The 57,671-nt window shown below is 35.8% G+C and carries 44 protein-coding genes and 2 tRNA genes (1 of these 46 only partly in view); 29 read left to right on the forward strand and 17 right to left on the reverse strand.

Features of this window, described 5'->3' with window-relative positions; translation table 11 throughout:
• The 6 genes from ACQUQZ_RS19675 to ACQUQZ_RS19700 form a co-directional block, all read left to right on the forward strand.
• On the forward strand, window positions 1-486 hold the 3' end of the coding sequence (locus tag ACQUQZ_RS19675; protein WP_435357666.1) for an acetyl-CoA carboxylase biotin carboxylase subunit. The gene continues 957 nt to the left of window position 1, outside the view; the window shows 486 of its 1,443 coding nt (coding positions 958-1,443); its start codon lies beyond the left edge, outside the window; the stop codon is at window positions 484-486.
• Window positions 487-613: 127 nt separating this feature from the next.
• The gene (locus tag ACQUQZ_RS19680; RefSeq protein WP_435356796.1) at window positions 614-1,171 is read left to right on the forward strand and encodes a YdeI/OmpD-associated family protein; all 558 of its coding nucleotides are present in this window, start codon (window positions 614-616) and stop codon (window positions 1,169-1,171) included.
• A gap of 115 nt (window positions 1,172-1,286) precedes the next feature.
• Window positions 1,287-2,558 (forward strand): asparagine synthetase B, encoded by a 1,272-nt coding sequence (locus ACQUQZ_RS19685; protein WP_435356797.1) that lies wholly within the window; start codon window positions 1,287-1,289, stop codon window positions 2,556-2,558.
• A gap of 343 nt (window positions 2,559-2,901) precedes the next feature.
• Window positions 2,902-4,050, forward strand: coding sequence for a DegT/DnrJ/EryC1/StrS family aminotransferase (locus ACQUQZ_RS19690; protein WP_435356798.1), 1,149 nt, complete (start codon window positions 2,902-2,904; stop codon window positions 4,048-4,050).
• Between the two features lie 119 nt (window positions 4,051-4,169).
• Window positions 4,170-5,072, forward strand: a complete 903-nt coding sequence (locus ACQUQZ_RS19695; protein WP_435356799.1) for a glycosyltransferase family 2 protein — start codon at window positions 4,170-4,172, stop codon at window positions 5,070-5,072.
• Between the two features lie 17 nt (window positions 5,073-5,089).
• Entirely contained in the window at window positions 5,090-5,881 is a 792-nt protein-coding gene (locus ACQUQZ_RS19700) for a class I SAM-dependent methyltransferase (protein ID WP_435356800.1), read from the forward strand.
• 120 nt (window positions 5,882-6,001) lie between these two features.
• Here the strand turns inward: ACQUQZ_RS19700 and ACQUQZ_RS19705 are convergent, their stop codons facing one another.
• From ACQUQZ_RS19705 to nudK, 4 genes are all read right to left on the reverse strand, one after another.
• The gene (locus ACQUQZ_RS19705) at window positions 6,002-9,301 is read right to left on the reverse strand and encodes a T9SS type A sorting domain-containing protein (RefSeq protein WP_435356801.1); all 3,300 of its coding nucleotides are present in this window, start codon (window positions 9,299-9,301) and stop codon (window positions 6,002-6,004) included.
• A gap of 287 nt (window positions 9,302-9,588) precedes the next feature.
• Window positions 9,589-9,662, reverse strand: a tRNA-Pro gene (locus ACQUQZ_RS19710).
• Between the two features lie 103 nt (window positions 9,663-9,765).
• A tRNA-Ser gene (locus tag ACQUQZ_RS19715) sits at window positions 9,766-9,853 on the reverse strand.
• 174 nt (window positions 9,854-10,027) lie between these two features.
• Window positions 10,028-10,606: a GDP-mannose pyrophosphatase NudK gene (nudK, locus tag ACQUQZ_RS19720; RefSeq protein ID WP_435356802.1), complete on the reverse strand. Its 579-nt coding sequence runs from the start codon at window positions 10,604-10,606 to the stop codon at window positions 10,028-10,030.
• A gap of 55 nt (window positions 10,607-10,661) precedes the next feature.
• Between nudK and ACQUQZ_RS19725 the strand changes: the two genes are divergently transcribed.
• The 4 genes from ACQUQZ_RS19725 to ACQUQZ_RS19740 all read left to right on the forward strand — a co-directional run bounded on the left by ACQUQZ_RS19725 (window position 10,662) and on the right by ACQUQZ_RS19740 (window position 16,031).
• Entirely contained in the window at window positions 10,662-11,408 is a 747-nt protein-coding gene (locus tag ACQUQZ_RS19725) for a DeoR/GlpR family DNA-binding transcription regulator (protein WP_435356803.1), read from the forward strand.
• A 43-nt stretch (window positions 11,409-11,451) separates the two neighbouring features.
• Entirely contained in the window at window positions 11,452-11,781 is a 330-nt protein-coding gene (locus tag ACQUQZ_RS19730) for a hypothetical protein (protein WP_435356804.1), read from the forward strand.
• A 558-nt stretch (window positions 11,782-12,339) separates the two neighbouring features.
• The gene (locus tag ACQUQZ_RS19735) at window positions 12,340-15,162 is read left to right on the forward strand and encodes an outer membrane beta-barrel protein (RefSeq protein WP_435356805.1); all 2,823 of its coding nucleotides are present in this window, start codon (window positions 12,340-12,342) and stop codon (window positions 15,160-15,162) included.
• Window positions 15,163-15,257: 95 nt separating this feature from the next.
• Window positions 15,258-16,031 (forward strand): GLPGLI family protein, encoded by a 774-nt coding sequence (locus ACQUQZ_RS19740; RefSeq protein WP_435356806.1) that lies wholly within the window; start codon window positions 15,258-15,260, stop codon window positions 16,029-16,031.
• A 64-nt stretch (window positions 16,032-16,095) separates the two neighbouring features.
• On the opposite strand, the gene glgB is transcribed toward ACQUQZ_RS19740, so the two are convergent.
• Window positions 16,096-18,096: a 1,4-alpha-glucan branching protein GlgB gene (gene glgB, locus ACQUQZ_RS19745; protein WP_435356807.1), complete on the reverse strand. Its 2,001-nt coding sequence runs from the start codon at window positions 18,094-18,096 to the stop codon at window positions 16,096-16,098.
• Window positions 18,097-18,235: 139 nt separating this feature from the next.
• Between glgB and ACQUQZ_RS19750 the strand changes: the two genes are divergently transcribed.
• Entirely contained in the window at window positions 18,236-19,498 is a 1,263-nt protein-coding gene (locus tag ACQUQZ_RS19750) for a replication-associated recombination protein A (RefSeq protein WP_435356808.1), read from the forward strand.
• A 4-nt stretch (window positions 19,499-19,502) separates the two neighbouring features.
• On the opposite strand, the gene ACQUQZ_RS19755 is transcribed toward ACQUQZ_RS19750, so the two are convergent.
• A complete protein-coding gene (locus ACQUQZ_RS19755) occupies window positions 19,503-19,883 on the reverse strand; it encodes a hypothetical protein (RefSeq protein WP_435356809.1) in 381 nt (126 codons plus the stop codon).
• A 29-nt stretch (window positions 19,884-19,912) separates the two neighbouring features.
• Complete coding sequence (locus ACQUQZ_RS19760; RefSeq protein ID WP_435356810.1) at window positions 19,913-20,941, reverse strand: LacI family DNA-binding transcriptional regulator; 1,029 nt, start codon at window positions 20,939-20,941, stop codon at window positions 19,913-19,915.
• Window positions 20,942-21,205: 264 nt separating this feature from the next.
• On the opposite strand from ACQUQZ_RS19760, the gene ACQUQZ_RS19765 reads away from it, so the two are divergent.
• From ACQUQZ_RS19765 to ACQUQZ_RS19800, 8 genes are all read left to right on the forward strand, one after another.
• Window positions 21,206-21,961 (forward strand): SDR family NAD(P)-dependent oxidoreductase, encoded by a 756-nt coding sequence (locus tag ACQUQZ_RS19765; RefSeq protein WP_435356811.1) that lies wholly within the window; start codon window positions 21,206-21,208, stop codon window positions 21,959-21,961.
• Window positions 21,962-22,075: 114 nt separating this feature from the next.
• Window positions 22,076-22,906: a 5-dehydro-4-deoxy-D-glucuronate isomerase gene (gene kduI / locus ACQUQZ_RS19770; protein WP_435356812.1), complete on the forward strand. Its 831-nt coding sequence runs from the start codon at window positions 22,076-22,078 to the stop codon at window positions 22,904-22,906.
• Window positions 22,907-23,160: 254 nt separating this feature from the next.
• The gene (locus ACQUQZ_RS19775; protein ID WP_435356813.1) at window positions 23,161-24,216 is read left to right on the forward strand and encodes a pectinesterase family protein; all 1,056 of its coding nucleotides are present in this window, start codon (window positions 23,161-23,163) and stop codon (window positions 24,214-24,216) included.
• Between the two features lie 90 nt (window positions 24,217-24,306).
• On the forward strand, window positions 24,307-25,449 hold the full coding sequence (locus ACQUQZ_RS19780; protein WP_435356814.1) for an aldose epimerase family protein: 1,143 nt from the start codon (window positions 24,307-24,309) through the stop codon (window positions 25,447-25,449).
• Window positions 25,450-25,527: 78 nt separating this feature from the next.
• On the forward strand, window positions 25,528-27,867 hold the full coding sequence (locus tag ACQUQZ_RS19785; protein WP_435356815.1) for a glycosyl hydrolase family 28 protein: 2,340 nt from the start codon (window positions 25,528-25,530) through the stop codon (window positions 27,865-27,867).
• 159 nt (window positions 27,868-28,026) lie between these two features.
• The gene (locus ACQUQZ_RS19790) at window positions 28,027-28,761 is read left to right on the forward strand and encodes a hypothetical protein (protein WP_435356816.1); all 735 of its coding nucleotides are present in this window, start codon (window positions 28,027-28,029) and stop codon (window positions 28,759-28,761) included.
• Window positions 28,762-28,851: 90 nt separating this feature from the next.
• Entirely contained in the window at window positions 28,852-30,228 is a 1,377-nt protein-coding gene (locus ACQUQZ_RS19795) for a glycoside hydrolase family 30 protein (RefSeq protein ID WP_435356817.1), read from the forward strand.
• Between the two features lie 15 nt (window positions 30,229-30,243).
• A complete protein-coding gene (locus ACQUQZ_RS19800) occupies window positions 30,244-30,906 on the forward strand; it encodes a carbohydrate-binding family 9-like protein (protein WP_435356818.1) in 663 nt (220 codons plus the stop codon).
• A gap of 1 nt (window position 30,907) precedes the next feature.
• On the opposite strand, the gene ACQUQZ_RS19805 is transcribed toward ACQUQZ_RS19800, so the two are convergent.
• The 5 genes from ACQUQZ_RS19805 to ACQUQZ_RS19825 form a co-directional block, all read right to left on the reverse strand.
• Window positions 30,908-31,381 (reverse strand): YchJ family protein, encoded by a 474-nt coding sequence (locus ACQUQZ_RS19805; RefSeq protein ID WP_435356819.1) that lies wholly within the window; start codon window positions 31,379-31,381, stop codon window positions 30,908-30,910.
• 38 nt (window positions 31,382-31,419) lie between these two features.
• The gene (locus ACQUQZ_RS19810; protein WP_435356820.1) at window positions 31,420-33,570 is read right to left on the reverse strand and encodes an FN3 associated domain-containing protein; all 2,151 of its coding nucleotides are present in this window, start codon (window positions 33,568-33,570) and stop codon (window positions 31,420-31,422) included.
• A gap of 61 nt (window positions 33,571-33,631) precedes the next feature.
• On the reverse strand, window positions 33,632-35,083 hold the full coding sequence (locus ACQUQZ_RS19815; RefSeq protein ID WP_435356821.1) for a DUF1501 domain-containing protein: 1,452 nt from the start codon (window positions 35,081-35,083) through the stop codon (window positions 33,632-33,634).
• A 607-nt stretch (window positions 35,084-35,690) separates the two neighbouring features.
• A complete protein-coding gene (gene tnpA / locus ACQUQZ_RS19820; RefSeq protein ID WP_435356822.1) occupies window positions 35,691-36,137 on the reverse strand; it encodes an IS200/IS605 family transposase in 447 nt (148 codons plus the stop codon).
• Window positions 36,138-36,490: 353 nt separating this feature from the next.
• On the reverse strand, window positions 36,491-38,818 hold the full coding sequence (locus ACQUQZ_RS19825) for a DUF1553 domain-containing protein (protein ID WP_435356823.1): 2,328 nt from the start codon (window positions 38,816-38,818) through the stop codon (window positions 36,491-36,493).
• 305 nt (window positions 38,819-39,123) lie between these two features.
• Between ACQUQZ_RS19825 and ACQUQZ_RS19830 the strand changes: the two genes are divergently transcribed.
• From ACQUQZ_RS19830 to ACQUQZ_RS19840, 3 genes are all read left to right on the forward strand, one after another.
• A complete protein-coding gene (locus ACQUQZ_RS19830; protein ID WP_435356824.1) occupies window positions 39,124-40,359 on the forward strand; it encodes an ROK family protein in 1,236 nt (411 codons plus the stop codon).
• 168 nt (window positions 40,360-40,527) lie between these two features.
• A complete protein-coding gene (locus tag ACQUQZ_RS19835) occupies window positions 40,528-41,571 on the forward strand; it encodes an isoaspartyl peptidase/L-asparaginase family protein (RefSeq protein WP_435356825.1) in 1,044 nt (347 codons plus the stop codon).
• 54 nt (window positions 41,572-41,625) lie between these two features.
• The gene (locus tag ACQUQZ_RS19840; protein WP_435356826.1) at window positions 41,626-42,858 is read left to right on the forward strand and encodes a DUF2264 domain-containing protein; all 1,233 of its coding nucleotides are present in this window, start codon (window positions 41,626-41,628) and stop codon (window positions 42,856-42,858) included.
• Window positions 42,859-42,866: 8 nt separating this feature from the next.
• Here ACQUQZ_RS19840 and ACQUQZ_RS19845 read toward each other — a convergent pair whose 3' ends face one another.
• Window positions 42,867-43,976: a DEAD/DEAH box helicase gene (locus ACQUQZ_RS19845; protein ID WP_435356827.1), complete on the reverse strand. Its 1,110-nt coding sequence runs from the start codon at window positions 43,974-43,976 to the stop codon at window positions 42,867-42,869.
• Window positions 43,977-44,096: 120 nt separating this feature from the next.
• Entirely contained in the window at window positions 44,097-45,083 is a 987-nt protein-coding gene (locus ACQUQZ_RS19850; protein WP_435356828.1) for a DUF7452 domain-containing protein, read from the reverse strand.
• Window positions 45,084-45,383: 300 nt separating this feature from the next.
• On the opposite strand from ACQUQZ_RS19850, the gene ACQUQZ_RS19855 reads away from it, so the two are divergent.
• The 3 genes from ACQUQZ_RS19855 (at window position 45,384) to ACQUQZ_RS19865 (ending at window position 51,558) form a co-directional block, all read left to right on the forward strand.
• On the forward strand, window positions 45,384-47,570 hold the full coding sequence (locus ACQUQZ_RS19855; RefSeq protein ID WP_435356829.1) for an alpha-galactosidase: 2,187 nt from the start codon (window positions 45,384-45,386) through the stop codon (window positions 47,568-47,570).
• A 131-nt stretch (window positions 47,571-47,701) separates the two neighbouring features.
• On the forward strand, window positions 47,702-50,245 hold the full coding sequence (locus tag ACQUQZ_RS19860; RefSeq protein ID WP_435356830.1) for a DUF3857 domain-containing protein: 2,544 nt from the start codon (window positions 47,702-47,704) through the stop codon (window positions 50,243-50,245).
• 38 nt (window positions 50,246-50,283) lie between these two features.
• Window positions 50,284-51,558: an ADP-ribosylglycohydrolase family protein gene (locus ACQUQZ_RS19865; RefSeq protein ID WP_435356831.1), complete on the forward strand. Its 1,275-nt coding sequence runs from the start codon at window positions 50,284-50,286 to the stop codon at window positions 51,556-51,558.
• Between the two features lie 35 nt (window positions 51,559-51,593).
• Here ACQUQZ_RS19865 and ACQUQZ_RS19870 read toward each other — a convergent pair whose 3' ends face one another.
• On the reverse strand, window positions 51,594-52,856 hold the full coding sequence (locus tag ACQUQZ_RS19870; protein WP_435357667.1) for a hypothetical protein: 1,263 nt from the start codon (window positions 52,854-52,856) through the stop codon (window positions 51,594-51,596).
• A gap of 203 nt (window positions 52,857-53,059) precedes the next feature.
• On the opposite strand from ACQUQZ_RS19870, the gene ACQUQZ_RS19875 reads away from it, so the two are divergent.
• The 4 genes from ACQUQZ_RS19875 to ACQUQZ_RS19890 all read left to right on the forward strand — a co-directional run bounded on the left by ACQUQZ_RS19875 (window position 53,060) and on the right by ACQUQZ_RS19890 (window position 56,597).
• Window positions 53,060-53,638, forward strand: a complete 579-nt coding sequence (locus tag ACQUQZ_RS19875) for a DUF2911 domain-containing protein (protein WP_435356832.1) — start codon at window positions 53,060-53,062, stop codon at window positions 53,636-53,638.
• A gap of 12 nt (window positions 53,639-53,650) precedes the next feature.
• A complete protein-coding gene (locus ACQUQZ_RS19880; protein ID WP_435356833.1) occupies window positions 53,651-54,211 on the forward strand; it encodes a DinB family protein in 561 nt (186 codons plus the stop codon).
• Window positions 54,212-54,373: 162 nt separating this feature from the next.
• Complete coding sequence (locus ACQUQZ_RS19885) at window positions 54,374-55,261, forward strand: sterol desaturase family protein (protein ID WP_435356834.1); 888 nt, start codon at window positions 54,374-54,376, stop codon at window positions 55,259-55,261.
• Window positions 55,262-55,322: 61 nt separating this feature from the next.
• Entirely contained in the window at window positions 55,323-56,597 is a 1,275-nt protein-coding gene (locus ACQUQZ_RS19890) for a PQQ-dependent sugar dehydrogenase (protein WP_435356835.1), read from the forward strand.
• 82 nt (window positions 56,598-56,679) lie between these two features.
• Here the strand turns inward: ACQUQZ_RS19890 and ACQUQZ_RS19895 are convergent, their stop codons facing one another.
• A complete protein-coding gene (locus tag ACQUQZ_RS19895) occupies window positions 56,680-57,090 on the reverse strand; it encodes an FKBP-type peptidyl-prolyl cis-trans isomerase (RefSeq protein ID WP_435356836.1) in 411 nt (136 codons plus the stop codon).
• A gap of 59 nt (window positions 57,091-57,149) precedes the next feature.
• Window positions 57,150-57,593, reverse strand: coding sequence for an FKBP-type peptidyl-prolyl cis-trans isomerase (locus ACQUQZ_RS19900; RefSeq protein WP_435356837.1), 444 nt, complete (start codon window positions 57,591-57,593; stop codon window positions 57,150-57,152).
• Between the last annotated feature and the right edge of the window lie 78 nt (window positions 57,594-57,671).

Genomic DNA, 57,671 nt, shown 5'->3' on the forward strand with positions numbered 1-57,671 from the left:
GTACGAGTTTGTGCCGAAGACCCTATGAACAATTTCCTACCCGATGTTGGTAAACTCCAAACATACGTGCGTCCGCAAGGCAATGGTGTACGAGTAGATGATGGCATAGAAGAAGGAATGGAGATTCCTATTTACTATGACCCTATGATTGCCAAATTGATTGCTTATGGAAAAGATAGAAATGAAGCCATCGAGAAAATGCTTCGAGCTATCGACGAATTTAAGATCACGGGAGTGGCAACGACACTTCCTTTCTGTACATTTGCTTTAAAACACGAAGCATTTGTAAGTGGAAAATTCGACACTCGCTTTGTCGGTTTATATTTTACTCCCGAAGTGATACAAAAAGAAACTGACCAAACTGAACTTGAAATTGCAGCAGTTTTGGCAAGTCAATTATTGAAAAATAGACAAGCTCCACAAACAATTGCCAGTGTTCAACCAAATAGCCAATGGCGGAAGAATAGAGCTTCTTTAAGAGGGTAAAACCTATAAGGTCTGATTTGCTTCATCAGGAAGAAGCTCTTTTTTTGGGTAAAACCTGCAAGGTCTGAAAAGACCTTACAGGTTTTGTTTGCAGTATAAATTTTATAACTCATTGATAATCAAACACATGCAGCACCATTTTTTCGCTAAACAAGAAGATTTTCGAAAATGGCTTGAAGAAAACCATGATAAAGAAGCTGAATTATTGGTTGGATACTATAAAATTGAAACTAAAAAACCAAGCATGACATGGTCGCAATCGGTTGACCAAGCTCTGTGCTTTGGTTGGATAGACGGTGTAAGAAAAACAATTGATAGTGAAAGTTATTGTATACGCTTTACTCCTAGAAGGGCAACAAGCATTTGGAGTGCTATCAATATACAAAAAGTGGAAGAACTTACACAAAAAGGACTTATGCAAGCCGCAGGTTTAGCTGCTTTTGCAAAACGACAAGAACATAAATCAAAAATTTATGCTTACGAAAAAGAACCTCTACCACTTGATGAAGCATTTGAAATACAATTCAAAGAAAATAATCAAGCATGGAGATTTTTTCAATCACAAGCACCTTCCTACAAAAAACTCGCTATTCATTGGATTATGAGTGCCAAGCAAGAAGCCACAAAAACAAGTCGATTACAAAAAATAATTACTGAAAGTGCGGCTGGACGAAGGGCTTGGTGATAAAGTCAGATCAATTAGATAAAACATTGACTATCAATAGATAAAAATATAAATGGCTTTTAGAATTTAATCAAATCTATTGTATATATTTGATTAAATTCTAAACCTCTGAGCCATGTTTAACAGATTTCTACTTTTGTTTTCTCTCTTGGTTTCATGGCAAGCTTTTGCCAACTCCATTTTAATTCCGATGGATGATGCTCAAACCAACCATCTCAAAGCCTATGGAATTGCCTATACTACTTTAAAATCAAATACCGAGATTGATTGGTTACTCAATTATAGAGGTGGCAGTTTTTTGATGGATTATTCATCAAATATTCAAAAAGAATGCCTTGTTAGAGGTGTTTCATTTGAAATTATTTCGGAAGCCGAAGTACAGTCTTTAAAACGAGAAATAACTAATCCAGATGTCAATATGGAAGTAATGCGGCTCTATAAAGCAGCCCGAATTGCGGTTTATACACCTTCCAAAATAAGCCTTTCTTCTTTTGAAGATACTGACGCAGTTCTTTTAGTGCTACGCTACGCCGAAATACCTTTTGATATGATTTATGATGAAGAAATTTTAAGAGGTGATTTGAATAAATATGATTGGTTGCACCTACACCATGAAGATTTTACAGGTCAATTTGGAAAAAACATGCGTCGAATGAGTGCCAAAGATATGAAAGCCCAAGAAGAAATTGCTGCTCGATTCAAATATGCCAAAATTTCACAATTAAAATTAGATGTTGCTAAATCCATTAAAGCTTTTTGTATGGGAGGTGGCTTTTTGTTTGCTATGTGTTCGGGAGCCGAAACACTTGATATTGCTTTATCTGCCGAAGGCACTGATATTGTTAGTAGTCGTTTTGATGGTGATGATATTGACCGCAATGCCCAATCAAAATTAGATTTTAATAAAACTTTTGCCTTTGAAGATTTTACTTTATATCTCAATGAAGCAAGTGAAGGCTATGGTATGGGCGGAGGAGGAATGTCTTTCTCTGACATCAATGTTTCGTCAGGAAGATGGGATGAAGAAACAAATGCTTACTTCGATTTATTTGATTTCTCGGCAAAATGGGATTTTATTCCTGCTATGCTGACCCAAAATCATGAACATTTAATCAGAGAATTTATGGGACAAACTTCTGCTTTCAATAAAAGTACTGTAAAACCAAGTGTTTTGGTGATGGGTGAAAGTAAAGAATCAAACCGCTATATTTATGGAGAATTAGGTCTTGGGCAATGGGTTTTTTATGGAGGGCATGACCCCGAAGGTCGTAGAGGTTTTCATCGTACACCCACCGACCTCAATTTATTTCCTCACTCGCCAGGTTATAGACTTATCTTAAATAATGTACTTTTTCCATCAGCAAAAAAGAAAAAAAGAAAAACCTAATTTTAGCAAACAACTAACATTCTTCAATCTTCAAAAAAGTTTTTTGCGAAACTAAAAGCATCATTTTCGATGCTTTTTTTTCGTTATTGCCACATTTATTCTATAAAATGTGTAGGCGAATAAAATAAAAATTACGATAAAAAGGGAGATTTTGTAGATATTTAAAATTTATCTACTAATTTTGAGTATCTATAAAATTAACCACTATCAAGTCAGCACCCAACGGCCTCCTGCCGCTACTTCTTGGTGTGGAAATTCATAGAGAATCTTTAAACGTGTAAAAAAAGCAAATCCCATAAATTTATTGGGAAATTAAACATCTAACCTTAACTAACTATTATTTATGATAGCTGAAAAGCCCATGAATGAGTTTCCTGTCATGGATACAGGAGACGGCATTGTCTTATTTCACCCAAATATTCCAGCTAAAGCCTCTTTATACGTAAGCGAAGTTCTTAACACTCGATGGATCGGACAAGGCCCCAGAGTTGATGAATTTGAAAAACGCTTTGAAGAAAAATTTACTACTCCTTGTAAAAGTCTTGCAGTCGGTTCTGGAACTGATGCTCTCCACTTAGCTTATTTATTAGCCAATTTAAAAGCAGGCGACGAGGTAATTGCACCAGTATTTACTTGTACTGCTACCAACATCCCATTTTTATACATGGGTGTAAAAATTGTCTTTGCAGATGTTGACCAAAATTTAAATATTAATGTAAAGCATGTAGCCCAACTCATTACACCCAAAACAAAAGCCATTGTTTGTGTACATTATGGTGGTCTTCCTTGTGACATGGATGAACTTTGGGAACTCGGTGCCAAACACAATATTGCGATTATTGAAGATGCGGCACACGCTGTTGGAGCAAAATATAAGGGCGAATATATTGGTAGCCAAAGTGATTTTTCGATGTTCTCGTTCCAAGCAATCAAACATATCACCACTGGTGATGGAGGAATGTTGGTGATAAAAGACAAATCATTGGTTGAAAAAGCTAAACGTTTACGTTGGTTTGGGATTGATAGAAGTAGCAAACAAAAAGGCATCTGGGAAAATGATATTACAGAAATTGGCTACAAATATCAAATGACTGATATTGCTGCCAGTATCGGACTTGCTGCTATCGAGGAATTTGACGAGCATTTAGCCCATCGCCAAAAGCTTTATCGCCTTTATTGCGATTTATTAAAAAATGTAAAAGGTATAAGAGTTATTGGTAGCGAATACGAAGATAGAGAACACGCTGCATGGCTACTCACGGCCGAAGTTGATTACCGAGAAGCATTGGTAAAACACCTCCGTAATCACGGAATCGAATCTGGACAAGTCCATTACAGAAATGACAAATATAGTGTTTTTGGTGGTCGTCAAATAGGACAATTTCCTAAAATGGATGCCATTGAAGATCGTTATTTGGTGCTGCCTCTCCATGCTAAAGTAACTGAAGAAGATGTAGCATACATTGCCTATATTTTGAAAAAGGGCTGGTGAGCTATTGAATGGATAATGCAAAACAATGGATAATTGATAGTTATAAAATATTGATTATCAGTTGTTTTGTATTATCCATTTTTAATTATCAATTATTAATTATCCATTAACTAAGCTCCATGGATTTTATTTTTAAGCGAGTTTCGCTGTCTTTTTCTCCAACATTTTCTATTCTTATTCCTTCATGGAACAACCTTGATTATTTGAAATGTGTGGTTGATAGTATCAGAAAAAATAGTAGGTACAAACACCAAATTATTGTGCATATCAATGAAGGCAATGATGGATCAGAAGCATGGGTTTTGAGTCAAAATGATATAGGATACACCAAAAGCAAGCAAAACTCAGGTGTATGCTATGGTTTCAATGCGGCTTCCCACTTGGCTATTGCTGACTATCTGGTTTTTATTGATGATGATATGTATTTATGCCCTGATTGGGATTTTTATTTGTTTGAAGAAATTGAAAAACAACATGATGATAAATGGTGCATCAGTGGGACAATGATTGAAGCGATTGATAAAGGGAATGCATGTGTGATTGCCAATAAAAACTTTGGGACCCATCCATCGGAGTTTGATGAAGCGAAATTTCTTGCTGAATATGCCAGTTATCCAAAAGATGATTGGAATGGCAGTCAATGGTATCCAATGGTTTTGCCAACTTTCGTTTATCGTGCAGTGGGTGGTTTGAGCATTGAGTTTTTCCCAGGTATGTACAGTGACCCAGATTTTATGATAAAATTGTGGCATTATGGTGTCCGTTATTATAAAGGGTTGGAAAAAAGTAGGGTTTATCATTTTGGTAGTAGAAGTACTGGCAGAGTCAAACGCAATGATGGTCGTACCGAATTTATTCTAAAATGGGGTATTAGTAGCAATACTTTCTTTAAAAATTACCTAAAAATTGGTACCACTTTTTTAGGGAAATTGCCTACCCCCGAAGAAAATTTTACCTTGAGATTCAAGAAGAAAATAGATAGATGGAAGGTGAAATTTAAAACACGACCTATTGATATTTAAAGAAATAGCCAAAATTTATGTCGAAAATCAAAGAACAGATTAAGGGTGTTCCACATTCAAAGGGAAATGCTTTAACATTTATTCATCATTATCTTGCTGAAAATGATGTTAAAGAAAAAAATGTTATTGATGTTTCAGCGGGTTCAGGGTATGTAGCTAATTTATGGCATAAAGCAGGAGCAAAAGTACAAGCTTTTGATATGTATCCTGATATTTTTAAAAGTGAAAACTTGACTTGTTTACCCATTGATTTAAATAAAAATCTTTCTATCGAATCTAATTCAGCAGATTATGTTCTTTTGATGGAAACTATCGAACATATTCCAAATCAACAAGCTCTTTTTCAAGAACTTTCTCGTATTCTAAAACCCAATGGCTTATTAATTATCACAAAACCAAATAATAGCAGCTTGAGTGGAAGAATAGCTAATTTGTGGGTTGAGGCCGAACGAAGTGACATGTTTTTATCGAATGAGGCAAGTGTAATTGGCTATGATGATACGCACATTTATAATGGTCGAGTATTTTTATGCAATGCCCAGCGACTTCGAACTTTAGCAGGTTTGGTAAATTTACAAATACACCAAATTTATACCAATCAATTGAGCATTAGTTCGTTGGTCTGGTACTTGATTCTTGGCATATTTCTTCATTTTCGTTCTTTTCTTACTTATAAAAGGTTAAAAAGAAAAACTTCAAATTTACAAGAAAAGGCCATTCTTCTGCAACAACATCAACTCAATACAAATCCGACTGTACTCTTGCATAAACATTTATGTGTTTTATTCAAAAAAGGTGAAAAAAGTTAAAATATTGTACTTTATTACTTCTCCTAAATAGAAAAATGGTCAAGAAAATCTTAAATCTCTTGACCATTTTTTATATACAATTTTAAAGCTAATATGCCTCAAAATCACCGTCCATCAAAACTAATTAGCTTTAACGATTTTCTTAGTAACTCTTTTATTCCCTTGAATAATTTCAACAACATAACTTCCTGCAGGTAAAGGTACAACATCAAGTTTTGTTGAGAAATTGTCCTCTGTTTTTTCAAATATATCATGAAATAAAGTTTTACCCATTGAAGCATCCAATATTTGCACTTCAATTTGTTCTAAACTTTTATTATCAAGCGTCAATAGTAAATAATCAATTGTTGGATTTGGATAGGCCTTTAAGGTATTTTGTAATGGTTGCTCTTTTGCTAAACTTTTCTCGGCAATTGCAACATTAAAATCGTTTCCTGCTACAAAACCAGCCCTCGTTTTACTGGCAACAGCTTTTGTTGTACTCATCGTTTCTGTTGGAAATAAAAAGAGCGGTGTTTCTGTAACTGTCAAAGAGAATTGTCCCCCAACACTTGTGGCAGATGTTACATTCATTGAGTCAGTACCAATTCTTGGTGAATAGATATTTGCTTTAGCAATATTATTGAGATTTAATGTATAGTTGACCGTTCGCCCCTTTTCATCAGGAACGGCTAATATATAAGCAGATTTACCATTCAACTCATAACGGTCAACTATTGGGTCTTGTGATATTGTTTCCATATACACATAATTGCCCATCAATTTATTGGTTTGATAGATATAATCAGCAGCAGGTCTACGGCTAAGGTCTTGGTTAATTAAGCCTGATGAACCAAATTGAATAGGATTGGCAAAATTATCATCATAAACCTCATAGAAAAAGCTTCTTTCAATTCCCAAACGATTATACATCAAAGAAGACCTTAAAGCCCAATCTGCTTGTGTGATATACTCTGATTTCTCACCAATAGGAATAGCTTTTAATGGACTCCCTTGATTCAAATCATAGCCTAACTCTGTAATCCAAACAGGCATATCATTCAAATATTCGTGTGACATTTGTATAAAGTCTTTTGCTATTTTTCCTGCGTCTGAAACTTCTGGGGCTGCCCCACGAGTTGAATTGCCACCTTGTGTTGAATTGCCATTATCGGCATATAAATGATAATTAACAACATCCCAACATAAATTTACAGAACCATCTGGATTGTATCCTCTAAATTCTTTACACCAATCAATCATACCTCTCACATAATCGGGTTTTGCAAAAGACAAACCAGCCATCACTACTTTCATAGTAGGGTCTGCATTTTTAACACCTACACCAGGCCCCATCGTATTTTTATGTCCATCATAAAAAGCTGATAAGTTGGCAGCATGTTCACGAGCCGTTTGATAAGCATTACGACCTCTCCACCATTTGTCACGTTCATTCCCACATTCCATGTATTTGACTACACCCAAGCCCACTTTTATCGAGTTAACATTATCATTCGTCCAACGTGGTTTATTGTAAACACTCAATAATGATTGATCAACATTAGTATTACTACCAAATCGAGCTGCATATTGAAAAGCTACTCTTGCTTGTTCGATATAGGAGGTTGGGTCTAAAACTGATTTTCCATATTTCACTGGCGAAATATTATTATCTCTATCGGCTACGGGATAAGTATTCACAAGCCAATCTGGGGCAGTTTGAATACAAGCTAAAACCTCAATATCTTCTAATTTGCAACGTTGGTAAATAGCATCATAATTCCATCCTCCATTAAAAGTTGGGTTAAATGTATAGCTTCCTTCTTTTGCTTCAAGCTTATCCCAATCAATGTAATGACGAAAACCACCAAAGGATTTCATTGCTTTAAATTTATTTTCATCAATTAATGACGAATTGTGTATATCATAAAAATCCCATTCAAATCCATTTACGCCCAAACCTTGTTTCATTTTAATAGTCTTTTTCGGAACAGCAGCAAGTGTTTTAGTACTTGCAGTATAAGTTCCATACAATTCTATTTCAGTTGGATAATTACCATAAGTATTGATGAGTAAATACCTAATATTTGCGGTCGGAGGATTTTTTAGTACAAAGGTATTAGGAGTAGTGGGGTCTGGACCAACCCATTCATTGTATAATTCTCCTGTAAATTTAGCAACTGTAATTTTCTCCCATGTATCAGTAATAATTGAAAGCGTCATTGGTTGATTTACAAAAATTCCTTGACCGTCACGGAAACGAATACTTTGTAAAGTCATTTGTTCATCTGAAGCAAGAGGATAATATGCATCCCAATTACTCATTACTTTTCCCCAACCAGCTTCAACACTTACCCCCAAAATGCCATCCGTTAAACCTTCTAATCCATAATGTGTATTATTTAATTGATACCAGCGTTTCCCATCAAGAGGAATTTTAGTCCCAATAATGGTTGGTGTTATAGGAGTTGGAGGAACAACAGTAATCGTAGGTGGTGTGTTTGTGCCAAGAGGTACAACATCTCCCAATGGGCTGGTAGCCGTTGTAATAGTCGGAAGGCCATAAACTCGCACTTTTTGAGGAATATTATTACTATATTTATGTATAATTATAGCATCCGCATCAACTGGTGTAGCAACGGCTAAATCAACAAATTGCTTATAAGTAAGACCTTCAAATAAGCCCAAGAAAATTCTTGTACTCCCATCCAAAGCATAAATTGACACAGGATTATCGGTAAAAGTGCCTTCATAGTCATATAATGAAAGTTTTGTAATTTTAGTACGATGCTCTAATTTCAATCGAATATCGACCCATTTAGCATTACTTCCCCAAGCACTGCTCACCAAACTATTCAAATCATCATTCAACCACGGCGTATAGTCTTGTCCTGTATTTTCGCCTGCTTTTATTTCAATAATATTCACACGTGACGCTGTTACTACTGGGGCTATTGGCGTCACTTCTGGAGTTGGCGTAATCACAACTGTTGAAGCAGTTGTTGCTTCAGTACCGTAAATTTGAATTTTTTGTGGAATATTATTTCCATATTTATGAATAATGATCGCGTCAATATCAAAAGGGTTTTTAACGACAATATCAACAAATTGTTTATAGGTGAGTCCTTCAAAAGTACCTATTAATGTTTTAGCCGTTCCATCTAATCCATAAATACTAACAGGATTATCACTGAAAGTTCCTTCATAATCATATAAAGAAAGTTTGGTAACTTTGGTACGTTTCTCTAAAGTCAATTTTACATCAACCCATTTGGAATTATTTCCCCAAGCACTTTGCACTAAACTCGTAAGATCATCGTTCAGCCACGGAGTGTAATTTTGTCCTGTATTTTCACTTGGAGTGATAGCAGAAATCTTGATACGTGTTGGAGTTTGACCAAAACCCACAACAGAGGTAATAAAAAGGAGGATAAAAAACATTAACTTTTCCACGGCTTTTAGCGATTAAAATAGGGTTTTATAAAAAGAATAAAATCTTAAAAAGTTTATAAGTCTATTTTGGGCTACTAAAAAGTTTATAAGTCTATTTTGGGCGACGTAGAAAATAATGTACTAATGTAAGAAATTATGCTGACTAATTTTAGGTATTTTAAAAAATTAAATGTCTTTTTTTTAAATTTTATTTAAAAAAAAATTTAGAACAAAGAGATAAAGTTAAAAGCCTCAAAATTATATAATTTTGAGGCTTTTAACTTTATTTCATTAAGTCGGGGTGGCCAGATTCGAACTGACGACCTTCTGCTCCCAAAGCAGACGCGATACCGGGCTACGCTACACCCCGAGCTTGGAAATTTCTTACGAGGTTATTTCCGTTTGGGAGTGCAAAGGTAAAAATTATTTTTTGTAATTCAAACTTTACACTAAAAACTTTAAAAAGTTTTTTGCGGAGAGAGAGGGATTCGAACCCTCGGTACCCTTATGAGGTACGGCAGTTTAGCAAACGGCTACTTTCGGCCTCTCAGTCATCTCTCCTTTTTCCTTAGGGAGTGCAAATATAAAACACTGTTTTTAATTTTTAACAAATCTGATGCCAAAATTTCTAAAAAAAAATTAAACTTTTTATTGATTTCTTGATAATCTATTGGCTTTCAGGTAGTTATCTTTCAATTTTATTATTCCAATCTCTGAGAAACTAATACCAAAATACTAAAGCAAAGCATTGATTTGAGCATATTGTAGCAACATGATGGTTTTTCCATCTTTTATTTCACCCGTTTCTATCATTTCTAAGGCTTTTTTGAATGGAATCTCCAGTACTTCAATATTTTCTTGCTCATGCTCGGCACCACCTCCTTCGTTGACTTTCATATCTTTGTTAAATTCTGCAACAAAAAAATATAATATTTCAGTAACTGAACCTGGCGACATATATGCTTCAAAAACTTTTTTTACCTCTCCTATTCTATAGCCTGTTTCTTCCTCTGCTTCTCGGCGAATACAATCTTCAGGGTTATCTTTATCAAGCAAACCTGCACAGGCTTCTATCAACATTCCTGTTGCATTCCCATTGATATAAGTTGGCATACGAAATTGTTCGGTTAATACAACTGTTTGATTTTCAGCATTATAGAGCAAAATAACGGCTCCATTTCCTCGATCATAAGCCTCCCGTGCTTGTATTTGCCATTCTCCTGATTTATTTTTATAATTAAATGTTATTTTTTTCAATACATACCAATTGTTAGAAAGTACTTTTTCTTCAATTACTTGAACATTTGAATTCATGATGATTATTTTTGATTAATTATGATTATATTTGAACAAATTTAAACTAAAAACAATGAGTTATCAAAATAGAAAGCAAAAAATCTTAAAATTTGTAGAAACTCGGGGAGAAGTTGATGTAAAAACATTGGCTCAATTAGTTGAAACTTCTGAAATTACCATCAGACGTGATTTGGCTTTGATGGCTACTGATGGCTTGATATTCCGCACACATGGTGGAGCTATGAAGCTGAGTTTAGTCAATACCCCAGTAAGTTTTGAACAAAAAACTGCAATGAATATCGAACAGAAAGATTATATCTGTCGATTGGCAGCCCAAGAAATATTTGATGGCGATATTATCTTTATGGATTGCGGAAGTACTGTTTTTAGGCTATGCCAATTTATCAAAAACAAAACAATAAAAGTCATAACAAACTCATTACCAGTTGTTTATGAGTTATCAAATACCAATGTTTCAATCAACCTGATTGGAGGAGAATTAGAAAACAAACGCCAAGCCATTCATGGAAAGATAGCCGTTGAACACATCAATAGATATAAAGCAGATAAAGCATTTGTAGGAATTGATGGTATTTCAATCGAAAATGGTCTGAGTGCGGCCAGCGAGAAAGAGGCAGAAATCACAACAGCGATGTCGGCCAATGCTCGAATGACCTATCTACTCTGCGATTCAAGTAAACTGGGAAAAGAAAAATATTTAAAATTCGCACCTTTAAATATCATTGATGTTTTAGTCACTAATGAAAAAAGTGCCATTATAAAGCCTTATCAGGATTTTGGGCTTAGGGTTTTGAATTGATATTTATTTTTTAACTTTGAATTCACCTAAACACTATAAATCAATGAAAACCTTAGTCATTATACTAAATATTTTGCTACTTATTGGCCTAATTCCTGCTATTTTGGGAGCCATGACCTCACCCATGATATTTGACGCAGGCGAAAATCCAAATCTCTGGCGTGTATTTTATACCATGATTGCTCTTCCTGTTGTAATCATTATTTGCCAAATCATCTCATGGGTAGCTTTCTACCGTCAGAATTACGGCTTTTCCCTCAAAATAAGTATGATACCAATTATCCATGTCATTATATTGGTAATCTTTATGTTTTCGATGGGTTCTTCTCCTAAAGAAAAAGAAAAAAATAAAATAGACAACCCGAATAAATAAGGAAGTAAACAATGGTGAATATTCTAATTTATTGATTATAAGCAAATTAGAATATTCATCATTATTATATGTGCCTTCATTTCTTAAATTTTCTTAAAAAAATACATTTGTAAATAAAATATCTTTATCTTCGTCCTCGTTATCAACTAAACAGTTAGTTACTTTCCGTCAAACACAATACAAACTCTTATATGAAAAAGCTTTTACAATCTTTCAAGGGCAATTTACGCTCTGTAAATCTGTTACCTTCTATCCTTGCCAATATCGTATAATATCGTTTCGCCCCTTTTTTCCACCCTTTCAAAACATTTTTATTTTCCTGATTTTGTTTGAAATTAATTTTGTATCAAAACTGTAACCTTTTATAGATTTTGAAGTATGATTTATTTAGATGGGAAAACTTTATTCAAGCACTATTAACTAAAAAATTAGTTAATAAACTATTCAACTTTTGCAACATTTATAAAATAATTACGACTTATCAATAAATATTTTACCCACAAAAACTAAAATCGTGGAATATCGCTCAATGGCATTCCACTCACTCAATTATCAATTATGAAAAAAACTATTACACTCATTTTAAGTCTACTTGTCTATGGGGCGGTTTTTGCTCAAAATCCTGCTCGTATTTCAGTCAAAGGTATTGTGATTGATTCTTCAAATACAACTTTACCATCTGCTACGATTATGTTGCTCACGCCAAAAGATTCGACCTTAGTTAGCTACGGTCGCACCGAAAATGATGGACAATTTGAAATCAAGGGCGTAAAACGAGGTACTTACCTTTTGAAAATCTCATACATGGGCTATTTGCCTTATCAGCAAGAATTTACACCTGTGGATGGAGCTGTTACTGATTTAGGCAAAATCCATTTGAAGCCAATTATGAAAGAATTGTACGAAGTGGTCGTTCGTACCGCCAAAGCTCCGCTAAGTATTAAGGGAGATACCGTTGAGTATAATGCAGCATCATTTAAAGTTCCACCAGGCTCCACAGTAGAAGATTTATTGCGAAAACTACCTGGTATGTCAATTGACCAAGATGGCAATATCAAAGCCCAGGGGCAAGATGTAAAAAAAGTAACGGTTGATGGAAAACAGTTTTTTGGTGGAGATACCAAGATGGCAACCAAAAATTTAGCAGCAGAAGCCATCAAAAAAGTACAGGTTTTTAATGATAGAACCGAACAGGCAAAAGCCACTGGTGTGGATGATGGAAAGAAAGAAAAAACGATGAATTTAGAGCTAAAAGACGAATTCAAAAAAGGTGGATTTGGAAAAGTTACGGCTGGAATTGGAAACAAGGAAAGGGCTGAAGTTAAGGGAAATTACAATAAATTTGACCAAAAAAATCAATTTTCGCTAATTGGACTTGGAAATAATACCAATCAAGTGGGTATGGGTTTTGATGATTTCCAAGACTTCAAAGGAAGTCAATCTTTCAACTGGAATGATAATGCTGATTTTGGTTTTGGTGGAAGTGGACGCTACTTCTCATTCGGTGGAGATGATAGTGATGAAGATTTGTCGATTCCTATTGGTGGCGGTCGTGGACAGGGTTTAACAGATTCTTATGCGGCAGGATTGAACTATAACTATGATACCAAAAAGAACAAATTAAGTTCGAGCTATTATTTCAATGGAAAAAATCAAATATTAGATGCTCTTTCAAGTCGCCAAAATTTCTTGCAAAACAATGCTTCTTTCAAAACAACCAATGATGATTATACTCGTAACCAAAGTTATAACCATCGTGTTTCGTTTCGTTTAGAGAAAACCCTTGACACACTCAATACTATTACGATAGTTGGCAATGGTAAACTTTCAAAAGGAAATACAAGATATGATGGTTTTCAACAGTTTTTTGTGGGCGAAAATGACAAAACAAGTCAAACAACTATTAATAACCAAACTGGTTTTAATTCATCTGCAGCGGCATTGACAGGCATTTTCCGTCATAAATTCAAGAAAAAAGGGCGAATTTTTGCGATGAGTGGTGGATATAATTTTACAAATTCTGACGGCAATGCTACTCAACTTTCCTTGAATGAGTTTTTCAAAATTACCAGTACAAACGATTTATTGAGAAATATCAATCAACTCAATGAAACTGGTAGCGATAGAAATCAATGGAAAGCAAGTTTATTATACGTTGAGCCTATTGGCAAGAAATTTTCTTCTGAAACATTCTATAATTTTAGTACTCGCAATAGCATTGTTGATAGAAATGTTCAAAACCGAGAGTCGAGCCTTCAGATTGATTCCCTTACTCGCTATTTTACCAATACAATTTCGTTTAATCGAATCGGGACGAGCGTTCGATATAATTTTAAAGGTATCAATATCTCAGCAGGTATAGCTGGGCAACAGTTTTCTCTCAGAGGAAATTTTACTCAACCTAAAAAGCCCGAAACAGTTGTTGACCAGAAATATTTTGCTTGGCTTGCCAACCTTCAAGGTAGTCTCGATTTGAAAAACAACCGTTATATGTGGTTTGGATATGAACCAAACGTTTCAGAACCTTCGATAAAAGACCTTCAACCAGTAGTTGATAATAGTAACCCATTGTATATCAGAGAAGGAAACCCAGACCTTTTACCTCAAGTTGACCATAACTTTAATGTTGGGGGAAATTACTATAATCCTGGTAGTTTTATGAATGTTTATTTTGGAGTCAATTATAATTATCATGTGAATCAGATTATTTACAACCAAAATATTGATAGCAAAACTTTCAAAACTACTACCAAACCAAGTAATATTTCGGGAGGAAAGAATGTAGGGACTTATTTCGGATTTGGATTCCCTTTGAAAAAAACGAAAGCAACGATGAATTTGAATGGAAATATCAATGGTAGTACAAATCTGACCTATATCAACAATATTTTAAATGAAACTAATAATTTAAGTTATTATGCAGGTTTGCGTTTAGATTTGACCCCTTCGGATAAATTTACATTCTACGGAAATGCCAATTTGGGTATTACAAACACTAAATATTCAATTAATACTGCTCAAAATCAAACGATTTATAACCACCGATTCGGAGCGGAAATGAATGTCAAATTCCCGAAAGATTTTTATTTCAATACCCGATTCAATTATAACATTTTCTTGAACGAACGCTTTGGTTTCAATCAAAAACAACCGATTTGGAATGCTTCGGTTTATAAACAATTAGGAAAATCGAAAAAAGCAGAGATTCGTTTGACAGCTAACGATATTTTCAATAAAAACTTGGGTATCAGTCAGTTTGCCAGTCAAAACTCTTATTCTGAGTCAAGAACCGAAACCCTTGCACGTTATTTTATGCTAAGTTTCACATACAATATGCGAGGCGTGAAAAACCAAATGCGTAGAAGTGGTGGTGGATTCTAAGACGAATTTTCGAATTACGAGGTACGAGTTATGAAGTACAAATAATAAAGATTTGCAATTATTTATAAATCATTCATTATCAATTATTTACAGCAATGAAAAAAATATTTTTTTATATCATTATCACATCTCTTCTTTGGGGAGCTCAGTCATTTCTTTCGGGAGGCTTTGCACACGCTCAAAAAACTGAGGGGCTTATTCGTTTTGAACGCCAAGTCAATTGGATAAAAATGATGAAAAAATTACCATTTTTGACCCAAGAAGAAAAAGACCGAATGGAACAAACTTGGAAAAATGACCCTGACCCCAAACAAAAAATGAACTTGTATTTTAATGAAAAAGAAAGTCTTTATACATGGGGACAAGACCAGCAAGAATACGAAGACGAAAACTGGAAAAGTAGAAATAGAGAATTGATTTTCCATAAAAACTTTGAAACCGAAAAACGCACCGATTTGATTGAAATCTTAGGAAAAACCTATTTGGTACAAGATTCTTTGCAGAAAATCGACTGGAAAGTCATGAATCAAATCAAAGAAGTAGCAGGGTTTATTTGTATGAAAGCGATTACAGAAGATAAAATCAAAGGACAAAAAATAACGGCTTGGTTTACAGGTGATATTCCTGTGGCAAGTGGCCCTGAACAAACTTTTGGCCTACCCGGAATGGTGCTTGAATTAGATGCCGACGATGGAACTGTGATGGTAACAGCTACAACTGTTGAATTTAAGAAGTTAGATAAAGAGCTGACTTTACCAAAGCTAAAAGGTAAAAAAGTAAACAATAAAGATTTCGATGATGTAATTTCAAAATACATCAATGATAGTATCAAAATGCAAAGAAATCCTTATTGGGCGATTAGGTACTAAAATCAATGATAGAATGAGTAATTAGTTGTAAGCTATTTACTCATTCTATCATTCAAAATTGTATTTACTTCAATCTCAAAACTATTCCACTCAAAGGTGGCAAGGTCAATGAAATTGAGTTTTCTTTTCCATGCGAAGGTACGGCTTCGGTTTTTAAATCTCCATTACCAGTGCCACTTCCCCAATATTGTTGGCTATCACTATTGAAAACTTCGCTATAAGTTCCTGTGGCAAATACGCCAATTCGGTAATTTGAGCGAGGTACTGGTGTAAAGTTAAGTACCACAATTAAGTTATCTTTTTCGTTGAAGCCTTTACGGGCATAAACAATTACCGCATTTTCACGGTCGCTTGTATCGAGCCATTCAAATCCTTCAGGACTAAATTGCTTATCAAAAAGTGCTGCTTGCGAGCGATAAAGTTTGTTTAAACCTTTCATACACTCATTTACGCCTTTGTTTGGTTGATTTTCTAATAAATGCCAGTCAAGGCTTTTTTCAAAATTCCACTCAGCAAACTGGGCAAATTCACCACCCATAAAGAGCAATTTTGTACCTGGGTGCGTAAACATATAGGTGTACATCAGACGCAAATTGGCAAACTTACGCCATTCGTCACCTGGCATTTTATCAATTAATGAGCCTTTTCCATAAACCACTTCATCATGCGAGAATGGCAACATAAAGTTTTCTGAAAAAGCATAAACTAAACTAAAAGTAATATCATTTTGATGCCATTTGCGATACATTGGGTCTTTAGAGAAATAACGTAATGTGTCGTTCATCCAACCCATCATCCACTTCATGCCAAAACCAAGACCACCTGTATAAACTGGGCGAGAAACTCCTGGGAAAGCCGTTGATTCTTCAGCAATAGTTTGAGTATCAGGGAAACTACGATAAATTTCTTCGTTCAATTCTTTGAATAATGAAATCACTTCAAGATTTTCTCTTCCACCAAAAACATTCGGAATCCATTCACCTGCATTACGTGAATAATCACGGTAAAGCATTGAAGCTACCGCATCAACACGCAAGCCATCAGCGTGGAATCTATCTAACCAAAATATAGCATTACTAATCAAAAATGAACGAACTTCATAGCGACCATAATTAAAGATATAACTTTTCCAGTCGGGGTGGTAGCCTTCACGAGGGTCTTCATGCTCATAAAGAGCCGTACCATCAAATCTATGCAAGCCATGAGCATCTCCTGGATAGTGCGAAGGAACCCAATCAAGTATTACTCCAATACCATTAATGTGCAATTGTTCAATCAAATACATGAATTCTTGTGGCGTACCAAAACGGCTACTTGCAGCAAAATATCCTGTAATTTGATAACCCCATGATGGTTCATAAGGATGCTCCATGATAGGCATAAACTCTACGTGTGTAAAGCCCATTTCTTTCACATAAGGTACCAGTGTATCAGCAACTTCACCATAGCTCAGACATCTATCTGGATTTGATGGGTCACGTTTCCATGAACCAAAATGCAATTCATAAACCGACTGCGGAGCATTCAAATTATTGGCAGCACGACGAGTTTTCATCCAATCTTGGTCTTTCCACTCATACCAAGTATCCCAAACGATAGATGCTGTTTTTGGAGGATGTTCCCAACGAAGTGCATAAGGGTCTCCTTTTTCGATATCTGCACCAGTATTTGATGCCATAAAGTACTTATATACTTCGCCATTGCCAATATTTGGAATCCAACCTTCCCAAATACCTGAGCCATCCCAACGAGGATTTAGAGGGTGTTCACCACGATTCCAACCATTAAAAGTACCAATCACCGAGACATACTTGGCATTTGGAGCCCAAACGGCAAAAAGTGTACCCGTAACTCCCTGATTTTGAACTACATGTGAGCCTAATTTCTCATACAACCTAAAATGTTTTCCTGAGCGAAAAAGCCCAATATCAAAATCGGTTAATAAGCTAAAAGGTTCAACCTTGTTGAAAGTTGGCATTGTTGCCACATCTTGAGCTTCGCTTTTTACGATTTCTGCTTCGGGAGTTGTTTTTTCTTTTTTTGTAGAAACTGCTTTCTTTGCCATAGGTTAAAGTATTGGTTGAATAAATTCGGTGTAGAACTTTCTAATCGCTACACAAATAAACATTTATTTTTGCAAATGTTTTATCAAAAACAAATGTATCAAAATTATACCTTTGCTCAAATATTCTAACAAATAAAAAATGTCAGCCCCATTAGCCGAACGCCTACGCCCTAAAAAATTAGAAGATTATATTGGGCAAGAACATATTTTGGGTAAAAACAAGCCGCTTCGTAAAGCGATTGAGTCTAATCTTGTGCCTTCGATGATTTTGTGGGGACCTCCAGGTACAGGAAAAACAACACTTGCTTTACTCATTGCGGAAGCTACAAAACGGCAATTCCACCAACTAAATGCGGTGAGTTCTGGCGTAAAAGAATTACGAGAAGTTATTAGTAAGGCTACAGGTCTCTTCCCTCCTATTGTATTTATTGATGAAATTCATCGCTATAATAAATCTCAGCAGGATTCCCTGTTGGCAGCTGTCGAGAAAGGGCAAATTACGCTTATCGGGGCAACAACAGAAAATCCTTCTTTTGAACTAAATAGTGCGGTACTTTCTCGCTGTCAGGTCTATATCTTAGAAGGATTTGGAGAAAAAGAACTCAAAGAATTGACCGACAGAGCCCTGCGAGAAGATATAATTTTGAAAGAAAAAAATATCAAAATCGAATCGTATGATGCCCTGATGCGAGTTTCGGGAGGTGACGGGCGAAAGTTATTGAATTTATTAGAATTAATTACATTTTCGTATCCTCCTGATGCTGAGATAGTTATCAATGATGATTTAGTAGAAGAAGTTGCCCAACGCAGCATTGCTCGCTATGACAAATCAGGTGAGCAGCATTATGATATTATTTCGGCCTTTATCAAATCTATACGTGGTTCTGACCCAAATGCAGCTCTTTATTGGATGGCACGCATGATTATTGCAGGCGAAGACCCCGAATTTATTGCCCGTAGAATGTTGATTTTGGCTTCAGAAGATATTGGCAATGCCAATCCAACAGCAGTAATTATGGCCAATAATTGTATGCAGGCAGTAAAAGTAATTGGCTATCCTGAATGTAGAATTATTTTATCACAGACTGTTATTTATTTAGCAACTTCTCCCAAATCAAATGCGGCGATTGTGGCAATTGAAAATGCAATGGCTTTGGCAGAAAAAACTTCACATTTACCAGTTCCATTAGCTCTGAGAAATGCTCCTACAAAATTGATGAAACAAATTGGTTATGGAAAAAATTACCAATATTCTCATAATTATGAAGGAAATTTTGCCAAACAAAACTTTTTGCCCGATGAACTGAAAGGTACAAAAATCTATGATCCAAGCAATAATACTCGGGAAAATGAGATTAGAAAACAATTACAAACTTGGTGGGCCGAATGGTATGGGTATTAATTCACTACTTTATCACTGCTAAAATGAATGAAAATATCATCAATAGAACAGCAATAGGGGTGAAGATCATTTTTTCTAAGGTATTTTTAGATTGTATATTTCCAAAAATATTGAATAAAAAAAGAACAAACATTCCCCAAAGTATATAATTTAATATTCTTTCAGGAAATTCAAATTCTAAAAATTCTGCCTCCAACAAGGCAACCAATAAAAAAAACGCATTCAAAACCAATGAAACTGTTTCAAATTTATACATATCAGTATCATTCGTTAATCTGCTTCCCCACACAATTTTGTAAGGAATGGTTTTTACTAAAACCAATACATGGAATATGATACATATTGATAAGATAACTAATAGACCTATTTGTGCAAACTCTTTCATTTGATACAAAAATAATATGTTTATAAAGGTTAGTTCTTATCAAGTAAAACTTTTGAAGAATTCCTAATAACCAGTTCCGTAGGAATTTTTATGGCATGGAGTTCTTCGGTTATTTGTGGTTTCTTTTCTATTGAGTCTAAGAGCAATTGAGCTGCTGCTTGTCCAATTTCAAAAGCGGGTTGTACTACGGTACTGAGTGATGGATTAAGCAAATAAGCCACTTTTAAATTAGTAAAACCTATAAAAGCTACTTCATCAGGCATCAAAATATTTTTCTCTTTGATTGCCGAAAAACAATCCAAAGCCAATCGATCGCTCGTAGTAATCACCGCATCTGGCTTTTGGTTTTCAATCAATTCATCCACTAATTTTTGGGCTTCTTCTACAGCAAATCCACAATATTTTACCAATGATTCATCATACCTAATTTGGTATTTATCCAAAGCTGCTTTATATCCTGCGAGGCGTTCTTTTGTAATAGAAAGCAACGAAGGACTTGTAATATGAGCAATACGCTTTCTTCCTGAAAGAATCAAATGTTCAGTTGCTTTAAAAGCTCCATCAAAGTTATCAGCCGTTACTTTATGTGCTTCTATTTTATCTGAAACTCTATCAAAAAGCACCAAAGGCAAGCCTTTCCGCTGAATTTCTTGTAAATGTGAAACATCAACCGTTTGTCCTGAAAGTGAAATCAATAATCCATCAACTTTCCGAGCAATGATATGTTGGACATTAATTACCTCTCGCTCATAAGATTCGTGACTCTGAAAAATCACTACATGATAGCCTCGTTTATAAGCAATGGCTTCAATCCCATTGATGGCCTGCGAAAAAAAATGATTAGCTATTTCAGGGACAATGACACCAATGGCTTTACTTTTATTTTCCTTTAAGCTTAATGCAATTGGATTGGGTGAATAATGTACTTTTTCGGCATATTCAATCACCAATCTTTTTGTTTCGGCATTGATTTCATAGCTTCCTCGCAATGCCCTCGAAACAGTTGAGGTTGAAAGGTTTAATGCCTTTGCAATATCCTTTATGGTAATCGTTTCCAAAATACAATCTTGTTAAAATACAATTTTCAAGCTATTTGCGAGCTTCCAATTTTAGGTTAAAAGTACATTTTAAATTGGAAAAAGCAAATTTTACGTTTCTTATATTATCAAAAATATTTTTTTGGCAACGTTCCCGATAACGATTGCATAAAGATTATAAAGAGAAAATTTGCTCCTAAAAAAAACTTGTTGCATCTTAGAAAAGTCAAAAATAAACAAGATAATATACAATCAAAATTATTTCAAGGAATTTTACATTTTTATATGTTTAGTCTAAAAGGAAAAACAGCACTCGTCACAGGTTGTAATAAAGGAATCGGAAAAGCTATGGCTATAGGATTAGCAGAGGCAGGTGCTGATATTATCGGTGTTTCGGCTACAATCGAATTGGAGGGAAGTGAAATTGAGCAAGAAGTAAACAATCTTCAGCGAAAATTCAAAGCCTATCAAGCTGACTTTAGCGACCGAGAAAGTTTGAAAAAATTTATTTCCCAAGTAAAAAATGATTTTCCTGTAATTGATATATTAATTAATAATGCAGGAACAATCATGCGTATGCCAGCCGCCGAACACCCAGATGAGTATTGGGACAGGGTAATGGCAATTAATCTTGATTCTCAATTTATATTAGCACGAGAAATCGGAAGAGATATGATTGCACGAGGTTCGGGGAAAATTATTTTTACCGCCTCACTGCTTACTTTCCAAGGAGGAATAAATGTACCAAGCTACGCTGCCAGCAAAGGGGCAATCGGTAGCTTAGTAAAAGCTCTTGCCAATGAATGGGCAGGGAAAGGTGTCAATGTAAACGCCATTGCACCAGGTTACATTGCAACGGATAATACCGAAGCTCTCAGAAATGATCCCGAACGTAGTACGTCTATTTTGGGCAGAATTCCAGCAGGCCGTTGGGGAGAAACACAAGATTTTAAAGGACCAGCTATATTTTTAGCATCTTCAGCATCAGACTATGTACACGGTACAATTCTAACAGTTGATGGTGGCTGGATGGGAAGGTAAAGACAGTTATGAGTGCTGAGTTATAAATTGTGAGTTTTGTTTACAACAAAGCTCTAAAGACCAAATATTTTTTACATATAAAATTAAAAAACTCCCCTTTAGGGGTTGGGGGTTATGCAAACAAGATACGAAAGTAGTCCAAAAGAAACGGCGGGTATGAACACCGCCGAATTACGTAATAATTTCTTAGTAGAAACATTGTTCTCTGCCAATGCGATTCATTTAGTTTATTCCCACTACGACCGAATGATTTTGGGAGGTATCATGCCAACCAATGAAACGGTTACTTTAAACACTTATGAAGAGTTAAAATCAGAATATTTCCTTGAAAGGCGAGAAATAGGCATTATCAATGTAGCGGGTGATGGAAAAATAAACGTTGACGGTGAATCCTTCAATGTCAATAAATTGGATTGTCTTTATATTGGAAAAGGTACAAAAGAAGCCAGTTTTGAAAGCATTGATGCAGAAAACCCTGCTAAGTTTTTTGTACTTTCTGCTCCTGCTCATCAGACTTATCCAACCAAATTGATGACCAAAGAAAATGCTTCTCCTGCCAATATGGGAGCAGTGGAAACCGCTAATCAACGAACGATTTACAAATACATTCACTTGGATGGTATTCGCAGTTGTCAATTAGTTATGGGGCTTACGGTACTTCAAAATGGTAGTGTTTGGAACACTATGCCAGCTCATACACACGACCGCCGCATGGAAGTCTATTGCTATTTTGATGTTCAAGAAAATCAAGGTGTGATGCACTTAATGGGACAACCGCAGGAAACCCGTCATTTGTGGGTAAGCAATCATCAAGCGATTATTTCTCCACCGTGGTCTGTTCATGCAGGTTGTGGCACTACTAATTATTCATTTATTTGGGGTATGGCTGGTGAAAATCAATCTTTTGCTGATATGGATTTTGTAGCAATCAATCATCTAAAATAAAGTCATTTTGAGACCATTTTATGAAAGCAGATTTTTTTTAATACTTTTCTCGGATTTGTAACTAACCTATCTTTTATATTTTACTTTTCCTAAAAGCTCCTTCAATTGAAGGGGCTTTTTAACAAAAATCGCAGTTATATATCTTAATATATATAGTAGAAAACAAAGAAAATAACTGTACGACGGAGTTCCTACTCCGTCAGAGAAGGCAAGCCGTAAGGATAGGAACTACATCTCACAATAAAAATAAAAAAATGAAAAAAATATTTTGTTTTTTCTTTCTCTTACTAAGTCACGCTCTCCTTGCACAAAAAATTATCGTTGCACAAAATGGCACAGGGAAATTTAAAACTATTCAAGAAGCCATCAATAGTTTGGATACCAATTCGACTAAACAGAGAGTAATTTTCATCAAAAATGGCGTTTATCGTGAAAAATTGATGATTACTAAATCTTATTTAAAACTACAAGGCGAATCACAAGATGGCGTAATTATAAGTACCACACTTGCAAGAGATGTATGGCGTTGTGCAAATCCAGATGATTTTGGTGCTGCAACCATTAATGTAAAAGGGCACGATTTATTTTTTGAAAATATAACGGTTGTAAATGATTACGGTTTTAATGCAAAAAAAGACACAACGATTGCTTGTACCAATGAATCAGGTGGGCTGGCTGGAGCTACTCCCAAAGACCGTTATGCTCTTCCACGAGAAAAAGGCGAAGAAGCAGGGACAAAAATTGTGAGAAAAGACGGACATCAATTTGCTTTTCGCTCCATGCCTGGGGGTACTCGCTTGAGTTTTATTAATTGTACTTTCCGTGCAGGTGGTGGAGATACCGTCAGCCCTTGGGATGTAGAAGGTGGATTGTACTATTTCAAGAATTGTACAATGGAAGGTCATGTAGATTTCTATTGTCCGAGGGGCTCGGCTTGGGCAGAAAACTGCCACTTTATTTGCCATAACATGAATGCGGCAATTTGGCACGATGGTTCAAATGATGAAACATCGAAAACAGTATTAAAAAATTGTACTTTTGAGGGTGATAAAGGGTATAAATTAGGTCGTTTTCACCGAGAAGCTCAGTTCTTTTTGATTGGCTGTAAGTTTGATGAAAACATGGCAGATGCCGACATTTACCAAGCATCAACTACACAATTGAAATGGGGAAAAAGGGTCAATTATTATAACTGTCATCGCAAAGGTGGCGATTATGCTTGGCACGCAGATAATTTAAAAATCGACCCTAAAACTATTACAATTGAGTGGGTATTTGAAGAAAAATGGAAACCTTTGGTGAAGAAATAAAATGAATGATATTGAAATTCGATGTTTTAGAAAAGATAAGTTAAATTGCAAAGTGTATTCTCCAAACCAAAAAATTCAACCATATTTACAATGAAAACACTTAAATTAACTATTGCTGCATTAATAATTCTAAGCACAATGTCTTTGATTTCTTGCAGTACAAAAACATCTGAACAAAAAATGAGTATTGAAAAAGCACCTTTCGGAAAATTAGCCAATGGTCAAGAAGTTGACCTTTACACCCTCAAAAATGCCGCTGGAATGGAGGTAAAAATATCAAATTATGGCGGAATTATCGTTTCTTGGACTGCTCCTGACAAAAATGGTAAATATGAAGATGTCACTCATGGTTGCGATTCATTGGAAGGCTATATCAAGGGAACACCTTTTTTTGGTGCTTTAGTCGGACGCTATGGCAACCGCATTGCTAAAGGAAAATTTACACTTGATGGTAATGAATATACATTACCCATAAATAATGGACCAAATGCTCTTCACGGAGGTTTGAAAGGTTTCGATAAAAGAGTTTGGGCAGCAACGCCTGTTGATGGCGAAGAGCCTTCTTTGAAATTGACCTATACTTCAAAAGACGGAGAAGAAGGATACCCAGGCAATCTATCAGTCGAGGTAGTTTATACTTTACAAAAAGACAATGCTTTGAAAATTGATTATAAAGCAACAACCGATAAAGCAACGGTGGTGAATTTAACCAATCACACTTATTTTAATTTGAGTGGATCAAGCGACATCCTAAACCATGAAGTAACAATCAAAGCAGATAAATTTTTACCTGTTGACGAAACTTTGATTCCAACTGGTGAGCTAAAACCTGTCGCTGGAACACCTTTTGATTTTACAACAACTCACAAAGTTGGTGAAAGAATCAATGATTCAACTGACACACAAATCAAATTTGGTGGAGGCTATGACCATTGCTGGGTTTTTACTGATTCAACTAAAGCATTGAAATTAGTAGCAAGCGTTTATGAACCAACAACTGGCCGTTTTATGGAAGTTTCAACAACCGAACCAGCAGTGCAGTTTTATACTGGAAATTTCTTGAATGGTTCTGTTATTGGCAAAAAAGGAGTGGTTTATGGTCGCCGTTCAGGATTATGTCTTGAAACGCAACATTTCCCAGATTCACCAAACAAACCATCATTCCCAAGTACAGTTTTAAAGCCTGGTGAAACTTATCAAACAACAACTGTTTATAAGTTTTCCACGAAGTAAAATATTGATAATCAATAATTTATCTATCAAATAAACCTGCAAGGTCTGAAAAGACCTTACAGGTTTTATGTTAAAAAAATGAAAAAAGCACTTTCTCTACTCATTGTTTGCTTCTCTTTTGCCTTTAATATAGCTGAAGAAAAACCTCGAATCTTTTTGATTGGCGACTCAACTTGTGCCAATAAAAACCCTTACGATGCTCCAGAAACTGGTTGGGGGCAAGTTTTTCCAGAACTATTAACAAATGCAGTAGAAATTCAAAATCATGCTGTAAATGGGCGAAGTACCAAGAGTTTTAGGGCTCAAGGGCTTTGGAAGAAAGTGCATGACCAACTTCACAAAGGAGATTATGTCTTTATTCAGTTTGGACATAACGATCAAAAAGAGTCGGACACAACTCGCTACGCAGCTCCACAAACTGCCTATCGTAAAAATCTTATTCGCTATATCGAAGAAACACAAGCCAAAGGTGCAACACCAGTATTACTCACACCAATCATGCGTAGAAAATTTGAAGAGAGTGGGAAATTTGTTGATCAACACGGCGAGTATCCGAGTGTTGTTCGTGAAATAGCCAAACAATACAATATTACTTTAGTTGACATTCATGCCTCAAGTCAAAAAGTAATAGAGCAGCATGGTGTAGAGGGGTCTAAGAAAATATTTATGAATATCGCTGCGGGTATTTATCCAAAATTCCCGAAGGGAATCGAAGATAATACTCATTTTACAGCTTATGGAGCAAAAATAATGGCAAATTTAGTGGCTGACGGACTTGTAAGTGCAGGAAGTCCATTAAGAAGTTTTCTAAAAAAGACCGAGTTTAATGATAAATATGCTTACGAATTACCACTTACATATCGTCCTGTTTTCAGAAAAGACACTTTTAATATCGCTCGTTATGGAGCAAAAGCCGATGGTTTGACTGTCAACACAAAAGCGATTAATCAAGCCATCGAACTTTGTAGTGCAGCAGGTGGTGGTACAGTTTTGGTTCCTAAAGGACTTTGGATTACTGGGCCAATTGTAATGAAAAGTAATGTAAATCTGCACATCGAAAAAAGTGCTTTACTACAATTCAGTAAAAATTATGATGATTATCCAATTGTACTGACAACTTGGGAAGGTCAAGATTCTTACCGCTGTCAAGCACCTATTTGGGGAGTGGATTTAGAAAATATTGCCATCACTGGCGAAGGAGTACTGGATGGTGGCGGTGACGTATGGCGAGCCATCAAGAGAGAAAAATTGACAGCAGGACAATGGAGCACTTTGATAAAGTCGGGCGTTACAGATGAGAAAAAAAATAATTGGTATCCATCAGAAAAATCATTGAAAGGAAATATGATTCCAAATGCAGGGCGAATTTTGAATGGCGTAAAACCAACTTCTGAAGAATTGGCTTCTTATAAAGATTTTTTACGTCCTAATATGCTGAGTCTTACTCGCTGTAAAAATATTATTATCGAAGGTATTACTTTTCAAAATTCCCCAGCATGGACCATGCACCCACTTTTATGCGACCATATTACGGTGAAAAATGTGACGGTAAAAAATCATTGGTATGCTCAAAACAGTGATGCCATTGATTTAGAATCTTGCCGAAATGGGGTGTTGGAAGGTTGTACTTTTGATACTGGTGATGATGGAATTACGATAAAATCAGGAAGAGATGAGCAAGGCAGAAAACGTGGTGTACCAACTGAAAATTTCATCATAAAAGATTGTATTGTCTATCATGCTCATGGTGGATTTGTGATTGGCTCAGAAATGTCAGGTGGTGTAAAAAATATGTATATTTCAGACTGTACTTTTATGGGTTCTGATGTTGGACTTCGCTTCAAAACCGCTCGTGGGCGTGGAGGTGTAGTAGAAAATATCTACGTGAATAATATCAATATGACTGAAATTCCAGGTGAAGCAATACTTTTTGATATGTATTATGCAGCAAAAGACCCTGTTCGTGCAGATGGTCAAGAGAACGAATTACCAGTCATCAAGGCGGAACCTTTGAACGAAGGCACACCACAATTCAAGGATTTTTATATCAAAAATATTGTTTGTAAAGGAGCTGAAACAGCTATTCTGATAAGAGGCTTACCCGAAATGTCAATCAAAAATATCAATATCGAAAATGCTATCATTGAGTCAAATAAAGGTTTAGTCTGTGTTGAAGCAGAAAATATTTCTTTGAAAAACATCACTTTTTTGACCAAAGATAAAACGATAATGCAAGTACAAAATAGCAAAAATGTTGTCTTGGATAACATTCAATACGAAGCAGATAAAGATATTTTACTAAAAGTAATGGGTGATAAATCGGCAGGAGTACGTTTACTAAATACTGATACACAGAAAGTTAAAAAAGATATTGAACTCGGAATCGGTGTAAAAAGTAAAGTTGTAATTAAGAAGTAATCATTGAAAACGATTTTTATTTAAAACGGCAAAAAACAATAAACCTGTTCTTTTGCCGTTTTTATTTAAACATTCATATAGTTTTCCTTAATTAAAACCTTATAAAGATACGATGATTAGATCTTGACTTGTCATTACCATCCCATATTATTACAGACAATGAAAAGATTACAAAAGACCATGAATCGTATTCTTCTTGTAGGAATATTACTACCATTTGCCAGTTTTGCTCAAACCCACCGTGCTTATGCTGATGAGCTATTCAAAAAGGCCGATTATTACAAAGCATTCTTTTTATATCGTAATCTTTACGGCACCGATTTAAATGAAAACCAATTTGCTCAACGTTGTAACCAAGCCATTAAACTCACCAAAGAGTTTTTAGATCTCCGAGCCACCAAACAATATTATGATGCTAAAACCAAACTTCGTGAGTTGCTTGTCATCAATCCCGATGATTTTCATGCTCCGATTTTGCCACAGTTATCAATTGAAGAGGCTACTTATTGGCATCGCTTGGCATTGAAGCAAAATTCTGCTATGGAAGTAAACCTCATGCTTGATAAGGCGATTGCTCTTTACCAACAAGGTCAAACGGATGGTTGGAATTATAAGGAAATTGATGATGCGATTAAACAATGTGAAGTCTCAAAAATACCAACTGGAATCACCGAAAGTGTGGCAAAGGCATCCAGTATTGCGATTCCAATACCCGTAGAAACGATACCTGCTCCGCCTATTGAATCAGCAATACAACCAGTAAAAGAAGAAGTAGCGATATCTCCCCAAAAAGCCGAAGTTACAGAAAAACCCATACCAACTGAGGTGAAAGTGATAAAAACACGTACTAAAAATATGCTTCCTCGGAGAGAGGTTGCCGCCATTCGTAAATAGCAAGTAATTTTTTAAAGAAAACAGGGACATTATTTTAAAAAATAGTGTCCCTGTTTTGTATCTTGCAGCACCTTATTCAACCAAAAGACAATGAAAAAAACTTTTACGCTCCTTTTTTGCTTATCAGCAATCCAAATCTATGCACAAAATGTAGAAAAATGGCTTACCAAAACAGATAAATCTGTTTTGTTTCAGAAGCAAAACGAAACACAAACTTTCTCGAAAATATCAAATACTTCTCCAAGCATCTATGTTGACGATACCAAAACTTTCCAAAGTATGGATGGTTTTGGCTATACGCTCACGGGCGGAAGTACCATGCTAATTAGTCAAATGAAAGCTGATGAAAGAGCGAAACTTTTGCGTGAATTATTTGCGACCGATGAGAATAATATTGGGGTAAGCTATCTACGTATCAGTGTAGGAGCATCTGACCTCGATGGCAATGTTTTTTCTTATGATGATTTAAAAACAGGAGAAATCGACACAAAACTGGCAAAATTTAGCTTGGCAGAAGACCAAAAACATTTGATTCCTGTTCTAAAACAAATATTGGCAATCAATCCAAAAATTAAAATTTTAGGATCCCCATGGTCGCCCCCAGCATGGATGAAAACCAATGAAAACTCAAAAGGTGGAAGACTAAAACCTGAATTTTATGACGCTTATGCTCGATACTTAGTAAAATATATACAAAGTATGAAAAAAGAAGGTATCGTAATTGATGCCATTACCGTACAAAACGAGCCTTTACATCCTGGTAATAATCCAAGTTTGTTGATGCCCCAAGATGAACAAGCAACTTTCATCAAAAAAAATCTTGGCCCAGCTTTCAAACAAACAAAAATTTCAACAAAAATCATTATTTATGACCATAATGCCGACCGCCCCGATTACCCCATTAGTGTTTTGAACGACCCAGAAGCTCGTCAATACATTGATGGTTCGGCTTTCCATTTATACGGTGGAAATGTAGAGAATATCCGAAGTGTTCATGAAGCACATCCTGATAAAAATTTATACTTTACTGAACAGTGGATTGGAGCTCCTGGTAATTTTGCTGGTGATTTTTCTTGGCATACTAAAAATCTCATTATTGATGCATCCCGCAATTGGTGTAAAACTGTTTTAGAATGGAATCTGGCCGCTGACCCAAAACAGAATCCACATACAATTGGTGGCTGTACTGAGTGTTTGGGAGCCATTACGATTGGTGAAAACGTTGTACGAAATCCTGCCTACTATGTTGTTGCTCATGCCTCTAAATTTGTACGCCCAAATTCAGTTAGAATTGCCTCAAATATTACAATGTCTTTACCAAATGTTGCCTTCAAAACCCCAAATGGCAAGATAGTTTTGATTGTACAAAATGAAGGTGGTAAAGTCCAAGAATTCAATATTCGTTATCATAATAAACAAATAACTACTACACTTGAGGCAGGTTCGGTAGCTACTTATGTTTGGTAAAAAAACAAAAAAACTATGTTTAACTTTCTTTATATTATACTATTTGTAATGAATGCTATTCCAACTATAAATTTATCCAAAAACATTTGGGTTAAACTTCCAGAAACACATTTCAAAAATGCAACTGATGGCAAGGAATCTAAGCAAATTACAGAAGTAAAGCTAAAAGCCGATGAACAATATTTGTCAGTTGAATTTGATTGTCAACAAAACCCTTATGTAGCACAAAATACTTATAATCAACATAATAGCGAGATGTACAACCAAGAAGTTTTTGAACTTTTTATTGCCCAAGGAGATAAAACACCCACTCGTTATTTAGAATTAGAGATCAATCCAAATAATGTAATTTTTGCAGGATGGATTGAAAATCCGACTAAAGAAGCTCCTAAAAGTTGTGAGTTTGTGAAACATGAAGATGCTAAAATCATTCATTCTGTAACAAAAACAAAAGATAGTTGGTCAGGAAAAATGCAAATTCCGTGGACTTTGCTGGGAGGAAAAAAGAGTGAGTATCGCATCAATTTTTACAGAATAATTTCATTGAAATCTCATACAAATCCAGAGTGGAAAGGTTCGCCAGCCAGTTGTGCGTATTTGTGTTGGAGTCCAACTATGAGTGGTGAAACGCCACGTTTTCATCGACCTGATACGTTTGGTTTATTGAAAATTGAATAGCCTATTTTCCGCAGCATTTTTTATATTTTTTGCCACTACCACAAGCACAAAAATCATTGCGATTTTGAGCTTGTGAAACACTTTTCGGGTTGATATTTCCACTCAAATAAAACCATTTTCCTGATTCTTTTACAAAAGTAGATTTCTCATGATGTACTTGTGATTTACCTTCATAATCAATGAAATAGGCTTTGAACTCGACTTCTCCCCTACTATCGTCTGATTGCCCTTTTTGAGAAGAAAGCACTTCTAATTTTTGCCACTTATTTTCCTCAGCCCAAGCTCGAATATCAGCTTCATTTTGATTCTTCAATAAAGAAATATGAGTCGTTTGAATCAAATATTTTGGTTCGACTGTGGCATAAGCCGAATACCTCGAACGCATCAATTGTTCGGCGGTTATAGCCTGTTTTTCGCCTTTAATAATTGGTTCACAGCACTCCGAAAATGCTTTACTTTCTCCACAAAAACACATATAAACTCCAAATAATTTATTACAAAATATTCAATAAATCAATAAAAAAACACTTCATCAACAAAAAACCAAGCTTTTTGTCCTTTTCCAGGATGCCATGCTGGGAGTTTTTGAATTTGCTTGACAACTAATTTTATCACCTTATAAGTATTTTTATTGATAGGAATTTCAATGCCTAAATTGGCTCGTCCTTCCATTTTAGTAGGAGGTTTTGAAACAATTTTCTGTATAACTTTCAAATCATTTTTGTTAGTTCCTGCCCAAACTTCCACCAATGCAGGTTCCATAATAAACGAATCCATTTTTTGTAGATAGCTAATGTTCAGACCTTTAAGAGGTTTGGCATTTTTAAATTCAAATAAAGCAACAAATTCTTTATCTCTGAATCCCAACCAAGCTTTATCTGAAAAATTATCATTTGGCCCTTTTTTCAAATCATATAATGAAGTAACGCCCTTCCCCGAATATTTTGGGTCGGGCAAATTGGTCAAATAAGCAGTATCTGGACTAAAATTTGACTTAAAAAAACTAAACTCAACTTTACCACTGGCATACCAATTTTCTTTTGTTGCAATAGCTTTGATTTTCGTATAGGCATCAATTACAATTGGTTTATCATAAATAGTTGCGGTCGTAGAATCTGGATCAGTGCCATCAAGCGTATAGCGGATATTGACATTTTTAAGTGTATGTTTAAAGGTAATTGGTGTATTAGCTTTGATTACAAAATCCTCATTGACTAATATCGGAGGGTTTAATTTCAAAATTTCATTTGGATTATCCACTCCTCCCCTATCAAATTTTATCTTGCTATACTTCTTTGAAAATTCATTCGTCGTTGCTTCATCTATAGCTGTATTCCAGACAAAAACTTCTTTTAAAGTAGGTAAATCAAGCAGTTTTTGAAGGTTTCCTTTAGAGATTTTAGTTCCAGCTAAAGCAATTGACTCCAGTTTTTTGCATTTTTTGAGTTGTTCTAAAGTATTTCCTGTAATATCAGTTTGATTCAAATTCAATCGTTCGAGATTCGGAAAATTGGCAATCAAAGTAATGTCTTCATCTTTAACTGGCATTTTTGCGAGATTCAAAATCACCAATTGTTCACTTACTTTTGAGAGGTTTTCTAAAGTTTTTCGCTCATATTTTTTACTTACAAAGAAATCCGCTTGCAAAGCGGGCGAACCAGTGGCAAATTGAAAAACTGTACAAAAAGGCGTATTCACCTCTTTCAAACTCGATTCTGAAGGCATTGAAAAAGTATAAACTTTCGTTTCTTTTTGTGGTGTTTTAATGCTAATAAATTTCAACGCCATTTTCTTAGCTTCTGAACTTGCCAAGTATGCTTTTATGACTTTTTTCACATCCGCACCTTCATTTATCCAAGCTGTTAACAGAGCAATTTCATCAGTTGTCAATTGTGGTTTTCCTTTAGGTGGCATGTGTTCTTTTTCATCTAAAGGTAAATTTGCTCTTTGTATTAAATGACTATTCAAAGCATCTCCGATTTTCCAAATCCCTCCGTGCTTCCCACCTTTCAAAATCCTTTCAATACTACTCATATTTAGCTCACCTTTTACTTTTTGGTCGTTGTGGCAAGCAATACATTTTGCCTCAAAAATTGGGAAAATAGCGGCTTCATAAAGGGTATTATTTTCGGTAAATTGGGGTGCTGTTTTTTTTGTCTGAAATGCTTCAAAAAGGTAGTTTTCACCATGCGTAATATCTGCTCCAAAATGCCCAGCAATTGCAATCAATACCAGTAATCCCCAAGTGCCATAGCTTTTTGTTGTGAATTTTATTTCATCTGAAAAAAGTAATGCACCATAACTCACAAAACTGACGCCAGCACCAGTCCATTTATGGATTTGTAGCAAGTCAGCATCATAACCACCTTCTTTTGACAATAAAAAGCCCATTAACGCCACTATCGAAGCTGTAATAGCAGTCAATGTCAATAATAGTTTGACAAGGATTTCATAGGTTTTTGTCTCAAATTCGTTTTTTAACAATAAAAAAACAAGCAAAATTACCGAAAAACCAATTGGTAAATGCAGCAACAAAGGGTGCATTCGCCCAACAGGACTCATCCATAGTGGGAGGCTTACGTCTGTTTCAAACAGCAAGAAGAAAAGTAATAATAGATTAAAACTTAATAATAGGTAGGATGAAATTTTATAAAAACGAACCATTAATTTAATGATGAATGATGAAGTTCTTTTGATATTTTGTTGAACAATTTGGAAAATTGTGTTACGCCATTAGCCCTGAAATAACTTTTCCTGCTACATCGGTTAGGCGGTATCTTCTTCCCAAATGTTTATAGGTAAGTTGTTCATGATTGAGTCCCATCAAGTGCATAACAGTTGCATGAAAATCATGAATATGAACAGGGTCACGCACAATATTATAGCCAAATTCATCAGTTTCACCATAAACGGTACCAGCTTTTACTCCACCACCTGCCATCCAAATACTATAAGCACGTGGGTGATGGTCACGCCCATAATTATCTTTTGTAAATGTACCCTGACAATAATTTGTCCGACCAAATTCTCCGCCCCAAATCACCAAGGTTTCGTCTAATAAACCTCTTTGTTTCAAATCTGTAATCAATGCTGCTGAAGCACGATCCACATCTTGTGCTTGAAGTGGCATTTCTCCTGGAAGATTGCCATGTTGATCCCAACCTTGATGATATAATTGTACAAATCTTACACCAGATTCAGATAATTTTCGAGCCAAAAGGGCATTAGCCGCATAAGTGCCTGGCACTAAGCATTCTGGACCATACATTTTTATAATATGGTCAGGTTCTTTTGATAAATCAGTTAGTTCTGGCACGGCCGTTTGCATTCTGTAAGCCATTTCATACTGCTGCACTTTTGCTTGAACTTCTGAGTCGCCATTTTCTTCAAAACCTAAATGGTTGAGTTCGGCCAATTTATCCAACATTCTTCGACGAGCTTCTTTATCTGTGCCTTCAGGGTCATTTAAATACAAAATTGGGTCTTCACCACTACTAAAAACCACGCCTTGATGCGTAGAATCTAAAAAGCCATTTGTCCATAATTTTGAATAAACGCCTTGTCCATTGCCACGACCACGAGAAAGTAAGACACAAAATGCAGGAAGATTTTTGTTTTCACTACCCAAACCATAACTTGCCCATGCTCCCATACTTGGGCGATTGCCCACTTGAGCCCCCGTTTGCAAGAAAGTTAAGGCTGGGTCATGGTTAATGGCATCAGTATTCATCGTTTTGACGATACAAAGGTCATCAACTATTTTTGCCATATTGGGAAATAAATCACTTACCCAAGCCCCTGATTGCCCATATTGATGAAAATCAAAAATAGAACCCATTAAAGGAAATTTGGTCTGACCTGAAGTCATTCCTGTCAATCTTTGTCCATTTCTGATAGAAGCAGGCAAATCTTGACCCATCATTTTGGTAAGCGTCGGTTTATAATCGAAAGTTTCGAGTTGAGATGGAGCTCCATTCTGAAACAAATAAATCACTCGCTTGGCTTTAGGAGCAAAATGCGGCAAACCCAAAGGCAATTGGTCAAGACTTTCTTCGCCTTTAAATAAACTCGGCATCAGCAATGAGCCTAAACCGAGAGTACCGATTCCAGCAGCAGCTTTACCCAAAAAGTGACGGCGGGTAATATTTAGTTTATGGTTGAAAAATTCGTTTTGCATGATGAATGCGATTATATGTAAATATTATTGTTTGACCCTTTCAGGGTCAGTTTTATTTGCTTTTCTTTTTCCACGATTTTCAATCATGGCTATTCATGTTTAACCACTTCGTGGTTGTTCTATACAATAATTCTTTCAATATTGTTAAAAAGCCCAAAGGGCTTTAAATCGAATAGTGACTTTTCATATTTAACCACTTCGTGTTTGTTCTATACAATAATTCTTTCAATATCGCTAAAAAGCCCAAAGGGCTTTAAATCGAATAGTCACTTTTCATATTTAACCACTTTGTGGTTGTTCGATATAATAATTCTTTTAATATTGTTAAAAAAACCAAAGGACTTTAAATCGAATAGTCACTTTTCATATTTAACCAATTCGTGTTTGTTCGATATAATAATTCTTTTAATATTGTTAAAAAAAACAAAGGGCTTTAAATCAAATAGTCACTTTTCATATTTAACCACTTCGTGTTTGTTCTATACAATAATTCTTTCAATATCGCTAAAAAGCCCAAAGGGCTTTAACTCGAATAACCGTAGGTAAAACCTACGGAATAAAAAATAACATGTACTCCTAACCCCGAATGGGGTTAAACACAAAAACTTCAATCCAAATACTTCTCATCAAATTCAATTCCATGTTCATTCAATAATATTATCAATTCTTCTTTAAAAGTCTTGTTTTTATGATGCTCTTCTTGATTTTTTACATATTCAATCAAATTATCTTTTGCTTCAATTGAATAGGTAAAAGCTGAATATCCATCTTGCCACCCTTCGAAATCTGGAAAAATCTTTTTCTCTTTGATAAAACTCGTACTCCCTAATTTTATGTCCTTCACCAAATTTGCCAATGCTACCGACGGATGAAGACTTGTAATGATATGAATGTGGTCTTCAACTCCATTAATTCTATACAAATGACACTTATTATTTTTTAAAATTCCCCAAATAGATTTGAATAATTCGGGGCGTTCACCTTTTGAAAGTGTCTTTTTTCGGTATTTTGTGCTGAAAACTATTTGGTAAAGTATTTGTGTGAATGTACTCATTGCTCTGATGTTTGACCCTTTTAGGGTCAGTTTTTGTTCTTTTATTTTTCCACGATTTTCAATCGTGGCTATTCATGTTAAAGCCCTTCGGGCTTATTTTACTCTCTAAAAAAAAACCTCAAAAGCCTGAAATACTTTAACCGCAACGGCGGGCCGTATGAATCGTGGCTATTCATGTTTAAGCCCTTCGGGCTTATTTTACTCACTAATAATTCTCGCAAAAAGCCCAAAGGGCTTTAACCGCTGCGGCGGACCGCTCGAATAGCCGTAGGTGAAACCTATGGTATATAAAGATTTTGCACGAACTCCTAACCTCGAATGGGGTTAAAATTAAAAACATAGACATTAAAACTTCACCCCCTAACAATCGCCTCTTCCATATTAAAAATCATTTGGATGGTTTGCATGAGAGCGGCGGTTGCATTTTTATCTTTTGTTTCTTTTTGCTTGAATTCACCAATTTTGAGCATCATATCAGCTTTTTTGGTATTTTTCTTGAAAAATTCGCTTTCAGATTCAAAATATTGTATCAAAATTTCCAATTCTTTAGCTTTTGGTTTTCGGCAAATAATTCTTCTGAAAGCCTTTTCTAGTTTAGTTTCTAAAGGAATATTCTCTGTCATTAAATTCTCCGCCAAAACCCTTGAACCTTCCATTGTTTGAGGGTCGTTCATCATCACCAATGCTTGCAAAGGAGTGTTGGTTCGACTACGTTGCACTTCGCATTGGTCACGGTTACTGGCATCAAAAATCAGCATCGAAGGTGGTGGAACAGTTCGCTTGATGAAAACATACATTCCTCGGCGATACAATTCTGATTCGTGGTCTTGCACATATTTCGATAGCGTCCCTCTTCCCGAAGTTGCTACTTCCCAAAGTCCTTTGGGTTGATAAGGTTTCACACTTGGACCTCCGATTTCCTCATTTAAAACACCACTACTAGCCAAAACATGGTCACGTACATTTTCAGCAGGAAAACGAAGACGGGTGGCACGAGCCAAAAAGATATTTTCAGGATCGGTTTTTAAATGTTTTTCGGTAATTGTAGAAGATTGTCGATAGGTAGCTGACATAACAATTTGTTTTACCAAACGCTTGACGTTCCAACCATTTTCACGAAAATCTACCGCCAACCAATCAAGCAATTGAGGGTGAGAAGGCAACTCGCCTTGCATACCAAAATCTCCTAAGGTTTTAACAATTCCTCTACCAAAAAATGAAGCCCAAATACGATTGACATAAACCCTCGAAGTCAATGGATTTTTTGCGTCCAACATCCATTTTGCTAAACCTAAGCGATTTTTCTCTAATTTATTCGTGTCAAATGGCATGATACTTTTCGGTATTCCGACACCAACCATTTCGCCGTGAGAATCATAATTTCCTCGATTCAGAATATACGTCGGGCGTACTTTCGAGGTATCTTTCATTACCATGACCATGACTTTTGCTGTATCTTTTTTATTGATAAATTTCAAGATAGAGTTGACGTCTTCGGTCGTAATTTTCATGTTTGGTGGGTCAGCAAAAGAAGCATCAATCGTTCCAAAAAGTCCCTTTTCTGGCACTTGATTGAAGAAAGCGAAGGTTCGATAATAATCTTTCTGTGAAATCGGGTCGTATTTATGGTCGTGGCAGTGAGCACACTCGAACGTGAGAGCCAAGAAAGATTTTCCGAAAGTATTGGTGCGGTCGGTTACATATTCGATACGATATTCTTCATCAATCACGCCACCTTCTTGGGTTATTTTATGGTTTCTATTAAAACCCGTTGCCAACAACATTTCTTTCGTTGGATTGGGCAATAAATCACCTGCCAATTGCCAAGTCAAGAATTTACTATAAGGATAATTTGAATTAAACGCATGAATCACCCAATCTCGCCACGGCCACATGGTGCGAAGTCCATCATCTTGATAGCCATGTGAATCGGCATAACGAGCTACATCGAGCCAAGAAATGGCCATTTTTTCGCCATAATGCTTGTTTCTAAGTAATTCATCTACAATTTTCTCATAGGCATTTGGCGAATTATCTTTCAAGAAACGCTCTTGCATTTCGATACTTGGTGGCAAACCAATTAAATCAAAACTTACTCTTTTCAGTATATGCTCTTTGTCAGCTTCTTCATTGGGTTTTAGACCTTTTTCATCCATTTTGGCGTAAACGAAATTATCAATTTCATTTTTCACCCAATCTTCGTCGGCTTCAGGAAGTTTGGGCTTTATTGGAGTAATAAATGCCCAGTGAGGTTTATATTTTGCTCCTTGTTTTATCCATTTTCCAATGAGTTCGATTTCGTGCTGTGTCAATTTCAGATTTGACTCAGGCGGAGGCATTTGTATTGTGGTATCTTTTGAAATAATGCGTTTATATACTTCCGAATCTTCCAAACTCCCAGCTACAATCGCATGAGCCTTAGGATTTTCTTTCAAAGCGGCATACGCACCTTCAGGTGTGTCTAAACGTAAGTTTGCCTCTCGTTTATTGACATCAGGACCATGACATTTGAAACATCTATCTGAAAGAATAGGTCTGATATGAAAGTTATAATCTACTTCATCAGGAATTGCCCCTGTTTCGGCTGATGAACTGGTACAATTCCAGGACATTGATGCTACACTCGCAGCAGCAAGCATCAGAAAAATATACGATTTAGCTTTGATAGCTATATTTTTCATTAGTTTTATAGAGGTTTTGGTAAAATAGACCTTAACTTTATAAATAAATTTTATTAATTAGGGCTTAATTAGTAAAATTTATTAAAGTTAATTATATTTCCATGAAATATAACGATATTTATACAAAATTATAAAAATATGCAAAAATTTGGTTACAAATGTCTTTCAAAGTATCTTTCTTGAACAGTTTATTTGTTTTCTGTATTATCATATAAAGAATAATGTATCCAATTTTCTCGTTTTTATTCTTGTAATTTTCAACGAATTCTATAAAAGCACTTACTAACCTAATTTAATATAAAAAAATGATTGAAACCCTTATTGATTCTGAGATTGAACCCAATATTAAAGAATCTGTTATTGAGATTAAAAAAAATAAACAAAAAAAAGGTATTCTCAGCGAGTTATATTTTAATAATATGAATACCATTGCCGAACTGGCACATTCATTACATATAAGTATTCCTTCGATTACTGCTTTGATTGAAGAGCTTGTTGAAGAACGGTGGATTGTAGAGACTGGCTTTGCTATCTCAAAACAAGGACGAAGACCTGCTGTTTATGAAGTCAACCCTGCTGAAAAGTTCATATTAGTGCTTGACATCAACACACATGATACGAAAGTAGCTGTACTCAATCTAAAAAATGAAGTAATTTTTACACAAACTTTCGACCTCCAACTCAAAAACAATCCTTCGTTTTTAGATACTTTATTTAGCTTGGTTGATAAAATAATGGAGCAGAAAATGGCTAAAGGAAAAGCGATTATTGCTTTAGGCATTTCGATTCCTGGTCTAGTCAATAAAAATACAGGTATCAATTTTACCTATAATAGTCTAAATAGTAAGGAAAAGTCGTTAGGAAAACTCATCGAAGAACACTTTAATTTACCCGTAAGTGTGGTGAATGACTCGAAAGCTACTGCTTTTGGTGAGTATCGTTTCGGCTTAGCAAAAGGGAAATCGCATATATTGTCTATCAATGTCGATTGGGGCGTAGGGTTGGGAGTTGTGATTAATGGAGAGATCTTCGATGGTGCTTCAGGTTTTGCAGGCGAACTGGGGCATATTCAAGTAAATCCAGACGGTGCTTTATGTTATTGCGGAAAAGTGGGTTGTTTGGATACCATTACTTCGGCATCTTCTTTGTTAAAAAATATCAAAGAAGGCTTGAGAAATGGTCAAATATCGAAATTAGGCGAATATAAAGAACATTTGGAAGACATCAACCTCGAAATGGTCATTGATGCTGCTCAGCAAGGTGATGCCTTCTCGATTGACATCATTCATAATATTGGACTCGAATTAGGCAAAGGTTTATCTATCGCTGTACATTTATTTAATCCTCAAATCATCATCATTGATGGCGTGCTTTCAAAAGCACAAAAACTTATTGTCAACCCAATCGAACATGCCATTAATAAATACTGTTTGACCGATTTCAAAGAAGATTTAAGCATTGAAATTTCTCAACTCGGCGATAACGCCAAAATTTATGGTGTACACGCTTATGTCGTAGAAAATCTATTAAAAGTAGCATAATTGGTGGATTAGTTATTGGGGAATCGGTTATTGGAAAATTCGTGAATAATTATACCTAATTATAGGTAAATTAGTATTTCTCAGTAACAATTAACCAATTTCCCGATAACCAGTAACCAATTTGCCAGTAACCAGTAACCAATTCCCCAATCACAAATCAACAAACTCATGCAATCAAGAAGAAACTTTTTACATTGGTCGGTACTCAGTTTGCCATTTTTATCTATCAGTAAAGCATTTGCAAAAAACAATGTTGCACAAAAACCTATCGTTGTTTCAACATGGGATAGTGGGCTGCCTGTTAATGCAGTTGCTTGGAAAATTTTGCGAGAAAAAAATGGTCGTGCCTTAGATGCCGTAGAAGCAGGTGCAAGGTCAATTGAAGATACCATTAATTGTTGCGTAGGTTTGGGCGGAAACCCAGACCGTGATGGAAAAGTAACCCTAGATGCTTGCATTATGGACGAACATGCCAATTGTGGGGCAGTGGCTTATTTACAACATATCAAACACCCTATTTCGGTTGCTCGAAAAGTCATGGAAAGTACACCTCACGTATTCTTGGTTGGCGACGGAGCTTTACAATTTGCCTTAGCCAATGGCTTCAAAAAAGAGCCTGATAAACTTTCAGCTGATGCTGAAAAGTCTTATAAAAATTGGCTTAAAAAGTCAGAATATAAGCCAGTTATGAATATCGAGCAACAGCAAATAAAAGGTCAGAAGAAAGAAGGGCATGGCCCATTTGCCCCAAATTTCTTGGAGGATGGCTCTTTTAATCACGATACTATGGGAACAATTGCATTGGATAATGCAGGAAATCTTTCGGGAGCTTGTACCACAAGCGGCATGGGTTTCAAGATGAAAGGTCGCTTGGGCGATTCGCCTATTATTGGAGCGGGGCTTTTTGTTGATAATGAAATCGGTGCGGCTGTTTCGTCAGGGCAAGGTGAAGAGGTCATTCGTATTGCAGGAACACATTTGGTAGTAGAAATGATGCGAATGGGTAAAAGTCCAGAAGAAGCGTGCAAAGGAGCGATTGAGCGTTTGGTAAAAATCAATCCTGCAAAAGCCAAAGATTTTCAAGTTGGTTTCATTGCCATCAACAAGCAAGGCGAATATGGTGCTTATTCTATCAATCCAGGATTTAGTTATTCGGTTACAGCAGGCGAAGATGGTGGCAAAGTTTTTATGGCTACAAGTCATTATAAATAGTCCACAGTTTATAAGCGATTGTTAACAGTTATATAAAAATTATAATATTTCATAATGAAAAAAACAGTAATTACTCTTATTTTCTCATTGATAAGTTCACAGTTTTTATTGGCTCAAAATTCACCTTTGACTAATGAAGCTGGCAAACAAAACCGTGCATATTGGAGTAAATTATTGTATAAAATTTCATATCCTGTTGTTCATAATTTGGCCCAAGAAACTTTGGTTAAAAATATGCCAATTGAAGGTGGGCCAAATACCTATAAAAGAGAATTTCCCGTCTCACATTTGGAAGCTGTCGGACGAACAATGGCGGGAATTGCTCCTTGGTTGGCATTAGATGATGATAATACTGAAGAGGGAAAACTCCGCAAAACACTGAGAGAAGATTTGCTCAAAGGATTGAAAAACATGGTCAATCCACAAAGTCCTGATTATCTAAACTTTAGGAAAGAAATGCAACCTTTGGTTGATGCGGCTTTCTTGGCACAGGGTTTTCTACGAGCAAAAACCAAACTTTGGGATCCCCTTGATGAGGTAACTAAAAAACGTTTCATCGAAGAATTCAAATCTTTGCGTAATCGCAAGGCATATTACAGCAATTGGCTACTTTTTTCGGCAATGACCGAAACTTTTCTCCTAGAAATAGGCGAAGACTACGACCCAGCTCGCATTGATTATGCTCTAAAGAAAATCCCAGAATGGTACTATGGCGATGGCATTTATGGTGATGGGCCAAGTTTTGCAATGGATTACTATAATTCTTTTGTCATACAGCCTATGTTGGTAGAAGTTCTACAAATAATGGTTGAGAAGAATTTAGCAAAGAAAGAAGAATATGATCTTGCCCTCAAACGGATGGTTCGCTATGCCGAACACCAAGAAAGATTTATTTCACCCGAAGGCACTTATCCTCCCATCGGTCGGTCGATTGCATATCGGGTTGGTGCATTTCATGTGTTGGCATTAGTGGCATTGAACAATCATTTATCAGCATACATTCAGCCAGCTCAAGTGAGATGTGCCTTAACAAAAGTCATGCAAAACCAATTTGAAGCCGAAGGTACTTTTGATGGAAAAGGTTGGCTACAATTAGGTTTTGCAGGACACCAACCCGACGCAGCCGACCCTTATATAACTACTGGAAGTTTATATCTATGCACTTTTGGATTTTTGCCATTGGGCTTACCTGCTTCAAACCCATTTTGGACTGACCCAGCAGCCGAATGGACAGCAAAAAAAGCTTGGAGTGGCAAATCATTTAAAAAAGATGGGCATGTGGATTGATGGATATTTTAAACCTTCAAAAACTTAATCTTCAAAGTTTTCTCAATTTGTGAAATCATTTTCAAATCATCTTTGGTTACAAAGCTGATTGAAATGCCTCGCTTGCCTGCACGAGCTGTACGTCCACTTCGGTGCGTATAATATTCCATTTGGTCGGGCAATTGATAATGGGCAACATACGCCAAACCTTCTACATCAATTCCTCTTGCCGAAATATCAGTAGCCACCAAAACTTGCACTTTTTTATTTTTGAAAGCACGCATTACTTTCTCTCTATCACGTTGTTCCAAATCTCCATGAAGGGCATCGGCGGCAACATTTTTTGCTGCCAATTTTCTTGCAACTACCTGAGTATCAGCCTTTGTTCGACAAAAAACAATGCCTCTGCCAGCACCTTGTGATTGAATAAATTGCAATAAATAATCAAATTTTTGAGTAAGTTCACAGATAAAAAACTGGTGTTCAATCAAACCATTGACAACCTCGGCTTTGCTTACTTGAATGGTATGCAAATCAGGTGACATATATTTCAAAATCAACGAACGCAGCCCATCAGGCAGTGTTGCAGAAAAAAGCCAAGTATTACTATTTTTATGAATTTTTCCTAAAATAGTATCAATATCATCTTTAAAACCCATGCTCAACATTTCATCGGCTTCATCAAGTATGATTGTTTTTACATGACTCAAATTAATTGCATCTTTCTGAATCAAATCAATCAAACGCCCAGGAGTAGCCACAACAATCTGAGTTGGGCGTTGCAGATTTCTTATTTGAATATCAATCCATTCTCCACCAAATACAGCTTCAACAAAAACCTTGTCAGTATATTTTGTCATTTTGAAAAGTTGTTTGGCAATTTGTTGACAAAGCTCACGTGTAGGCGACAAAATCAAAGCTTGAACATTCGTATCATTTGCCTTGATTTTTTGCAATAAAGGAATACCAAACGCAATGGTTTTTCCTGTACCTGTTTGTGCTTGTCCTATAAAATCAGAAGTATTTTTAAGCAAAAAAGGAATTGCTTTTTCCTGAATTTCGGTCGGTTGCGTAATTTTCATTTCGGTCAATGCCTTAATTAAATTATCCGAAACGCCGAGTTGTTTGAATGTTTCCAAAACTAAGATTGTATTATTTGAAATACAAAGGTACGGAATAATACTCAACTTTAATGAAAGTCATTATTTGTGCAATACGTTAGTTTATTTGATTGTTAGCGTAAAATAACCTTCTTTTTATTATTGTTTAATAACCAGCACATTAAATTGGGCATTAGTTGGTATGGTGGTATTATTTTGATTAAAAATTTCCCACTTAGCTCTAATAGTATTATAATAGACTCCCACGGGCGAATTATTATATACAATACCGGAAGGGTTTAGTTTTTGAGTTATAAAAAGGAGGCAATTGGCATCTCCATTACATAAAGGATTATCAATATCTGTACCGTTAGCACTCAATTTATTCGCAACTGTAGCTGTATGAACAAATGCTGCTTTGTTTACCCCCGCCACTCTTATTGCTCCATTATCCACCTCAAGAGCAATACCTACCCCTGAACCAGAATATTTTGCTTCGACACCTATACCATTTGTACTGAAAGTTTCTCCTCTAACACCTGTACTAGCAGCTGTTCCATTAGTAGTTAAACCATACACACCAAATCCGCTTGGTGTTTCGCCATAAACACCCCATCCGCTACCTCCCTGATAGCCTATTACACCAATGCCCGTCCCTGAAGTACCATTATTTATACCTCTAACCCCGGCCGAATATCCACCAGGAGTGGTAGTAGATACTTGTCCTAATAGACCACTAACGCCCCCAGTAGCACCAATACCATGTGAAGTTGATATACTCGTAGCTTTTAATCCAGCTACAGAACCAGTAGCTGTTGTATTCTCAAAAAATCCAGTATTCCCTGTACCACTATTTGATATTGTAAAGAGATCTGAGTTTGAATTTCCACTCCCAGAATAGGGTAAAGCGAAAGCAGCTGAAGAAAAATCAACCCAAGTAGACCCATTACAAAAATACATCTTATTATCTGTTGTATTAAAATACATTTTGCCTTTATCAGCTACCAAACAGGTAGGGGCTGATGCAGTAGCTGGTATTAAAACATAACCAGGAGCAATGGTAGCACTTTGTGCAAATAAATTTCTTGATGAACTAAGCCACCCTAAAGCAGAAATAAAAATGAGTGTAAAAAAGTACTTTTTCATGATATAAAGTATTTAAGTAGGTTATAAATCAAGAGAATTAACTATTCAAAATTATAATGTCATTATCAAAAAAAATATTTAGAGAATCTATTTTTATCGAATATTTTACTGAGTGGTTTGATTTTCGTTGATACATATCTTTTTTGAAACTTAATATTAAAAAATACCATGATTTGAAACAATAAATCACAAAACAATGCCCTTCAAAGATGTGATTAAAAATGTCTATTGTTGTACAAAAATGTTTAAATTTACCTCGTCTTTCTTATCACTATTCAACTTCAATAAATAGGTATTTTCATGAAATCTCTTTTCTTATTTTTAATTACAGGACATCTACTTTATGCCCAAAATTTTAGAATCAGCCAACTACCTGTTTATCAAGAAGTTACACAAACTAACGATTGGTTAATTTCCAAGAAAAACTTTACAGCAAATATCTATCAAGCCAATAATGAAAAAGACATTGTTCTGTCGAATGGTTTATTGAAAAGACAAATACATTTATCTCCCAATGCAGCAACCGTTGATTTCAAAAATCTCAAAACCAACGAACAGTTTGTACGGTCGATTAGACCAGAAGCTCGTATTTCTTTGGATGGAAGAACCTATAATATCGGTGGCTTATATGGACAGAAAGAACACGCTTATTTGCTCACCGAATGGATTGATAAATTGCAAGCAAAAGACAATGATTTTCAATATAAATCCTTCAAAATCAATACTTTAGCACCACATGTAAATTTTAAAAGTAATAATTGGGCATCGAATAATCAACACCCTAAAGGCAAAGAACTAGAACTAATTTTTGAATCAAATTTAGCCGAGTTAAAAGGAGTTTTAGTTTCAATTCATTATGAAATTTTTGATAATATTCCGACAATTTGTAAATGGGTGAGTGTTACAAATAATAGCGATAAAACATTGAAAATCAATCAATTAGTCAATGAAATATTGGCAACTCCTGAAGAGGAATCTGCCGTTGTGGGGAGTCCCGAACAGATGAAAAAACCACAGCGAATTTATATCGAAAACAACTACGCATTCAATAATGCGATGCGTTATGAGCTGTCCGACCAAGCTACTCATTGGAAAGTTGATTCGAGCTATACTTCACAGGTAAATTATAATTACCAAACACCTTGTGTGCTGGAAGTTTATCCGAGTTTCGGCATTGGTTTTGAGTTATTGCCGAAACAATCTTACAAGTCGATTCGTAGCTATGAGCTATTGTTAGATTCTTATGACCGTGAGCGAAATGGGTTGGCTCGCCGCCGAATGTACAGTATGCTTTTTCCTTATACTACACAAAACCCCATTTTTATGCATCTTGTCAGCACCGACCCTTTAAAGGTAAAAGCAACCATTGACCAATGTGCTGAAACTGGCTATGAAATGGTAATTCTAAGTTTTGGAAGTGGACTAAATATGGAAGATGCCAGTGCTGAAAATATCAAAAAATTTAAAGAATTGACAGATTATGCCCATAGTAAAGGCATAAAGTTAGGCGGTTATTCGCTTTTTAGTAGTCGCCGAATTGATGATGAAAATGATGTGATTGACCCAAAAACAGGTTTACCAGATAAAGGAGCTTTTTTTGAACACGCTCCTTGTTTAGCAAGTCGGTGGGGTATTGAATATTTGCAAAATTTACGGAAATTTATTTCAGAAACTGGATTTGATTTACTCGAACATGATGGCCCTTACCCTGGCGATGTTTGTGCTTCGACCAAGCACCCTGGGCATAAAGGTTTAGAAGATTCGCAATGGGTACAGATGGAAATGCAGAAAGGTTTTTATCGTTGGCTCAATGAACGTGGTGTATATATTAACGCTCCCGATTGGTATTTTTTAGATGGCTCTCACAAAATTGGTTTGGGCTATCGTGAAGTCAACTTTTCACTTTCTCGTGAACAACAAAAAATCCTAAATCGACAAAATATTTTTGATGGAACTTGGGAGAAAACGCCCTCCATGAGTTGGGGTTTTGTGCCATTGACCAAATACCAAGGTGGCGGTGCAGAGGCGGTTTTAGAACCTTTGAACGAACATTTAAAAGATTATGAACAACTTATGATTCAATATTATGGTGCTGGTGTGCAAGCCTGTTATCGTGGACCACGATTATATGATACCGAGGCTACCAAGCAAACTGTCAAGAAAACCATTGATTGGTATAAAAAATACCGCCAAATTCTCAACTCTGACCTCATTCACCTTCGCCGCCCTGATGGAAGAGATTGGGACGGTATCATGCACATTAACCCAAAACTGAAAGAAAAAGGCTTTGTATTACTTTATAATCCATTAAAGGAAACTATTTCTCGAAAAGTAAGCTTGCCTCTTTACTATACAGGACTTTCAGACAAAGTTTTGGTTCGAGAGAAAGAAGGTAAAAGTAAAAGTTACACCCTCAATAGAAACTATGAAACTACTATTGAAGTTACCATTCCAGCGGAAGGCTATACATGGTTGGTTTTGGAATAATTTTCTTACAAAGTATTGTGAAAAATATAAATTTCTTAGCAAAAAATAGTACCCTAAAAATATAGGCTTGATTATTGATATTTTTAATTCAAAATATCTAAATTTAAGTTTTCTATTCACCAAACTTAATTATGAATAAACAACTACTATCAACGCTGTTTCTTTTAACATTTCACTCACTTCTTTTGCAAGTATTTGCACAAAAAGTTCAAATCAATTCTTCACCTGATTGGCTTGTATCTGTAAAATATACAAATGCTAAAGTCAATAATCGGCAAATAAGTGATGGTTATTATTATAAACTTTCGGAAAGCCAAAACCATGTTGAAAAAAAACAGCATTATATCAAGCAAATCCGAACCATTGTAACATCTGAAGGCGTACAAAATGCTTCAGAAGTTTATGTTAGTTTTAGCCCATCATACGAACAACTACGGTTTCATACTTTACAGATAAACCGTAAAGGACTAATAATCAACAAATTGACCCCAAGTGTTTTTAAAGTTTCTGCGAATGAAACCGAATCTTCACAGTTTTTATATAATGGCACTTATACTGCCCAAGCTATTTTGACAGATGTAAGAATTGGTGATGAAATAGAATATTCTTATACTTTAGAAGGCCGAAACCCTGTTTTTGGCGATAAGTATTTCTGTGATATTTACTTATCTTCCGGCACTCCTGTTGGACAATATTATACCAATTTCATCTGTGATTCAGAAAGAAAGCTTCAATCAAAATCTTTTAATAATGCCCTTGCTCCAAAAATATCAACCATCGCTCATTCCAACGTTTATGAATGGAATATCAATGACTTGATTCCTATAAAATCAGATAATTATTTACCCAAATGGACAGACATTGAGCCACACATTCAATTTACTGAATATCAAAATTGGGCTGAAGTTGTCAAGTGGTCATTAGATGTACAGAAAAACACCGAGTCACTTTCTACAAGCTTAAAAAAAGAAATTCAAAATTTGAAAGATAAAGCGAATGGCGACTCCAACAAATTGATAGAATTAGCCACTCGAATGGTTCAAAATGACATTCGTTATACAGGTATCGAAACAGGTATTCATTCTCACAAACCACATGCTCCATCACAAGTTTTTGCTCAAAAATATGGCGATTGCAAAGACAAATCATTGCTTTTAGCTTCTATTCTACAAAGCTGTGGCATAGAGGCAAACTTAGTTAGTATTGATACTTATTGGGGGAAAAATTTAGATAAATATCTACCCTCGCCAGGCTTGTTTAATCATGTGGTTTTACAAACAAAAATAGACGGGCAGCTATTTTTCATTGACCCGACCTATTCAAATCAAGGAGGAAATATAAAAGACAATTATTTTCCTGATTATGGAAAAGGACTCATTACTGCTCCAAATATTAGTAATTTGACCGAATTACCTAAAAGTAAAGCAGGAAAAAATGAGGTGGTGGAAGAATATTGGCTCGGGATGAACGGCAAAACCACTTATTTGAATGTTGAAAGTAAATATACACTCAATCATGCCGATCAGATGCGAGCATCCTTGGCACAATCCAGTTTTGCAGATTTAGAACAATCGTATATTGATTTTTACCAAAACTTATACAAAGGCTCAAATATTACGCTTAAAGACAGCATTCAAATCATTGATGACCTACAACGCAATGAATTGATTGTAAAAGAATCATATATTATCACTGATAATTGGTCAAAACCTGATTCTACCAAAAAGTATTATACGACGCAGATTTATGCCTATTACCTGAAAAACTTATTGCCAAATATTGATAAAACTACTCGTAAAAACCCTATTGCATTCACGTATCCCAACAATGTAGAGTACTCCGCCATTGTACATTTTCCTTCTAAATGGTCGCTTACTGGTGAAAAATGGTCTTTAAATAGAAAAGCCTATACTTGTGATTTTGAATCCTCTTACAGTGATATTGACTCTACATTTACACAACATTTTAGTTTTGTGAGCAGGCAAGACAATATTGAAACTGCACAAGCTGCCGAATACCTTGCCGATTTCGATAAGATTGTTGCAAGTTCAGGCAATGAATATTCATGGAATCAAGACTTAGACACTGAATTAAAAAATGCTGGTGTTAACTGGTATGCTGTGATTATCTTCGTCCTAATATTAGTAGCATTATTAACATTTTACTTTAAAAAACTTTACCCACAAAACGCCACCCAAGAAGATGAATATCCTTATGCACCAGATAAAATTGGTGGGTGGCTTGTTTTACCATTGATCGGCCTATGCCTAAGTTCATTTTTAGTGGTTTTTCAGCTATTTTCAGGAAATGGCGGTCTATTTCTACAAAAAACTTGGGTTTCAATGGATTATATCAATGGTCTCTTACATGGCCAACTTTTATTAAGTATTGAATTTGTTATGAATGCCATTTTTATGGCAAACATGATTTTTATATTAGTTCTTTTCATCAAACAACGAGATACGCTAGCGACAAAAATAGTCTGGATGTTATATGTCTACCATATCTTTATGATGGTTTTGGATATTATTTTAATAAAATCAACTGGTAAAGATATAGATTATGCTTTATGGCCTGACTTAATAAAATCTATTATTAGTGCAGCCATTTGGATACCTTATTTTAGAGTCTCTGAGCGAGTTAAACGCACATTTGTCAATCGTTATGAAGCCTGATTTTCATTAAACCCTAAAATTCTTTCAAAAAATGTAATATGAAAAAGCCTACCATTTTTGCCATTATTATTTGTTTTGGAATAATTTCTTGTACAAATTCGAGCAACGAAACGATTGTTTTTGATAAAACTCCAGTACCGAAACTTTCGATGACCGAAGCTCAGATTTATGACAAAGTACTGGGTATGCTCGTTGGCTCTGGCATTGGCGACTCAATGGGGGCTCCAACTGAAATGTGGACAAGAGATGCCATACAACTTGAATATGGCTTTGTTGATAGACTTGATTCGATGGTACGAGAACCTTCGCCCGAAGGGACTTGGAAAATTAACCTCCCTGCTGGTGGCACAACCGATGATTCTCGGTGGAAAAAGTTAGCTTCTGAGTTTTTACTTACCCAAAATTCGGAGTTGAAAGCGGAAGATTTTGGAAGTTTTATTGTTCAAAAATACAAAAGTGATGTTGATAATTTCAAGAAAATAGATGCTTTTTCGCCCGAACCTTATGAAGAAAATAGTCGAAAAATGGCTTGGTTACAAGAATGGGCAATCGTAGCAAAACCGTTTGTTGATAAAGATTATATTTTCTATCACAATGCTCTTAGTCGATTTTATGGTGGTGAAATGGTCTGTGGTGGAATGCTGTACGCTCCTACAATTGGAGCATTTTTTCCAGCAAATCCTTTAAAGGCCTATAAAGAAACCTACAAAATAAGTATTTTTGATATTGGATATGCTCGCGATATTAGCGGACTGGTGGCCGCCATGACGGCAGCGGCGATGGAAAAGAATGCTACCAAGGAATCAGTCTTGAGCGTTTTAAGAACCATCGATCCAGAAGGCTTTTTCAAAAGTCGTTTGGTTGGACGTACTTCTTATAGAATTTTGCGAGATGCTTTGAGCATTGTAAAACAAGCCAAAGCAATCACTGAAATAGATTCCAAACACCCACAACCCAAACGTCTAAAAGCTGACACTTTGTATATTTCTCAAATGTATAAAGCCTTTGAACTACTTGATGCTAAAAATCAAGATATGCCTTTTCATGCTGGCGAAATTCATCTTCAAGTGCTTACAGCTATGATTTTTAGTGATTTTGATTTTGAGAAAACAATCGCCTTTTTGGTGAATTTAGGCAGAGACAACGATACAACTTCAGCAGTTGCAGGTGGAATCTTGGGAGCTTTTTACGGCTATGAAAAATTACCAAACGAAATGAAAACCAAAGTCATAAAAATCGGTAAAGAGCAATTAGATGTTGATTTTGAACTTTTAGCTCAAAAACTGACTAAAAAAATCATCGAACAGCAATAGAAAATATAGGTTCGACTTTTAGGTCGAACCTACTACTATTTTTCAAACTCAACAATATGCTCAGAAGCATATTCATCATCGCCAGGCTTGATTCGTTTGACAAAAAAACGAGCTTTTTTACCTAATTTCAAGCAAGTATTTTTGGCTTTTATATCTTCATCCGTATTGAGTGGTTGCAAAGAAGGGTACCAAAGAATATACCCAGGTTTTTCAAAAAACAATTGTGGTTTTGTCCAATCTTGGCTGTTAATGGCTTCATCAAAATTAGGGTTTTTATTAAAAGAAATATAAACCTGACTACCATTCCAAGATTTACCAACTACTTTTCCCATCATCATTACCCAACAGTTGAGATAAGTATTCCAGCTCACTGATGGCCCCCAATGAAAACCACCCGTAGGAGAAGAGGCTGCCCCCCCACCATTTTCTCGTGGAATTTGCAAAGAAGCAATAGGTTTACCAATGCCATTGTATGGAGCATTAAAATCACTTCCATCCCATCTTTTTGCCTTACCGACTGGATTATCTAAATCTTTTAGTGCGATTCTGGCAACGCTAATGCATTGACCTGCCCACTCTTTTTTTGCATCATAAGTAGTTTCTTCATAAACATCGGGGTAGCCATATTCTCCATAAAATAAATAGAGATAATCACCACTCGCTACAGCCGAAGGGTCGCCTACACCTCCAGCAAAAGTGTTAGAGGTATTATGCGGTTTCATGATCATTCTTGCATTCAAATCTTCAATAAAAATTCCTTTATTTTCCCAACTTTTACCACCATTAACCGACTTCATAATACCAATTCTACAAACTGCGGCTGGACTTTTCTCACCTGTCAAACCTTGCGGCCATTTCGGACTATCTTTATAGCCTGTTTTGTTGAGAAAATCATAAGGAAAGGTTTGAGGATAATTTTCGTTGTGATATACCGCATAGAGTGTTCTACCTGATTTATCCTTAGAATCTTGATAGACCGTCTCGAACCAAACTGCTCCGTGCAAGCCATCTTCGGTTGGCAGCACATTTGTGGGCATTATTGGGCTGTGAAAATTATCCGCTTTGCTTTTAAAGGTTTCTTCGGCACTTTTTCCATCGGCATATTTCAGGTCTTTGGCATATCCCCAAAGCGGGTCTTCGCCATATTTTCCTGGAAATATGCGAAAAGTATCCCCTACCCACACTTCCGCCATATTGCAGTCAACGAATGAATTAAACTTAATTTTATCAGCAGATAATAACTTGAATTTTGGATTGAATGTCTGTGTTTTTTCGGTGGCCGAACAAGCATACAGCATACTTAAAATAGTACAAAAACTAGTAAAATATAGGAATCTTTTCACTTGTGTAATATTTAATTTGTTAAAATCATTAAATTTTCTCTTAGAATATTCCAAAATTAAGCAAGTTTTACAAATTAATAGAATATTCATTCATAATAAATCACTTATTATCGGCGAATGATTAAATTTGCTAAAACTTAAAATATCGATCAGCAACCATGAAAAAATCTTTTCTATTACTTTGCCTATTTGGCTTAATTGTAATGAATGCTCAAGCACAAAAATTGCGAGGAACCGACAAAAGTCCAATGGATATGGCCTATTATCCTGATAACTTTGCCCATGACCGTAAGTTTGCACCACAACTTATCGGCAATATGCCAGCTATCGTGCGTGTCACTTACAGCCGACCAGCCAAAAAAGAACGTGAGATTTTCGGAACTAAAATTGTGCCTTACGGAGAAGTTTGGCGTGTAGGTGCAAACGAATCGACCGAAATCAAATTCTATCAAGATGTAACCATTCAAGGTAAAACAGTTAAAGCTGGTACCTACTCTCTTTTTGCGATTCCAACCGCTACTGAATGGACGCTTATCTTAAATAAGGATTTAGACTTTTGGGGTGCATACAGCTATAATAAAGACAATGATGTGTTACGTGTAAGTGTACCTACAAAGAAAACTGAAGAAGTCATAGAAAATTTCTCGATTCAGTGCGTAAAAGGCAGTAATGATAAAGAAACTACCATGAAAATGGCTTGGGATACTACATTGGTTGAAGTGCCTATTTCATTCTAATCATATTAAAATATGAATATTTCACGAAAAAATGCCCTAAAGTCAATCTTTGGGGCATTGATTAGTTTACCTGTTTTTGGAAAAACTAAAGAAGAAAAAGACCTATTAGGATTTAAGGAAGAATTTTCTGAGGCTTGGAAAAGCTCGCTTGATTATACACTCAAACTCTATAATCAAATGCCCGAAGAAAAATTTGATTTTAAATATACACCTGAGTCTTTTTCGTTTCGTACACAATTTGTGCATTGTATTACTTTCAATACCGCCCAAATTTGTGGAAGATTAAATATTCCGAACCCTCACGACGAAAAAGAAAAGAAAAATAACTTTTGGAAAAATCTGAGTAAAGCAGAGTTGGAAGGCGAACTCAAAGAATTTTATGCTTGGGTTGAAAAAACTTTGTTTGAAACCAAGACCGAAAAACTCATGCAACTCGAAAATTATGCGGGTGGAAAGATCCCAGTATGGCGATTATTTTATGCACTCGAAAATCACATTATCCACCACCGAGGGCAAGTTGTTTGTTATTTACGTCTGAATGGCATAACGCCGATTGGGTACATTGGGTGGTGAAAAGATACACTATTTAATAAAACCTCATTTGTTATGCGAATAAACTCATAAAACTTCCTAAAACTAAATCATTAATTTTTAGGTTTAGAAATTAAGATTATCGGCAAAAATTAGAGCCGAGACTTCCAGTTGTGAAGACTCGGCTTTTTTCAATAAAACAACATGGAAAAATACTTTAAAATTATTCAAGGAGCATATTCTGGTTATTTCAATTACTTCATCAACGAAATGCTCAGCCCAAGTTGGCATAATTATTTTTATTGGTTAGTGGGTGCATCGTTGGCAATATGGTTGCTTGAAATTAAATTTCCATGGCGAAAAAATCAACCTTTGATTCGGGAGCATTTTTGGTTGGATGCTTTTTATTTACTGTGGAACTATTTCTTATTTTCGCTCATTGCCTATAATGCTCTTTCAATGGTAGCAGTACAAGCATTTAATGACTTTCTTGGACTTTTTGGCATAACAAATATTGTTGCTATCAATATCAGCAATCTACCTTTTTGGTCGAAAATACTCATTATTTTCGTGATGCGAGATTTTATGCAATGGGCCATCCATCGCCTTTTGCACAATGTTGGATGGATGTGGGAATTTCACAAAGTACACCATAGTACCGAAGAAATGGGTTTTGCTGCCCTCTTACGCTACCATTGGATGGAAAATGTCATTTATCGTAGCCTTGAATACATTCCGCTAGCAATGGTTGGTGTTGGTTTGACTGACTTTTTTATTGTGCATATTTTCACACTTGTAACAGGTCAACTTGGCCATGCCAATCTTAAAATCAATCTTGGGCCATTCAAATATATCCTTAATGGGCCACAAATGCACCTTTGGCATCATGCCAAGTATATGCCTGAAACTCACCCCAATGGCTTCAATTATGGCATCACACTTAGTATCTGGGACTATATTTTCAAAACAAATTATTGGCCATCAGATGATGAAAACTTACCAGTAGGATTGCCCGATGAAGAGCATTTTCCAAAAGATTTTATAGGCCAGAATGTTAGGCCTTTTCAACGAATATTTAGAAAAAATAGATAAACACAAAAAAACTTGTCGTATTTTTAGAGAAAAATTCAACCTCTCTAACTCTTCATCTTAAATGAAACAATTATTCGTTCGTTCAAGCTATATTCTTGCAAGTCTTGCAGGAGTAGTAGGCTTATTTGCTTACAAAAATCTCTCAGAGCCGCCTGTCAAACACAACAAAATCAATATTGCTGAAGAAATCAAACTTCCTGCTGGTTTTTCAGCAACGATACTTGGCACCGACTTAGGAGCAACTCGCCACATTACGGTTTCAAAAAATGGCGATATTTATGCCAAATTATCAAAATTAAAAGACGGCAAGGGCATTTTGCTCATGCGTGATACGAATAAAGATGGTGTAATTGACGAAACCAAATACTTTGGAAATTATCCAGGCACAGGTGTTACCATCAAAAATGGTTACTTGTATACTTCTTCAAATACAGGTGTGCTTCGCTATAAACTGAATGAAAATGAAGAAATTATTGACATCGAAAATCCAGAAAAAATAGTCGATGGATTAGTTGACAAAGGGCGTGATAATGCCAAACCTTTTGTGATTGACAATAAAAATAATATTTATGTAACTGTTGGCTCCTATAATGACCCTTGCCGTGAAAAAGGTACGGGTAAAGGCATCATGCCATGTTCAATTTTAGATTCGGCAGGTGGAATTTGGAAATTCAATGCCGAAAAAATGAATCAAACATTTTCGGACGGTATCCGTTATGCAACGGGTTTGAAAAATGCCGTTGGCACTGCTTGGAACTCAAAAACTAACACGCTTTTTGCAACTGTTCATGGTCGTGGACAATTCCATGATTTTTATCCGCAATATTATACACCCAAACAAAGTGCCGAATTGCCTGCCGAAACTTTGTACGAATTGCATCAAGGTGATGATGCTGGCTGGCCATATATTTATTATGACCAATTTCAGAAAAAGAAAATTGTTGCTCCCGAATACGGCGGCGATGGCAAAAAAACTGGTGGTGAAAAAGCAATTAATCCAATTGTGGCATTTCCAGCCCATTTAGGCCCTAATGACTTGCTTTTTTATACTGGCAAAATGTTTCCTGCTAAATATAAAAACGGTGCTTTCATCGCTTTTCATGGTCAATCGCAAGAATTACATAAAGGGTATTTGGTAGCTTTTGTTCCTTTTGTGAACAATAAACCTTCAGGGAAATGGGAGATTTTTGCAGATAATTTCGCAGGGATTGACCTCGTAAAACCAACTGGGCCAGTGCAACATCGTCCATGTGGATTGGCACAAGGCCCCGACGGAGCTTTATATGTAAGCGATGATTTAGGCGGAACGATTTATCGAATTGCCTATAAAAAGTAGATTTATTATACTAAAAATAAAGCTAAAAAGAGGTCTAATTCTTATCGAATAGACCTCTTTTTTTCATTTTTCCACACGAAAATTACCTTGCAGAAACGATTTCGATATCGAAAATCAAAGGAGAATTGCCTGGAATATCTCTTCCTGCACCTCTTGAGCCATAACCCAATGACGAAGGGAAAATAATTGTGCCTTTTTCGCCAACTTTCAATTTGGCAATACCTTCATCAAAGCCACCAACAACCTGACCAACACCTAAAGTAAAACTGAAAGTACCCGCATCAAATTGCTTATCTGACAAAAGTCTTCCTGCGTATTTTACTGTAACATTCTGTCTTGCTACCAAGGCTGCACCAGCTTCATTTGGTGAGGTAAGAATAAAACGTAAACCAGAAGGAGTTTTCTCGGTAATAGCTAAATTTTTACTATTGACATAACTTTCTATTTGCTCATCTTCAGTACCAGAAAAGCCATCTTTTTGACATGCTGCCATCATTAATTGAAATTTAAATTACAAAAATATATTACATCTATTCTTATCACACTATTTTTTTATCTTGCCGAAACTACCTCTATATCAAAAACTAAAGGAGAATTTGCAGGAATTGAGCCATTCGCTTGCGAACCATAGCCTAACGTTGATGGAAAAATAATTGTTGCTTTTTCGCCTACTCGCATTTTAGCAATTCCTTCATCAAATCCTTTAACTACACGCCCCGCCCCTAATACAAAACTAAAGTTTCCTGCATCAAAAGATTTACCTGATAAAAATGATCCTGCATAATTGACATTAATGGTTTGCCCTGCCTTCAAAGCCGCCCCAGAAGCATTGGTCTTTGTAACAATATAACGCAAACCAGAAGCTGTTTTTTCGGTAACTATCAAGCTTTTGCTCGTAATATAACTATTGATTTGGTCTTCTTCGGGGATGTCATCTTTTTGGCAAGCTGTTACAGTTATTGCAATAATTGCCAGAAATAAATAAATTTTACGCATAAAATTAGGTTTTGAGTTAGGTTTTTAGTCCACGGTCAATAGACGACAGACCACAGTCTATACATCATTGGTGTCAAT

This window comes from Emticicia sp. SJ17W-69, assembly GCF_051209875.1.
GTDB lineage: Bacteria > Bacteroidota > Bacteroidia > Cytophagales > Spirosomataceae > Emticicia.

Coding starts and splice junctions, on each gene's coding strand:
- ACQUQZ_RS19680 (WP_435356796.1), top strand. CDS start 614: ATGCAGCACCATTTTTTCGCTAAACAAGAAGATTTTCGAAAATGGCTT.
- ACQUQZ_RS19685 (WP_435356797.1), top strand. CDS start 1,287: ATGTTTAACAGATTTCTACTTTTGTTTTCTCTCTTGGTTTCATGGCAA.
- ACQUQZ_RS19690 (WP_435356798.1), top strand. CDS start 2,902: ATGATAGCTGAAAAGCCCATGAATGAGTTTCCTGTCATGGATACAGGA.
- ACQUQZ_RS19695 (WP_435356799.1), top strand. CDS start 4,170: ATGGATTTTATTTTTAAGCGAGTTTCGCTGTCTTTTTCTCCAACATTT.
- ACQUQZ_RS19700 (WP_435356800.1), top strand. CDS start 5,090: ATGTCGAAAATCAAAGAACAGATTAAGGGTGTTCCACATTCAAAGGGA.
- ACQUQZ_RS19705 (WP_435356801.1), bottom strand. CDS start 9,301: ATGTTTTTTATCCTCCTTTTTATTACCTCTGTTGTGGGTTTTGGTCAA.
- nudK (WP_435356802.1), bottom strand. CDS start 10,606: ATGAATTCAAATGTTCAAGTAATTGAAGAAAAAGTACTTTCTAACAAT.
- ACQUQZ_RS19725 (WP_435356803.1), top strand. CDS start 10,662: ATGAGTTATCAAAATAGAAAGCAAAAAATCTTAAAATTTGTAGAAACT.
- ACQUQZ_RS19730 (WP_435356804.1), top strand. CDS start 11,452: ATGAAAACCTTAGTCATTATACTAAATATTTTGCTACTTATTGGCCTA.
- ACQUQZ_RS19735 (WP_435356805.1), top strand. CDS start 12,340: ATGAAAAAAACTATTACACTCATTTTAAGTCTACTTGTCTATGGGGCG.
- ACQUQZ_RS19740 (WP_435356806.1), top strand. CDS start 15,258: ATGAAAAAAATATTTTTTTATATCATTATCACATCTCTTCTTTGGGGA.
- glgB (WP_435356807.1), bottom strand. CDS start 18,096: ATGGCAAAGAAAGCAGTTTCTACAAAAAAAGAAAAAACAACTCCCGAA.
- ACQUQZ_RS19750 (WP_435356808.1), top strand. CDS start 18,236: ATGTCAGCCCCATTAGCCGAACGCCTACGCCCTAAAAAATTAGAAGAT.
- ACQUQZ_RS19755 (WP_435356809.1), bottom strand. CDS start 19,883: ATGAAAGAGTTTGCACAAATAGGTCTATTAGTTATCTTATCAATATGT.
- ACQUQZ_RS19765 (WP_435356811.1), top strand. CDS start 21,206: ATGTTTAGTCTAAAAGGAAAAACAGCACTCGTCACAGGTTGTAATAAA.
- kduI (WP_435356812.1), top strand. CDS start 22,076: ATGCAAACAAGATACGAAAGTAGTCCAAAAGAAACGGCGGGTATGAAC.
- ACQUQZ_RS19775 (WP_435356813.1), top strand. CDS start 23,161: ATGAAAAAAATATTTTGTTTTTTCTTTCTCTTACTAAGTCACGCTCTC.
- ACQUQZ_RS19780 (WP_435356814.1), top strand. CDS start 24,307: ATGAAAACACTTAAATTAACTATTGCTGCATTAATAATTCTAAGCACA.
- ACQUQZ_RS19785 (WP_435356815.1), top strand. CDS start 25,528: ATGAAAAAAGCACTTTCTCTACTCATTGTTTGCTTCTCTTTTGCCTTT.
- ACQUQZ_RS19790 (WP_435356816.1), top strand. CDS start 28,027: ATGAAAAGATTACAAAAGACCATGAATCGTATTCTTCTTGTAGGAATA.
- ACQUQZ_RS19795 (WP_435356817.1), top strand. CDS start 28,852: ATGAAAAAAACTTTTACGCTCCTTTTTTGCTTATCAGCAATCCAAATC.
- ACQUQZ_RS19800 (WP_435356818.1), top strand. CDS start 30,244: ATGTTTAACTTTCTTTATATTATACTATTTGTAATGAATGCTATTCCA.
- ACQUQZ_RS19805 (WP_435356819.1), bottom strand. CDS start 31,381: ATGTGTTTTTGTGGAGAAAGTAAAGCATTTTCGGAGTGCTGTGAACCA.
- ACQUQZ_RS19810 (WP_435356820.1), bottom strand. CDS start 33,570: ATGGTTCGTTTTTATAAAATTTCATCCTACCTATTATTAAGTTTTAAT.
- ACQUQZ_RS19815 (WP_435356821.1), bottom strand. CDS start 35,083: ATGCAAAACGAATTTTTCAACCATAAACTAAATATTACCCGCCGTCAC.
- tnpA (WP_435356822.1), bottom strand. CDS start 36,137: ATGAGTACATTCACACAAATACTTTACCAAATAGTTTTCAGCACAAAA.
- ACQUQZ_RS19825 (WP_435356823.1), bottom strand. CDS start 38,818: ATGAAAAATATAGCTATCAAAGCTAAATCGTATATTTTTCTGATGCTT.
- ACQUQZ_RS19830 (WP_435356824.1), top strand. CDS start 39,124: ATGATTGAAACCCTTATTGATTCTGAGATTGAACCCAATATTAAAGAA.
- ACQUQZ_RS19835 (WP_435356825.1), top strand. CDS start 40,528: ATGCAATCAAGAAGAAACTTTTTACATTGGTCGGTACTCAGTTTGCCA.
- ACQUQZ_RS19840 (WP_435356826.1), top strand. CDS start 41,626: ATGAAAAAAACAGTAATTACTCTTATTTTCTCATTGATAAGTTCACAG.
- ACQUQZ_RS19850 (WP_435356828.1), bottom strand. CDS start 45,083: ATGAAAAAGTACTTTTTTACACTCATTTTTATTTCTGCTTTAGGGTGG.
- ACQUQZ_RS19855 (WP_435356829.1), top strand. CDS start 45,384: ATGAAATCTCTTTTCTTATTTTTAATTACAGGACATCTACTTTATGCC.
- ACQUQZ_RS19860 (WP_435356830.1), top strand. CDS start 47,702: ATGAATAAACAACTACTATCAACGCTGTTTCTTTTAACATTTCACTCA.
- ACQUQZ_RS19865 (WP_435356831.1), top strand. CDS start 50,284: ATGAAAAAGCCTACCATTTTTGCCATTATTATTTGTTTTGGAATAATT.
- ACQUQZ_RS19870 (WP_435357667.1), bottom strand. CDS start 52,856: ATGCTGTATGCTTGTTCGGCCACCGAAAAAACACAGACATTCAATCCA.
- ACQUQZ_RS19875 (WP_435356832.1), top strand. CDS start 53,060: ATGAAAAAATCTTTTCTATTACTTTGCCTATTTGGCTTAATTGTAATG.
- ACQUQZ_RS19880 (WP_435356833.1), top strand. CDS start 53,651: ATGAATATTTCACGAAAAAATGCCCTAAAGTCAATCTTTGGGGCATTG.
- ACQUQZ_RS19885 (WP_435356834.1), top strand. CDS start 54,374: ATGGAAAAATACTTTAAAATTATTCAAGGAGCATATTCTGGTTATTTC.
- ACQUQZ_RS19890 (WP_435356835.1), top strand. CDS start 55,323: ATGAAACAATTATTCGTTCGTTCAAGCTATATTCTTGCAAGTCTTGCA.
- ACQUQZ_RS19895 (WP_435356836.1), bottom strand. CDS start 57,090: ATGGCAGCATGTCAAAAAGATGGCTTTTCTGGTACTGAAGATGAGCAA.
- ACQUQZ_RS19900 (WP_435356837.1), bottom strand. CDS start 57,593: ATGCGTAAAATTTATTTATTTCTGGCAATTATTGCAATAACTGTAACA.